Genomic DNA, 57671 nt, shown 5'->3' with positions numbered 1-57671 from the left:
GCATCGTTTGCGGCCACCTTGCGGGTCAGGTTGTTGTCGACCGCCCAGCACAGGCATGCACCGACGATCAGCAACGCGCCGACCGGCACGCCTGCCTGGCCCGGCGTCCACGACAGCAGCGTGCCGCCGGCGACGATCGCGACCATTCCGAGGAACACCTGCGAATCCACGTTCTCGCGAAACACGACCCACGCGATGACAGCCGTCAGCACGCCCTCGAGATTGAGCAGCAACGCACTCGTCGCGGCTGGCGTGCTCGACAGCCCGAGCATCAGCAAAGCCGGCCCGGCCACTCCGCCCGCCGCAATCGCGCCGGCCAGCCACGGCAGGTCTGCACGCTGCAGCGGCGCGGCGCCTGCGGTCGTTGCATGCCGGTTGTGCAGGCGACGAAGCAGGATCCCGATACCGAGCCCGACACCGCTGCCGAGATAGAACAGGCCAGCGACCATGAACGGCGACATCGCGCCGATCAGCGCCTTGGCGAGCGGTGTCGCGGCGCCGAACAGCGCGGCAGCGGTGAGCGCGACGAGAATCGCGGAATGTCTCGAGTGCATGATCCGGTTCGAATTGACGTTGAAAGGCGCTGGTCGTCGCAGCGGGTTGCGTCGCGGTGGGCTTTTCGACCCTTTCGCAATGTAAGCTGCATTGCAGCCGGCCAGCTTGCGCGCAACCTGGCGACCTCGACGCGATTATCGCGCGTCGTCATGTCACGATGACCGAGTGCGATCGTCCACGCGCCAGTCGATGGCTTCGACATGCCGCTATTTTAGGAAAACGAATTAATCGAACGAAGCGTTGCCGTGTTCGGTGTAGGCGTACCGTTCATGCGCAAACGACAAAGTCGAAACAACGCGCGCGCGGCATCGATCGGCGAACTTTCTTCGTCCGGTCGCGTGGTCTGTTCGAGGTGGGATAGGTGAGAGCCCGGCACGTCGAGCACCGGTGGGAGCAGTCCTGACCTGCCTCGGTCGAGGCAGGCCAGTCTGTCGGGTCATTCACCGCAGGCGATGTGCCTGCGGGACGGCGCCGTGCGGTATGCAGCGGCGCGGTGCGGATTACGCGTTTCCGGCCGTTTGCTGCTCGACCTGCGGCGCTGCGTCGGCTTGCGCTTCCACGTTTGCCGCTTGCGGCTCGGCGGCGGCCTCGGCCTGCTGCTCTGCCTTCGGCTGCTGCGGCGCGCCCTTGGCCGATTGCCCCGCGCCCTTGTTGCCGGGGCGACGAGCCTTCAGGCGGCGTGCCCGAGCCGCATCGTCATGCGTGACGCGCCCTGCTTCGTTACCCTGCAGATCGACCCGCACGGCGTCTTCGACGAGGCACGACCAGTAACGGTTGCCACGGCACCACGTCGACATCGCTTCACGCAGTTCGGCTTCGCTGAGCCCGACGGCCTGTGCTTCACGTGCGAGGTCGTCCCAGATACCGACCTTGAGCGGCACTTTGGGGGCCGGATTCTTCGGGAACGCACGCGGAAACTTACGCTGCAGTTTGCCGATCGCAACGATGACCGGATCGACCGGCGCCGCCGGCTTCGCCGAAGCCGGCTTCGCGCGGTGCGCCGCTTTGCCGCCGGCCGCAGCCGGCTTGGCGCCACGCTGCGGCTGGTCGCCGGACTTCGGCTTCGCGCCGGTGTCCGCCGGCGCTGCCGGCCGCTTCGCGTTGCGCTCCTGCTTGGCCTTCGCTGCGAGCTGCGCCCGCAATTCGGCAAGTTGTTCAAAACCCATAAATTCAATCCACCAGGAATATAAGGTGTGGTTCGTGCGGTCATGCCGCGCGGCGCACAAGCTTCGCCGCCATGCGTGCGACCCGTCTGCCGCCGATGCGGAACACTACGGGGCCGCATCGCGCACGCCACTCTGTTTTCAGGCACCCGGCCACGATGCCGGACAAGGCAGGAGTGGAAGTATACCGGTACGCGCGGCGGCCGGTTGACTCACTGGTCTGCGTTAGCCCGATTCGGGGTACCGGAAATGCGTCCATGCGGTCGTGTTGCGCATTATATGGATACGTTTCCGGAAGTCACGCCGTTCACTCTCGTTAGCGGAAATCGTGGCCATTTTCCGTGCTGCGATTGCCCCGGCGGCACCGGTCGACGCCCGACACGTGGTATTCCGCCTCGGGACGTCGAACGCGATCCCGCCGCACCGGTGCGTCGCGGGCCCGGGCTGCGATTCTGCATCCCGGGCAGCGGCGTCGGCTGCGTGCAAATCAACGATCACCGCGATGGAGCGGCGCAAGTGCCGTACCTATTCGACAGCATCGGTGCCCGCACACGACTCGTTGCGTCCGCATCCATCCCGTGGCGCACGAAGAGGCTGAAAAGTGCGTAGTATGGCCGGATCGATATCGTCGGCAGCGTACCCCAGCCGGTTTCGCCGAGCCCCACCGGCGAGCCGCCGATATCCCGCTTGCCTGCCAAAAGAACGAACCGGTTGTACGAAACGGAGCAGAGACATGGTTCCCCCACACGACATCCCGCACGACGGCATCACGCGCGAGGAGATTCACCATCGGCAAATCGACATGCGCGGCTATCGGCGCAGCGACGGCCGGTTCGAAGTGACGGCCTGCCTCGCGGACCGCAAAACCTTTGATTTCACGCCGCCGGGCGGCACGCGGACGGTCGCTGCGCTGTCGCCGATCCACGACCTCGGCGTGACGCTGGTCTTCGACGCCGACATGGTCGTCCGCGCCGTGTCCACGTTCCTCCGGTCGCATCCGTATGCGCAGTGCCCGGGCGGCGGCGACTCGCTGCAGGCGCTCGTCGGACTGAGCATCGGCGCGGGCTGGAACAGCGAGATTCGCAAGCGCCTGCCGTCCTGCGATACGTGCACGCACCTGAAGGAGTTGCTCGGCCCGATCGCCACCACGGCCTATCAGACGATGGTCGGCATGCGGAAGTCGTCGCTCGAGGCGCGCGACAGCGACGGAAAACCGCTCAAGATCGACAGTTGCCATGCCTATGGCGCATCGCGCGATCTCGTGAAACGTCTTTGGCCCGAATATCACCGGCCTTCCGAGGCGGCAAAGGGCGGCTAAGGGCCGGGCATTCGGCCAGCCCCGTAGCCCGCACGATCGGTGCTGCTCGAGAACGCGCGCGTCGCGTGCACAAACGTGCGTCGACCGGTCATCGCAGTCGCAGTTGCAGCGCTGGCGATCAAAAAACGCCCAGCGAGAGTCCCGCTGCAAGACCGGCGCCCAATTCGGCGCAGCGCGCGAGATCGTCGCCGTCGATCGTCTTCGCCGCGAGGATGCGTTCCGGCGTCTGCGCGTGCGTACAGACGATCAGGCCCGGCGCCACGTTCTTCAACCGCCATCCGGTCGCGATCCGGTCGATCTGGCGCAGCGCGTTCTGCCCGTCGCTTCCCGCGCAGATCATCACCGCATACGGGCGGCCGTTCACGCGATCGAGCGCCGCGTAGTAGCAGCGGTCGAAGAAATCCTTCATCAGCCCGGACATTGCCGCGAGATTCTCCGGCGTGGCGAACAGATAGGCGTCGGCGGCCAGTACGTCGTCCGCGCTCGTCGCGTCGGCGCGCTGCAGCCTCACGTCGACGCCGGTTTGCTCGCGCGCAGCGCCGGCGGCCGCTTCGGCCATCTGTTGCGTGCCTCCGGTCATCGTGTGATAGACGATCAACAGCGTCTTCATTCGTCGTGACTCACGTTCGGTTCAGGTGCGCTGACGGCATCGCCGATTTCCGCTGAATGGCCGGAGATCCGATGAAGCAGTCCCGCATTCGCTTTCGCGGATCTGCCGGTTTGCCGGCGCGTCGTTGCGAAGCACGTTCCGATCATGCACGTTGCGTCAGGTTCGATTCGCACAAGTTCGACCGTATACACGATCAGTCCGTTACGCCGCGCGACGCGTCGGTATGTTCCGGCTGCGCGTAGTACGCGAGAAACATGTCGGCCGCGGATTCAGCGACTTTCTGTTGCTCCGGCTCCGCCAGCGGCGGCTGGCCCATCGTTATCTGCGGCCAGAACGCGAATGCCTTCACGACACCGTGCAACTGATGCGCGGCAAACACCGGATCGGTGACCGACAGGCGGACGGCCGCCGCGGCCGTCCGCACCCAGACCGTCATGTCTTCCTCGCGTTCGCCGAGGCGCTCGACCATGTCACGCGCACGTTCCGGCGAATGGATGGCCGCACCGATCGCGACGCGTGCGAGCGACAGAAATGCCTCGTCGCTGAGCAGGCGCATTTTGCGATCCAGCAATGCGAGCAATTGCTCGCGCAGCGGCACATCGGCACGATAGGTTGGCGAACTGCCTGTCCGCGTTGCATCCCACAATTTTTGCAGGATGGCGGCGAACAACGTTTCCTTGCCCGGGAAGTGGTTATAGACCGTGCGTTTCGACACGTCCGCACGCGCGGCGATGCGGTCCATGCTGGTCGCGTCGTAACCCGACGCGAGAAATTCCTCGATGGCCGCGTCGACGATGGCCGCGCGCTTTCGATCGGTCAAGCGCTGAGGGGGAGTGCTGGTGTCCATTCAGAAATTTTACACCGGGCAGTTTACTTATCCCAAAAATAAACTACACTGTTTAGTGTACTTTATCCTCCGGACGAACCGACATGGCATCGCCTCTCGTTTTGATTCATCGCATTCTGGGTTTTGCGGCCGCCCGGCGCGGCCGCGCGCTGTCTGGCGGCTCGCCGCAGCACAATGGCGAGCGTTTCAGCAATGTCGCGCCCCGTCCGGTCGAGGGGTTGGGCAAAACGCTCGGGATCGCCTGGAACGTGCTGTTCAACAAGCCGCGCAATACCGTGCCCGCAGGGCAGTTCCCCGTCGATTCGTTGACGCGCGCGGAGCTCGACGCGGCCCCCGATCGCAGCCTGTACCGGCTTGGCCATTCGACGCTGCTGCTCAAGCTGCGCGGCGAATTCTGGCTGACCGATCCCGTGTTCGCCGAGCGCGCGTCGCCGTTTCGGCGCGTCGGCCCGAAGCGCTTCCATGCGCCGCCGATCGCGCTTGAAGATCTTCCGCCGCTGCGCGGCGTGATCCTGTCGCACGATCACTACGATCATCTCGACCGCGACACGGTGCTCGCGCTCGCGGCCACCACCGGCGTGTTCGTGACGACGCTGGGGGTCGGCGACCGCCTGATCGAATGGGGCATCGACGCGAAGAAAGTCCGCCAGCTCGACTGGTGGCAAAGCGTCGACGTGGCCGGCCTGACGCTGACCGCGACACCTGCCCAGCACTTTTCCGGGCGCAGCCTGTTCGACGGCAACAGCACGCTGTGGGCGTCCTGGGTCATCGTCGACGACGACTTGCGCGTGTTCTTCAGCGGCGACACCGGCTACTTCGACGGGTTCCGGACGATCGGCGAGCGCCTCGGGCCGTTCGATGTCACGCTGATCGAAACAGGCGCATACGACGCGCAATGGCCGTATGTGCACATGCAGCCGGAAGAGACCGTGCAGGCGCACATCGATTTGCGCGGACGCTGGCTGGTCCCGATTCACAACGGCACGTTCGATCTCGCGATGCATCGCTGGCAGGAACCGTTCGAGCGCGTCACGGCACTGGCGATCGTGCGAGGCGTCGATCTGTCGACGCCCAGGATGGGCGAGCGCCTCGCACTCGACGAACCGCATCGCGGCGAGCGGTGGTGGCGCACGGTCGACGAGCGCGTGACCTCCGTTGCCACGAAATCGCGCCGCTGGACGCTTTGCGCGTCGCAGGCCACGAAGAACCCGCCGATCGTTGTACATTTTTCCCGGAGCGCGGCGCTGCCGCGACTCCGGCAGGCGCGTTGCCGGCGTACCCGCACGTCGACGGGCTGTCTGTAGACCCGATTACCTGAGTAGAGAAGTCATGCATCCGGCACCCGTCCGATACGCACCCGGCCACCCCGTCGACGACGCCACCCTCGCCGCATTCAACCCCGTTGCCTCCCGATCGACGAGCCGCAGCCGGGAGAACGACCTGCGGCAGACGCTCGCAGAGCGTGTCGCGAGATGGACGAAAGACGTCGATCACCTCACCACGGCCATTCCGAACCTGAGCCTCCATCGAAGGGAGGTGACAACGCAGCCGATGGATTGCATGGTCGAGCCGAGCTTCGGTCTCGTCGTCCAGGGCACGAAGCGGCTCATTCAGAGCGGCGATGTGTATCTCTGCGACGCCAACCGCTTTCTGATCACGTCCCTCGACTTGCCCGGTTCGACGCAGGTCATCGAAGCCAGCCGCGAAAGGCCGTTTCTCGGAATCGGGCTCAAGCTTGATTTTCGCGTCATGGCTGAACTGATGGCGCAGGTCGCAGCGGATCACGACGAAGCCCCGGCAGGCCGCGGCCTCGTCGTCGGCGATATGAACGAACCTCTCTACGACGCGGTGAATCGCTTGCTAGCGTTGCTGGATGATCCGAACGCCATCGCAGTTCTCGCACCGTACGTCGAGCGGGAAATCTATTACCGGCTACTGACGAGCGACCAGGGTGCCCGTCTGCGTCAGATTGCGTCCGCCGGCAGTCAGGGCAACCGCGTGTCGCGGGCGATCCAATGGTTGCGGACCCATTACGACGAGTCGCTTCGGGTCGACGATCTGGCGGCGCAGGTACAAATGAGCAGTTCGACCTTCCACCACCACTTCCGCCAGCTCACCGGCATGAGTCCGCTGCAGTACCAGAAATGGATACGGCTCAATGAGGCGCGTCGACTGATGTTGTCCGAGCGGCTCGACGCCGCGTCGGCCTCGTTCAGGGTCGGATATGCGAGCCCGACTCAGTTCAATCGCGAATACAGCCGGCTGTTCGGCAATTCTCCGCGGAGAGATATCGATAGCCTGCGAAGCGGAGCAGATGTCGTTCTTTCGGTAGCGGCGACGTATTGATCATCGGAACGGCACCGGAGATGTGAGATGCCGCGTTTGGTGGTATCCGCAGAATGCTTGGGTCGCCCCCTTCACGCGTGAAGGGGGCGACCCGCTTGAGCCCGACGCGCGCAGCGAGATGCGCGCTTGTTGTTTTCCCCAAATTGATTGCTCGGCAGCCAGCCGCGAATTCAAATTGGGTATCGAGCGGTGCGTGGGCGCCTCGCGGCGGCGGACCTGTATCCGAAATCGCAAGTATTCATCGGCTAGAGGCAGTCGTCTCCTGCCGACCTCTTGAATTGATGAGGGACTTTGCCGTCTCCGCAACCAAGTCGTCTCAGTGCCCTCCGGAGGCTCGGCCATAAACTCTGCAGTGTGGGGAGTGTCGCGCCATGCTGCGAACCACCGATGTGCGCGGTGAGCGTGTGCGTTGTCACGTGACAACTCTCGCTGATAGATCGGCGCAGACACCCAAGAAGGCGCTCGACGCCTTGTCGAGATGCATCTGATTCGCCTCGTTCGATTTATCTCGGCATCAGATCGACTGATTTCGTTTTGAATACCACAAATTACGTATCATCGATTACACATCGAGTCTTGCTCACACCGCCCCTGGCTCGAAGATTGCGAAATGGCCATACGCCCCTATTTACAGGGTTGATCTCGGCGATTTTGCGTGAAACAACATGAAGAATATAGCGCAACCCACTGCCAGATAAGGATTTCCGCGAACATCGAATTTCTTGGAAATGTTTCACGATCCGTCCCGTTTGAGTTGTGATGTGGCCATCAACACTGAAGTTCGTCGCAAACCGAAGCCACATTTGCATAGCTGGCGCGCAAAGGCCCCGGAACTCGAGGGTACGCGCGGCAAAGCCCGCACCCTCCCCTTCCGTACGACACTCTCGCAATGTTGACCCGACCACTCCAATTAAATGGGGCCATATCATTGGCGTCCATGACACTCACTCGTGGGCGCGACCCAGCAAGCTGACCGGCGTCTTTCCTCTCGCACGTGACTGCAAATAGTGAGCGATGTAGCCTCCGCGTCTGCAGACCTATTGATGACTAAGGCTCTTCGACATAGGTGCCCCGCCCGACATACGGCGCAGCGCGACGCTTCGTCACGCAAGCTCCCCGATACAACGCTTCAGTTGTCACGTGACAACGCCCCAGTCAACTCATCCAGGAAACTGCAATTGCGACGACATCGCGATGCGAATCTCTCCTTTGGCGATCCAACCGCTCACGCTCTATGAAGTTCGATCAAAACTCGTCCGGAGGGGCGACTCGGCACCGACGCGACCTCCCGCTCCGAACCGATTGTCACGTGACAACTCATCGCACGAGAAGCGGTCATGCCAAAAAACTGCACCAGATTTCGAACGTCGAATGATCTCGCCATAGCTTTAAGTGCAGTCGAAGGAGAGATTTCCTGGCGCCGGATTACGTCGAGAAGGAACAAATGCCTGCTACTTGTCACGTGACAACCGAGTTCCCTTGCGACGCCTATGAAGTGACTACCGGAAACCGTGGCGATTTTTACCGCGAACACCGCGACCTCGAGGTTCTCGTCTCCATTTGCCAACACTGCCGTCGACATTAGGATTGATCGAAGTTTCGCTCGAGCTTCGTACTTACTTTTCAATCTCGGTCGTCAATTTTATTTTTACTCGACCGTCAATCGCGAATGACTCATTAGCCATTCGGCCCACTTGTCACGTGACAACCACACCGATCCTTAAGGCATACATCGCGTCGAAGGCTTTTCTGGACATTTCGACAATAACTGCATATATTACGCAAAACTCCGAGGAGGAATTTAATGGCTTTCAAGATCGCCGTCAGTAATCAAAAAGGTGGGACTGGAAAGACAACCATCTCCGTCAATATCGCGGCTGCGTTCGAAGCCGGCGGCAACAAGGTCGCCCTGATCGATGCCGACCCTCAAGGCACGTCCGTCCGGTGGGTGACGAGTGGCGAGAACACGCTGCCGATGACGGTTCTCTCTCTGGCTCCTGCCGGTCGCGGCATCGGCGGCGAGATCAAGAAGCAGGACGCGAACTTCGACGTGATCGTTGTCGACTGTCCTGGCAACCTCGAAGACCCGCGAATCGCCTCCGTGCTCGAGGTCGCCGACTTCTGCCTCGTGCCGCTGTCACCGTCGCCAGCCGACCTCTACAGCACGGTCGCGATGATCCGCATGATCGAGTCGATGCGGTCCGTTCGTAACCCGAATCTTTCTTCCGCATTAATGCTGAATAGTGTTAATGGAAAAACTAAAATGCGTGAAGAAATTTTAAAAATTCTACGTGCTGAAGAAATAGGGGAGCATCTGCTCGACAGCCAGATCGCGCAGCGCGAGGTCTACCGTCAGACGTTTGCGCTCGGCACCACGATCCATCACCACAATCGCTATCTGAAGGGCCTGAAAGAAGCCCGTGCGGAAATCGAAAAGCTGGTCACGGAAATGGCCCAATACATCGCGTCGACGCGCGCTACCGGAGCCGCCCATGGCTAAGGACACATCGAAAGACAAGAAGCCGACCGGCAACCTGCATCTCGCAGCCGGCCTGCTGCGCGGACTCGCGCAGGAGAATGCGGCGCTCGAAACGCGGCTGCCCGAACCGGCAGCTGCACCGAACGTCGTCAGCGAAGCGGCACCCGCCGGCGCTCCGGCCGCGGCCACGCCGGCCAGCACACCGGATCTTGGCGCGCCCCAGAAGGTATTGGTCAAGGATTGCATTCCGAACCCGTTCAACCCGCGCGTGTTCTACTCGGAGTCGAGCCTGCACGAGCTCGCCCTGACACTGAAACGGGAAGGGCAGATCGAGCCGATCAAGGTTACGCGGCTCCCGGAGTTTCCCGGCAAGCTCGTGGTGATCGACGGGCAACGCCGGCTCCGCGCGACGAGCATCAACGGCGATGAAACCATCAACGCCACGTTCCGCACGGATCATACGCCTGAGCAGCTCTACACGATCGCGTATCGCGCGAACCACGACCACGAACGCCAGACGATCTTCGACGATGCGGTCGCGTGGAAGCGTCTCCTCGACGAGAAAGTCTTTTCCGACCAGAACACGCTGGCGGAAAAGATCGGCAAGGACAAGGCATCGATCAGCAAGACGCTGTCGCTCAACGCACTCCCGAACACACTGCTGGAACGGATGGCGAGCGCGAACGACGTGGTCGGCCTGCAGGCGGCGTACTTCCTGAAGCTGATCTTCGAACGCCTGGGCGAGCCGACTGCCGACCGGCTGTTGACGGCCGTGATCGACCGGAAAAAGTCGGTTCGTGATCTGGAGAATTTCCTGCGTGCGCAAAGCGACGGCAGCAAGAAAGCGGGACGTACGCGTTACAGCGTTCGCCATGACTTCGCGCTCGAATCGCGAGCGATCGGCCAGTTGAAAACCTATCCGGACGGACGTCTGGATCTGCAGCTCAAGGGCGTCGACGCATCGCATCAGGAAGCGCTCGCCGACAAGCTCAAGACCGTCATCGACGCGTACGTTGCCGAACTGGCAACGGCCACGCAACAGTAACGCGCGAAAAGCAGAAGACCTCGCATCCGCGTAGCACCGCGAAGCCGGACGACGACGTCCGGCGCGCGACGCACATCCGGCTGCGAGGCCTTCGTTCAGTTGCCGGCGAGACTGCTTTTCAGCAGGAATTCCAGCAAGTCGTCCGAGGTCGGTTCGCCCCATGTATCCAGTGCGAGCCACCGGAAGAAGCTGGTCTGCGCGAGCTTGCTCGCCTTCTTCTTCGGGGACAGCGTCAGGTCCTTCGAGCCTGCCACCGTCTCGTTGTAACGCTCGATCAGCTTGGTCTGGTCGTCGATCTCCAGTTCGCGGAAGTACGCGCCGGCTTCCTCGACTTTCGCCGCCAGATATTTGTCGCGAATCTGTTCCTGCTTGCTCTGCGCGGATTCCTTCGCCGGGGCCGCCGCTTCCGTTCCCTGCCCGTCGGACAGCGTGTAGCCGTGCGTCAACGCCTTGCGGAAATACGCGGCCACGTTGTCGACCGGAGCCGCATTCTTCTTCGTAGTCCGATTGAGCGTATAGGCAATCGCCGCCTTGATGCGCTGCACGCCATATTGCGTGATCAGCCGGCGCGCTTCCGAGCGCGGGATGCCGAACTTGGCGACCTCCTCGACCAGCGCTTCGTTCTTGACGTCGCCATCCTCCACCGTATCGGTGCTCTGCTTGCGCGTCACCTTGAACTGAACCGCCTCCACGCTCCGGCCGGACTTATGTTCGATCAACTCGAGCGTGTGATCCGAAACTTCGTTCACCTCCTGAATGCACGGCACCAGGACCTTGCTCTTGAACAGCTTGTATTCCTTGTACGACTGCGACGCCTTGTCCTGGCCGAGAATGAGGTCACGAAATTTCGGCAGCGGGATCTTCGCGGTGATGCCGATCCCCTCGTAGCGCACCGTGTTTTCCCACAACGCGAGCGAGTGCGACCGCCGGAACTCGCGGGCGATCCGCATATCGATCAGTGCGTAGATCTCGGGGTTGAGCAACTCGCTGCGAATCTGGTCGGAGAAGCTGTACTTCAGCACCGATTGCTCGAGCTCCGCGCCGGCGAGCAGGCCCGACGCTTTCCAGACGGTCGACCGATCCGCGGCCAGATAGTCCCAGTTGACGACAGTACTGATCAGCGAATTGACCGTGTCCTTCACGTACTTCGTATTGTTGCTGTTCAACCCGCTCTCGTGCGAAAGCGACGCAAGCGAAATCGAAAAGCTCGTCCGGCCTGGCTCGAACGCCTCCTGTCGAAGCGCGTTCTTGATCAGCGAGCTGAACATCTTGCGCTGCTGCAGGCCGATCTTTCCGGACTTGGGCGCGATATGAATCGCCTGGACCGCCTTGCGCAGCAAGTCGGGAGGCTCGGGTGTCTGAAACAGTGAAACCTGTTTGTCTGAGCCTTTGCTTGCGGGCTTGCGCGGCATCGTAATGTCCGGATAAGGTGACCTTGTTGAGAGCGGACTTTATACCTTTTCGCGCCGCGGAGCAACGTCCTTGTTCCGGCTTTACTTGCACTATCTCCGCTAACCTGCAGATATAAAAGGAAAATTCACAATCAGAAGTTATGTGCGGAACCCCATATCCAGCTACCTTTCGACAAAAATGCTTCCCACAAGCCGCTACCTTTCATGCCCGGACGTGGAAACCCGGCATGAGATTTGCCCTTGGCAAGGTAACCATCCATGGGAAGCAAATGAGGAGAATCGGGATCATTGGGGAAATTCGTGGTGCCCTGCAGCACAGACCGACTTTCTTCCCATAACTTGCTACCTTCACCAATTCCCACAGGAGGGTACCTTTTGACAGGCTCCGGCCGCGTTGGCTGCGTTGATTTCAGCGCTGAAGGCAACCATCGCCCCCATAAACGGCAACCCATTGCTTTCCCCATAAAAGGTTACCTGTCGATCCCATCGATCCTGTCCATGGGAGCCAGCCGCGGGAAATCCTGGAGAAAGGCAATCGAGCAGTCCCAAATGTGACCCATAACTGGCTACCTTTGAGGTGCCCCATAACCGGCTACCTGAGAAAAATCACTGTGCGAGGCGGCGGTCCACGGATCCCGAAAGGCGACCCATAAAAGGCTACCTACCAGCATCCCCATAGACGGCTACCCAATGCGTTTCCGGGCCGATTTCCCATAACCGGGTACGCTTGCCCCATATCCACAACCCCGATTCCCCACAACGGGGTACCCGAATCCCCAAATCCACAGACCTTTACTCCCAATCCCTTACACCTGTGCCCCCATAAATGGGTACCGAACACCCCTCAAACCCTTGTCAGGTAAGGCTGAGAGCCGTCTAAAAGTAGTTAAAGAAGTAAACGTGGTTTACAAAAGATGTAAACACACGTGCGTCTCTGCAGAAAGACGAACCCCATAAACCGCTACCAATGGGAGCCGTCTATGGTGTTGCCGGCATCTCAAACCATCGATTCACACCTGGAAACAGTGACTTGGCGCCCTGTTCTACACAGGCTCCAGGCCCGACAAGGCTTCCGAAAGAGGTGAGTACCCACTCACATGAGCCTGAAAAGTAGAAACCTATGGGAGAAAAACGGGAAGAAAGCCCCGCTTCCAGGCACAGGTTCCCATTTATGGGATCAAAAAAGCGGCTTCGTGAACTCGACGGCGCCCGTTGTCGACGCGCAAAGCAGACCGACGATCCGGAAACATGAATCTCTCTGGCTTCGTTCACAGCAGTTTCAAATCATCCCGGACGGCAGCCGAAGGGTTTTTTTGCACTCACGCTTCGCTGTCCATGGACAAGTTTTTCCGTTCGCCCGCGCGCGTCTCTCGTCAAATTTAGCCTGTGGACTGTGTACAGAGGAAATAGACGCCGTTCGCTTGGCTGTCTCTGTGGTCGTCCAACTTTCTACCTTTGGAGCCACCAACCGAATTTCGATGCTGTGCGCCACGGTCGCAAGGAGAGGCCCTGGAACGGCTTCCCGCAGACGAATTGGTTGCCCGCACTGTCGACACGCATCGTCGGCTTCTGGGTCGATCTAGGGCACGTCGCGAACCAACGTGAAGATGCGCGCGACCACGAAGCTCACCGCAATCGAATTCGAGCGATGATCCCGAACATGCTCACCTTCCGATAGCTTCGCATCCTGTAAAAGCTCACCAACCAGGCAAGGCCACAGGAATCGGCATGCTGTGCAGGCACCGACACCCGTCTGGATGGCGGGCAACCCAAGCTGCGGAATGAAAAGCCTGTGACTCGCGCACGTTGTGCGATGCGTTCCTGAGCAGAATCGGACGGGCCACAAGCGTGGCCGCGACATCGCAACCCAACGTGCCACGGTCACCAGACGAGCGCCGCGACATCAGTGCGGCACCGTCGGCGCAGCCGTGAAGTGAATGCCTCCGATGTCTTCACCGCACGCAATGTGTTCACACCATTCGTCATACGGACCACAGGCCCGCGCGGTGACGCGTTGTACCGGTTCAGGTAACGCTTGGCATCACAGTGCGGCGATGGGTTGCCGGATCGAATGCTGCGCGCCGTGGCGATGCAATCGTGCATGCCTTGATCGCTGCAAAACCGAATCGTGGTCGTTTATGGGAGGAACCGCCGCTTGAGCCGCGTCGACCGGCAACGCGGCACACAGTTCGACTGCTGATGCTGTGATCGCGACTGGCTTGATAACAGTCACATCAGACGTGAGCATGCCGGCGACACCACCTATGAAACAGTCCTGGGTATTTCACCTCGCACTGTGCCGCGCGTACATCGCCCATCCTCGTCGCTGAATCGCGGGGACATCGACCGCTTCCTGTCGCCGCCGCAGCGCGATCGGCACACGCATCGATACGTGCGACACAGTTCGTCCTGTCCGTGACAGTCGACCGGCGTCCACGTTTTCTCCCATACGTGTATCCCCAATTCCGTTCTCACGTTGGCGCCACATTTTTCGCGGCGCGGTTATGATGCACAGGTCCCGAACGCGGCATGACAACCGATCGGGGCAGGGGCGGTATCTCGATGGTCTTTCAATCCGTGATAAACCAGATAAGAGAGTTCAGCGATGCAAATCCAGATCAGAAAACTCACGCTGGCTGCTACCGCAGCCGCGTTCCTGTTCGGCTCGGCAGTTCCTGCGTTTGCGCAGACCGACGCCAGCGCCCCCGCGGCACAGGACGCGAAGGCAGCGAAGAGCCAGGCACGCAAGGCGGCCCGGGCCCAACGCAAGGCAGAGCACAAGGCAGCGCGCGCGAAGAACAACGCCGAGCTGAAGAAACTCGAAGACGCCGGTTACAAGCCCGCGGCCAATGATCCGAACTATCCGCAGAACCTGCAGAACGCGGAGAAGAAAGCCGCCGGCGCTAGTCAGTAAGCGCCGGCCGGCGGCAAGCCACGGTTCGATCCGCGGCTTGCCACGTGCGTCGCGGCTCCGCGGCGCACAACGAAAACAGCATTCCCGGCACCGACGAAGGCAAACGCGATCCAGGCGCTTGCGTTATTTGTTTCGCATTCCTGTATGTCTTGGCGCATGCGCTCCGCACACCGACACAGTCAGTTCCGCACGCCTGGCGCGGCCGTATTTCCCGCCACCTTCAACCATTCCTTGAATGCCCGCACCGCGTCGTCGTTCGCGCGTGCCGAGGCCACGTACGTGAAGTAGCGCCACGGCGGCAGTGCCGGTTCGCTGAACGGCTGTACCAGCCGACCTTCTGCGATGTCGTCCGCGACGAGCGCGATCGGTCCCATCGCGACGCCGAGGCCGTCGAGCGCGCCTTGCAGCGTCAGGTAGAAGTGCTCGAGCGTCAGCGAGTGGCGCGGCACGAGATTCGGCTGTCCGGCTGCCGCGAGCCATTCAGGCCACATGCCGGGATAGGTGGCGGCGTGCAGCAGCGTGAAGCCGGCCAGATCGGCAGGCGCATGCAACGGCCGGCCCTCCAGCAGCTTCGGCGCACACACCGGCAGCCGTACTTCGGACAGGAATTCCTCGGCAATGTAACCGTCGATGGCCTGCGGGCCGCCGCGAACGATCAGGTCGACCTTGTCGCGCAGTTTGTCGATCGGCTCGTTCGACGTCGACAGCCGCACCTCGATGGCCGGATGGGCGACCTGGAACGACGACAGCTTCGGCACCAGCCAGCGCAACGAAAACGTCGCGGGTGCGCTTACGCGCAACACGCGCTGCTGCACATGGCCGAAATGCTGCGCGGTGGCGAGCGCGATTCGGTCGAACGACGCGCCGACCTCGGCGAGATACGCGCGGCCCGAGTCGGTCAACTCGACCCGCCGGTTATGGCGTTCGAACAGCGGCCGCCCGAGCCAGGCTTCCAGCTGTTGCACGTGCCGGCTGATCGCGCCGTGGGTAACGCACAGTTCGTCCGCGGCCAGCGTGAAGCTGCCGAGGCGCGCGGCGGCTTCGAACGCACGCAGCGAATTCAGCGGAGGGAGTCGTCGGGCCATTGCATCGTTCGTGTGAGTTTTACTCACACGATGGTTCAGGTTTAATCGTTTGATCGGGTACTCAAGCTCCCCCAATATGGTACACAAACGTCCGGCTCGGCCGAACGATTGTCTGAATTTCTCACATGGAGTGCGGAGCATGCCGAACGTGGTGGTCGTGGGCGCCCAATGGGGCGACGAAGGTAAGGGGCGCGTCGTGGACTGGCTGGCGGCACAGGCCGATCTCGTTGCACGCTACAACGGCGGCCACAACGCGGGTCATACGCTGGTCGTGGGCGGCAAGACGTACAAGCTCGCGCTGCTGCCGAGCGGTGTCGTGCGCGGCAAGCGCGGCGTGATCGGCAACGGCGTGGCGCTCGATCCGGAAGCGCTGCTCGCGGAAATCGGGCGGATGGCCGAGCTCGGGCTGCCGGTGACGCCGGATAACCTGTCGATTGCCGAGAACGCAACGCTGGTGCTGCCGATCCACCGCGCGATCGACCAGGCTCAGGAGCGTCTGCGCCGCGAGCCGATCGGCACCACGCTGCGCGGGATCGGGCCGGCCTACGAGGACAAGGTCGGGCGTCGCGGGCTGCGGGTCGGCGATCTCGCGGAACCGGGCCAGCTCGCCGCCAAACTGGATGTGCTCGTCGACCATCACAACGCGTGGTTCCGCGGCCTGGGGCTCGACGAATATTCCCGTGAAGCGATGCTGGCGACGCTGGTCGACCTTGCGCCGCGGATCCTGCCGTTCGTGCGCCCCGTCTGGGCCGATCTCAACGACGCGACCGACCGCGGCGAGCGCATCCTGTTCGAAGGGTCTCAAGCCGTGATGCTGGATATCGACTGGGGCACGTACCCGTTCGTGACGTCGTCCGGCACCGTTGCCTCGGCGGCGGCGGCCGGTACAGGGCTCGGTGCGTCGAAGCTCGGCCACGTGCTGGGCGTCACGAAGGCGTATGCGACGCGGGTCGGCGGCGGCCCGTTCCTCACCGAGCTGTCCGACGCGACCGGCGAAACGCTGCGTGCGCGCGGGCAGGAGTTCGGCGTGAATACCGGCCGGCCGCGCCGCTGCGGATGGCTCGACGCCGCGCAGTTGCGTCAGGCCGTCAGGATCTCGGGCATCGATTCGCTGGCGCTCACCAAGCTCGACGTGCTCGACGGTTTCGAGTCGATCGAGCTGTGCGTCGGCTACGAACTCGATGGTGTGCGGGTCGATCATCTGCCGGCGAGCCTCGATGCGCAGTCGCGAGCGAAACCCGTGTACGAGCGGTTCGACGGCTGGCGCGGCACCGTGAAGGGGGTACGTGAACGTGCGGCGCTGCCGCGCGCCGCGCAGGATTTCATTGCGCGCGTCGAAGCGGTCGCCGGCGCACCGGTATCGATGATCACGACCGGCGCGGAGCGCGACGACACGATCGTGTTGCGTAATCCGTTCGATGCGGCCGCCGGGGCTTAGTACGTCATCCATGCCGTGAATCGCGCGGCGGCATTGGGGTCGCCGGGTAGTTTTTGCCGATCCGATGCCGGTCGTGTGCCGGTGCGACGGGGTGCGTATGCGCGCGGCCCATACCCCGTGCGCACGGCGGCCCGGCGACACGATTCGGCGTCCGGATCACGCCGCATACGGCAAACTGGACACGTCTGCACTGCTGCTGTACTGTTCCGCACAATTCGCGCCAGACCGGCCTGCGCCGGCGCTGCCGGCACCATGGCCGCGCGGTGGCGCGACGTGATCTCAATCCCGGGGACAGGTCGATGGACACGTTACAGATGATGCGCATTTTCGTCCGGGTGGCGGAAGAGGGCAGCTTCACGAGCGCAGCCCAGCGCCTGGATATCACGACGGCTTACGCATCGCGGTCGGTCGCGCAGCTCGAAACGCACCTGCGCACGCGCCTGCTCAACCGCAGCACGCGCCGCATCGCGCTGACCGACGCCGGGCAGCGCTATCTCGACCGCTGCCAGCGCATCCTCGGTTATATCGACGAAGCGGAAGCCGAGGCGGCCGACGCACAGGCAAAGCCGTCGGGACGGCTGCACGTTCACGCGACGACGAGTTTTGGCCAGTCCTACGTGGTGCCCGCAGTCGTGCGCTACCGTGAGCGCTATCCGTCGGTTGCGGTCGAACTGACGCTGTCGCAGCATGTGCCAGACATCATCGACGAAGGCTACGACGTATCGCTGCAGTTGAGCACGACCGAGTTGCCCGATTCCGGGCTCGTGTCGCAGCGGCTCGGCGAAGTGGGCAGCGTGCTGTGCGCGTCACCCGCATACCTGAAGGCGCGCGGTACGCCGCACACGGTGAGCGACCTCGACGGGCATGCGTGCCTGCAGATCGTCACGCCGCTCTTTCCGCGCGACCGTTGGCATCTCGATGGCCCCAACGGACGCGAAACGTTCGAACTGCCATTGCCGGATTTCCAGGTGAACATCGCCGATGCGCTCGGCGCCGCGCTGCGTGCCGGACTCGGCATCGGTTCGCTGCCGATGTCGGCCGCACTGCCCGGGCTCGCGAGCGGCGCGCTGGTGCGCGTGCTGCCCGACTACCGGTTGCAGAAGCTGACGGTCTATACGCTGTACGCGTCGCGTCAGTATCTCGACGCGAAGATCCGCACGTTCGTCGATTTCCTGCGCGAATGCGTGCCAGAGTTGCTGGCTGCCGACGAGGCTGCGCTGGCCGCTTCCTGCAAGTCCTGAAGTCGAACCTTCCGCATGTAAGTACGACGTTGCTCGTCGATCGCACCAATAATACGCAGTCCTGTATTTGACGCGGATATCGGCCGCATCCCCACGACCGACCCGGGCAATGACGCCCGGGTGACCGGCGTGCCCTTATGAAAGCGCTTGCTTTCGATATCGAACATCGTTGGTTCGGTGCGTGGTGCCAACCCCCTAGAATCGGTTCGACCGGCTTCATCGCATGCGTGCGCGAAGCTGCATCCTCTTCATCGAACCCGATACGACATGGCAGACCAACACTCGACAACCCGCCGCCGGCTCCTGCATGCCGGCCTGGCGATCGCGGCGGGCGCCGCCGCGCATCCGGGCTTCGCGCTGGCGAGCACCGCCGGCGCGCGTACGTTGCGCATCGGCTATCAGAAAGGGCCGCTCAGCCTGTTGAAGGCACGCGGTACGCTGCAGAGCAAGCTTGCGACACTCGGCGTGACCGTCACGTGGACCGAGTTTCCGTCGGGGCCGCCGCAGCTCGAGGCACTGAACGCGGGATCGATCGACTTCGGCGATGTCGGTGAGGCACCGCCGATCTTCGCGCTCGCGGCCGGCGCGCCGCTCGTCTATTACGCGCAAACGCCGGCCGGCCCCGCGGCCGAGGCATTGATAGTTGCGAAGGATTCGCCGGTGAAGACCTTCGCGAACCTGCGCGGCAAGCGCATCGCGCTGGTGAAGGGATCGAACACGCACTTCCTGCTCGTTCGGCTGCTGCAGTCCGCGAAGCTCAATTACACCGACATTTCGCCAGTCTGGTTGTCGCCGTCCGACGCGCGGGCCGCGTTCGAGAACCGCTCGGTCGATGCATGGATCATCTGGGATCCGTTTCTCGCGGTGGTCCAGCAGGCGTTCGGCGCGCGCATCGTCGCGGACGGCACCGGGCTCGTCGAGAATCGCAGCTATTACTTTGCGTCGCGCACCTATGCGCAGCGTAATGCCGACGTGCTGGACGCGGCCGTGTCGGAATTGACGACGGTCCAGCGATGGCTCGATGCGAACCGCGCGCAGGGTGCGGCCGAGTTCTCGAAGCTGTGGGGGATTCCGGAGCCGGCGGTGGCGCTCGCATTTCGCCGCGCACGCTTCGGTGTCGAGCCCGTCACGCGTGACACGCTCGCGTATCAGCAGCGCATCGCCGATGTGTTCTACCAGACTGGCGTCCTGCCGAAGCGCGTCGACGTCAGTCTGGCCGCGCCACCTGCACTTGCGTGACCGCACAGCCGGCCCGGAACGTCGGGCTCAGCGGCGGAACGGCAGCGCCACATCGTCCGGAATCGGGCACACGTACGGCCGGCCGCCACGCCGCTCGAGCAGTTCCGCCTTCGCCTGCGCAAGCGTGTCCGGCGCGCCGAACAGGTCGATCGCGGTCGCGGCCATCGTCTTCGCTGCCAGCAGCATCCCCTTGTGTGCGAGCGGTGTCTTGCCTTGCGCGACCCACTGCCACGAGTGCGGCGGCGTACCGAATGCGTAGCAGCTCGTATGGCATTGCGCGGTCGGCGTGACCCAGCTCACGTCGCCGACGTCGGTCGAGCCGCAGATCGGGCGCCCCTTGCCGGGCTCGTACGGATCGATTCCGTCGAACAACGCCTTCGGATCGCGCCACGCCTGGTTCAGCGAACGCGAAGACGTTTCGATATCCTGAGCAGTGAGCGTCTGGCGCTGGTACGCATCGGCGAGCGCTGCGTCATCCGCGTCGAAGCCGGCGGTGCCGATCGACTGCAGATGCCGGTACATGACCTGGTTCAGCACGGCATTTTCCAGCAGGTTCGAGCAGGCTTTGTCGAACACGATCTCGAGCCGGCAATCGGTCATCATCGCCGCACCGCGCGCGACGTTCTTCACGCGCTCGAACAGCTCGGCCGCCTGATCGTTGCGAGCCGCGCGCACGAGGTACAGCACTTCCGCATTGGCCTGCACGACGTTCGGCGACAGGCCGCCCGTGTTTGTCACTGCGTAGTGCACGCGCGCTTCGGGCAGCATGTGTTCGCGCAGGTAGTTGACGCCGACGTTCATCAGCTCCACGGCATCCAGTGCACTGCGGCCGAGGTGCGGCGACGCGGCGGCGTGTGATGCCTTGCCCGTGAAGCGGAAGTACGCCTGGATGTTCGCGAGCGAACCGGCCGGAAAGATGCCCGTGTACACGTGCGGATGCCACGACAGTGCGGCGTCGAGATCGTCGAACACGCCGGCACGTGCCATGAACGTCTTGCCGGATCCGCCTTCCTCGGCCGGGCAGCCGTAGAAGCGCACGGTGCCGGGCTGGCCCGTGCGTTCGAGATGCGACTTCACCGCTGTCGCGGCGAGATGCGCTGCGGTGCCGAGCAGATGGTGGCCGCAGCCGTGGCCGTTGCCGTTCGAGATCTCGCCCGACGGCTGGCAGGTGAATGCGCCGGCTTCCTGGCTGAGTCCGGACAGTGCATCGTATTCGCCGAGGATGCCGATCACGGGGCCGCCGTGACCGGCTTCGGCGATGAACGCGGTCGGAATGTCGGCCACGCCGCGCGTCACGCGAAAGCCGGCTTCTTCCAGCATCCGGATGTGCAGGTCGGTCGACGCGAATTCCTCGTAGCGCAACTCGGCGAGGTTCCAGATCCGGTCGGACAGCTCGGTGAATTGCGCACGCTGGCTGTCGATGAAATCGAGGGCGAGTGAAGTCATGAATTGCTCCTGTGAAGAGACTGGCGCGGTCAGAATTTCTGCCGAAGGCCAAGGGCGAAGACGGTGCTGCTCATGCCGGGGGCGGATATGGGCGCGGAGCCGAACGACAGCGCTGACTGTCCGGTGTTCCTGAAGCCGCCGAGCCGTATGTACACACCGGTGAGTTTCGAAAACTGGTAGTCGTAGCCGAGCAGCGCACCGAGCGCATGGCTCGCCTGGCCGGCGATCGTGCGATACGCGAGGTCGGCGCGGATCGCGTGCGGGCCGCGCTGCCAGATCGCGCCGAGCGAATAGACCTGCGCGACGAGCGTGCCGGGCGCGGTGGGGCGCATCAGCGTGTACGCGAACGACGCGAGCGTCGGGCCGAACGCATACGACGCGCTGGCCATCACCGAGTCGGTACGCGCACCGTCCGGAGCGCCGCCCGGCGTTGACGACGTGGCGGCCCACATCGCGTTGTACGCACCGCTCAGCATCACCGGGCCACGCGCGAAATTCGCGACGGCACCCGCGTTGCTGGCGATCGGGCTCGCGCCTGCCGCGTTGCGGAACGCGTAGAGCACGGTGACGTCGAGCCCGCCGTAGGTCGGCGTCTTGTAGCTGATCGCGTTCTCGATGCGCCCGGGCAGCGAAGCGGCACCGCGCCCGAGATCGCTGCCGATCAGCGCGGTGCTGGCGAACGGCGACAACTGGCCGACGAGATAGAACGGATCGGCCGCTTCCGGCACGATCGCCGGATACTGCTTGCCGAGCTTGATCGTCCCCCAGTCCGCGGAGCCGATCGCCACGTTGGCTTCGCGGTTGTAGAACGATGCCGCGCTTTGCGGGCGGCCGGACATCAGGTCGAAGCCGCTTTCGAGGCGGAAGCTCGCGCGCAGGCCGCCGCCGAGATCCTCGCTGCCGATGAAGCCGAAGCGCGACGTCGATGCACCGCCGCTCATCAGGCCGACGCTCGTCTGGCTGCCGATGCGCGCGTATTGCAGGAAGCTGTCGAGCGCGCCGTAGATCTGTACGTTGGCGCGGGCCGGCGCGGCCCACATGCAGGTTGCCGCGCAGCACGCGGCCATCAGGGTTGAATTGCGCACGTTTGTCTCGTGATGTCGCGATCGTCGGCGCGCGAATCGCGGGCGTGCAGGGGCCCGCCCGCGCACGCGTCGACGTCGCGGATTCTGTTGTCTGATTGAGGGGGCGCGGCCGGGGTCCGGCGTCGCCGTGAATGAAGCGGTGCGCCGCTCAGCGGCCGTCGTGATGCGAATCGGCCGGGCGCTCGCGGAAGCGCCACAGCGCGATCATGCTGACGGCGCCGCACGCGAGCACGTACCACGCGGGCGACATCGGGTCGCCGGTGCGATGCAGCAGCCACGTGACGTTGAACTGCGCGAAGCCGCCGAAGATCGTCACGCCGAAGCTGTAGATCGTCGCGAGCGCGGTGGCGCGCACGCGCGGCGGGAACGCCTCCATGATCAGCAGCAGGAATGCGGAACTGCCCGCAGTGGCGAAGGCCATCACGACAGTGACGATCGCGACCATCAGCCCCGCCGACGGCGCGGCGATCAGCAGCCGGAAGGCGGGATACACGCACGCGAGCGACAGCAGCCACGTGACGGCGATCAGCGGCTTGCGGCGCGGCAGGCGATCGATGATCCACAGGCCCGACACGAGCGCGGCGACGATCATCGCCAGCCCCGACGCGCAGCCCGCCAGCAGCGACGTCGCCATCGGCAGGTGAAGCGTGCGTACCGCATAGGCCGGCATGTAGAACACGAAGATGTAGAGCGTCGACGTGCCGCCGATGATCATCAGCGTGCCGAGCACGACGCGGCCGAGGTAGCGCGTGAACACTTCGCGCACCGCACTGCCGTCGGCGTCACGCGTCGACACATGCGTTTCGTCCAGATGCCGGCGGATGTAGAAGCCGACCGGGCCGAGCAGCAGGCCGAGCAGGAACGGCACGCGCCAGCCCCAGCTTTCGAGCGCGTCCGCCGACAGCACGGCCGACAGCAGCGCACCGCTGAGCGCGCCGAGCAGCGCCGCGACGCCCTGGCTGATCATTTGCCAGCTCACCATGAAGCCGCGGCCGGACAGCGGGCCCGATTCCATCAGGAACGTGGTCGACGCACCGATTTCACCGCCGGCCGACAGGCCCTGCAGCAGCCGGCCGATCACGACCAGCGCCGGCGCGATGACGCCGATGCGTGCATAGGACGGCGTCAGCGCGATCAGCGCGGTGCCCGCGATCATCAGCTGGATCGTCAGCGTCAGCGCCGCGCGCCGGCCCGCGCGATCGGCGTAGTTGCCGATCAGCACGCCACCGAGCGGGCGCATCACGAAGCCGACGCCGAACGTCGCCATCGCGAGCAGGAGCGGGCCGGCGCCCGAATCGACCGGAAAGAAGGTCTTGCCGATCAGCGCGGCGAAGTAGCTGAACACGGTGAAGTCGAACATCTCGAGCGCGTTGCCGGCCGAGGTGGCGATGATCGTCCGGGTCTGCGCCGAGCGGCGGCGCGGGGCTGGCGGCGCGTCGATGAGCGGCGTGGCGGCGTCTTGCATCGGGGTTGTCTCCATGGGTATCGGTATCGTGAGCGCCGCATGGATCGTCAGGCATCCTGCGAGAGCTGGCCGCATGTTAAAACCGGGCAAAACATCGCGATACGCGCAAATTTTTATCCTGATAACATTTGTTTATTCCCTGATGCCTTTCGTCTGCCCCGTTCCATTCGTCGCATGAAACTCCACCAGCTCCGCGCGCTCGTGGCCGTTGCCCGCTCGGGCAGCATCCATGAAGCCGCGCGCACCCTGCACCTCACGCAACCGGCCGTCACGCGTTCGCTGCGCGATCTCGAGGACGAACTCGGGCTGATGCTGGTCGCACGCAGTTCGTCGGGCGTGACGCTGACCGATGCGGGGCGCGCGATGTTGCAGCGGGCCGAACTGGTCGTCAACGAGGTTGCGCGCACCGAGGAGGAAATGGCGCAGTTGCGCGAGAACCGGCAGGGCCGGCTCGCGATCGGGATGACACCGCTGGCGGGCATCACGGTGCTGCCGGCTGCGTACAACCGCTTTCGCCGCGCGATGCCCGACGTCCAGCTCGAATTCGTCGAGGGCAGCCCGTCGCAGCTGGTCGAGCAGTTGAAGAACGGCGCGCTCGATTTCGCGCTCGGTGCGGGGGCGGATGCGCAGGACTTCACGTCCGTGCGCTGCGAGCACCTCGACACGTTTCCGATGTGGTTCGCGGTGAGCCGCAAGGGCAAGCTGGCCGGCGCGACTTCGCTGGCCGATCTGCAGGATGCGGAATGGCTGCATACGGGGCCATCCGCCGAATTCCGCGCGTTTCTCGCGGAGCTGTTCGCGCAGGCCGGCCTGCCGGTGCCGCGCCGCGTGACGCGCTGCGCGTCGCAGACGCTGTTCTACGCACTGGCCGTCAACAGCGACGTGGTGACGGCGTGGACGCAGCTCGCACTGCGCAGCGAAGATGCGTCCGATACGCTGAAGACGCTCGATCTCGTCGGGCAGCCGCCCGCGCGCAACCTCTATCTGTTGTTCCGCGACAGCGCGGTGCTCACGTCGTCGGCCGAGTACTTCGTCCGCTGCATCGATGAAGCCGTGCAGGCCGAGCGTGCGAATGCCGGCGGGAAGAAACGCGGCACGCGCTCGCGTGCGCCGCGTGCGTGAGATGCCGGCCTACGGCGCGACGCGCGACAACGGCACCGCTTCGTCGCGCAGCTTCAGCACATCGCGGCCCGGCGCATCGCCGAACAGGCGCGCGTATTCGCGGCTGAACTGCGACGCGCTCACATAGCCGACACTGCGGCACGCCTGCCGCGCATCCATCGCCGACAGGCACATCAGGCGGCGTGCCTCCTGCAGCCGCAACACCTTCTGGCATTGCAACGGGCTCATCGACGTGACCGCACGGAAGTGGTAATGGAAGGTCGACGGGCTCATGTCCACCTGCCGCGCAAGCGATTCGACCGTCATCGGGTCGAGGTAGTGGTCGCGTATCCAGGCGACGGCGCGCGAGATGCGCTGCGTCGTCGAATCGGCCTGGCCGACCTGCGCGACGCGCGCACCCGACGGGCCCCGCAGCAGCCGGATGAGGATTTCGTCGACGATCAGCGGCGCGAGCAGGTCGATGTCGTCGGGGTGCGCGATCAATTGCATCAGGCGCACGACGGCGTCGACGATTTCAGGCGGCGTATCGTGCGTGTCGAGCGCGCTGTAGTCGGCGGCTTTCGGCAGCCCGTGCGGAAACACGCGCGGCGTGAGTGCCGCGATGCGGTCCGGGTCGAGATCGAGTTGCACGTAAAGGAACGGCTCGGCCGGGTTCGCGCGTATCACGCGGCCGGTGACGGGCAGGTCCGCTGTCGCGACCATCATCCGCGATTCGTCGGTCACGTAGGTGTCGTCGCCGACCCGCGTCGATTTCGCACCTTGCCCGACGATGCTCAGGCACGCGTGGTGCACGCCATGGTTCCAGGGCGGTGGCGACGCGGACGCACGCCCGATGCGCATGCCACGTACCGGGAGCTCGAACGTGCCGTCGTGCGGTGCATAAGCGGCGATCAGCGCGGCGAGCCGGGCCGTGGGCGACCGCGCCGGCAACCGAGGGTCGTGATCGGGCGTGATGCGCTGAAGCGGCGGCGTTCGGGCGTCGATTTCCATGGTGCGTGAGTGGATGGCGGAGTGGTCAGTGCAAGGTGCGCGGCTGCGATTCCCTGTTGGTGTCCCGGCAGGGGTGCCGGCACGGCGGTCACATCGTACGGCGAGTCGCGTGCACGTGATTGCCTAAACCTGTGGGAAATTAGCCCGATCATCCGGATCTGCATGGCGGGTGGCCGCATCGCTGGTCACTGCGCGGTGTGCAGCGCACAAATTCGGAAATTAAGGCAAAACAATCGCAGGATCGGGCAAGCCATTTTCCGGCCGTTTTCATACCATTGCACCTGCTGAAACAAACGTGATCCAGTGCATTCCGGCGATGCGGGTATGACCGTCGCATGGCCGGTGGATGCCGCCGGCATTGCCGCAGCGAACCACTGGAAAAGACTCAGGACTGCTATTCGAATAGTCATGCATCGGGCCAGTCGAGGCCGGCTTGCGTCCGTTGCATTCCGGCTCGCGTCTGGCGCGAGCGTGCCGACCGACCCGGCGTGGCTGGCGTCGGTGCAGCCGCATTGGCCGGGCCGTTGCATGTCGGTCGCGATGCGGCGACGGAGGTGCGCGTCAAGGCAGTCGACCGCGCAGGGGAATCCGGACAAATGGACCAACTTCAATCGATTCGGGCATTCGTGACGGTGGCAAGGGAAGGCGGCTTTCGCCGGGCGGCGACCCGGCTGCGCGTGTCGACGGCGATGGCGAGCCGGCTGGTCGATGCGCTCGAGACGCGCCTTGGCGCACGCCTGCTTCAACGCAGCACCTGCCACCAGTCGCTGACGGAAATCGGCGAGCTGTACCTCGCGCGCGTCGAGCGGATTCTCGGTGCGATCGACGAGATCGACGGTCGTTTCGTCGCGATGGGCAGCAAGCCGGAAGGCGCGTTGCGCATTGCCGCGCCGGTCGCGTTCGGGCTCAGCCAGTTGAGCGCATTGCTCGATCGTTTCGTCAACCGGTTTCCGGACGTGCGGCCGACCGTCACGCTGACCGATGCCCATGTCGACCTGACATCCGAAGACATCGATGTCGCGTTTCTGACCGACGGCATGCCGGTGACAGGTGCGCATGCGCTGCACACGCTGGCCGCCTACGAATCCGTGCGCGTCGCGGCGCCGACTTATGTCGACGCGCATGGCGGCGCGGTTGCGTCGGGCGACTGGCCGGACATCACGGCCGTGCGGCTCGATCTGCCGGCGACCGGCGATGACGATGCGGCCGCGTTTCGACTCGACACGGCGCCCGGCGGCAGTTTGGGTGTCGGCCATCTCGAGATGGCACGGCGACTGGCTGTGGCCGGCATGGGCGCCGCGGTGCTGCCCGCGTATCTCGTCGACGCCGATCTGGTGGCCGGCACGCTGGTGCGCGTCGCGCCGATTCGCCCGCTCGCGCCCGTCACGCTGAAGCTCGCGCATGCGCGCACCGCGCATCTGCCGGCCGCTGCACGGGCATTCATCGAATTCGCCGGCGCCGCGTTCCAGCCGGCGAGCTAGCGGCCCGGTTGATAGCCGCGGCTATGCCCGCCCGCCAGGGCAGCGGGCTCATGGTTTTTTCCACGGAAGCAGTTCGACGAACGAACGCTCCGCAGGGCGCAACGCACGCCCGAAATACGTGACCTCATTCGCGGCAAACAGGAAGCGACAGCATTCCGGCCGCGCGTGCAGGTCACGAGGAGATCTGGTGATTCCCATTGAAGGTCGTCTATTTGCGAGAGGTCGCTCCATGCGCGTCGAACGGGTTCCATACCGCTTAATCACTGCTGCAACAGCTGCCGTTTTCCTGGCCGCGTGCGGAAAAAAAGAATCGGCACCGCCGCCGCAAACGCCGGAAGTCGGCATCGTCACCGTCCAGCCGCAGGCCGTGCCGGCGGTAACCGAACTGCCGGGCCGCACCAGCGCATTCCTCGTCGCGCAGGTCCGCGCGCGGGTCGACGGCATCGTGCTGCGTCGTGAATTCACCGAAGGCACCGACGTCAAGGCCGGCCAGCGTCTGTACAAGATCGACCCGGCGCCGTACGTCGCCGCGCTGAACAGCGCGAAGGCGACGCTCGCGCGGGCACAGGCGAACCTCGTCACGCAGAACGCGCTGGTCGCACGCTACAAGGTGCTGGTGGCCGCGAACGCGGTCAGCAAGCAGGACTACGACAACGCGGTGGCCACGCAGGGACAGGCCGCGGCGGACGTCGCGGCCGGCAAGGCGGCGGTCGATACCGCGCAGATCAACCTTGGCTATACCGATGTCGTCTCGCCGGTTTCAGGCCGAGTCGGTATCTCGCAGGTGACGCCGGGCGCGTATGTGCAGGCGAGCCAGGCGACGCTGATGTCGACGGTGCAGCAGCTCGATCCGGTGTACGTCGACCTCACGCAGTCGAGCCTCGACGGGCTGAAGCTGCGCCAGGACGTGCAGAGCGGCAAGCTGAAAACGAGCGGCCCGGGCGCGGCGAAGGTGTCGCTGATCCTGGAAGACGGCAAGACCTATTCGGAAGCCGGCAAGCTGCAGTTCTCGGACGTGACGGTCGACCAGACCACCGGCTCGGTGACGATTCGCGCGATCTTCCCGAATCCGGGCCGCGTGCTGCTGCCGGGCATGTTCGTGCGCGCGCGGATCGAGGAAGGCGTGAACGAGAACGCGTTCCTGGTGCCGCAGATCGGCGTCACGCATGACCAGAAGGGCCAGGCGATCGCACTGGTCGTGAACGCGGCCAACAAGGTCGAGACACGTCCGTTGACGACGGCCGGCACGTACGGCCCGAACTGGATCGTCGAAGGCGGTCTGCAAGCGGGCGATCACGTGATCGTGCAGGGCGTCGACAAGGTGCGCCCGGGTGCGACCGTGAAGACCGTCGCGGCCCAGCTCGCACCGGCGCCGGACGCTGCGTCCGGCACACCGGCAAGCGCCGCGAATGTGTCCGGCGCCGCGCCGGCGAGCACCGTCGCCCATGCTGCCGCGGGTTCGACCGCTGCGTCGTCCGCGCAATAACAAGGAGTCCGTTTCATGGCCAAGTTCTTTATCGATCGCCCGATCTTTGCGTGGGTGATCGCGATCGTGCTGATGCTGGCCGGCGTCGCATCGATCTTCAAGATGCCGATCGCGCAGTATCCGACGATCGCACCGCCGACGATCCAGATCCAGGCGAACTATCCGGGCGCTTCCGCGAAGACGGTGGAAGACACGGTGACGCAGGTGATCGAGCAGCAGATGAGCGGTCTCGACAACTTCCTGTACATGTCGTCGACGAGCGATGACTCGGGCAACGCGACGATCACGCTGACCTTCTCGCCGGGCACGAATCCGGACGTCGCGCAGGTGCAGGTGCAGAACAAGCTGTCGCTCGCGACGCCGAACCTGCCGCAGGTCGTGCAGCAGCTCGGCATGCAGGTCACGAAGTCGAGCAGCAACTGGCTGATGTGGTTCGCGTTCAACTCCGACGACGGCAGCATGTCGAAGGAGGACCTGACGAACTACGTGGCGTCGCACGTGCTCGATCCGCTCAGCCGCGTGAACGGCGTCGGCCAGACGCTGCTGCTCGGTTCGCAGTTCTCGATGCGCATCTGGCTCGACCCGGTCAAGCTGACCAACTACAGCCTCACGCCGACCGACGTGTCGGCTGCGATCACGCAGCAGAACGTGCAGATCGCGGGCGGCCAGATCGGCGGCACGCCGGCGAAGCCGGGCACGATGCTGCAGGCGACGATCACCGAATCGACGCTGCTGCGCACGCCCGAGCAGTTCGGCAACATCCTGCTGAAGGTCAACCAGGACGGTTCGCAGGTGCGCCTGAAGGACGTCGGCCGCGCGGCGCTCGGCTCCGAGAACTACACGTTCGACACGAAGTACATGGGGCAGCCGACGGCCGGCCTCGGCATCCAGCTCGCGACTGGCGCGAACGCGCTGGCGACTGCCACCGCGCTGCGGGCCAAGGTCCAGGAGCTGTCGAAGTACTTCCCGCACGGTCTCGTCGTCCACTATCCGTACGACACGACGCCGTTCGTGCGCCTGTCGATCGAGGAAGTGGTCAAGACGCTGCTCGAAGGTATCGTGCTCGTGTTCCTCGTGATGTACCTGTTCCTGCAGAACCTGCGGGCGACGATCATCCCGACGATCGCGGTGCCGGTCGTGCTGCTCGGCACGTTCGCGATCATGGGAGTCGCCGGCTTCTCGATCAACACGCTGTCGATGTTCGGCCTCGTGCTAGCGATCGGCCTGCTGGTGGACGATGCGATCGTGGTGGTCGAGAACGTCGAGCGCGTGATGGCGGAGGAGGGCTTGTCACCGAAGGAGGCGACCCGCAAGGCAATGGGCCAGATCACCGGCGCACTCGTCGGCGTGGCGCTCGTGCTGTCGGCGGTGTTCGTGCCGGTGGCATTCTCCGGCGGGTCGGTCGGCGCGATCTATCGTCAGTTCTCGCTGACGATCGTGTCGGCGATGGTGCTGTCGGTACTCGTCGCGTTGATTCTGACGCCGGCACTGTGTGCGACGATCCTCAAGCCGATCCCGCAAGGGCATCACGAAGAGAAGAAGGGTTTCTTCGGCTGGTTCAACCGGACGTTCGACCGCAGCCGCGATCGCTACACGAGCGGCGTGAACCACGTGATCCGGCGCTCGGGCCGCTGGCTCGTGATCTACCTGGCCGTGTTCATCGCGGTCGGCGTGATGTTCGTGCGCCTGCCGAAGTCGTTCCTGCCGGATGAAGACCAGGGCTACATGTTCATGATCGTGCAGACGCCGTCCGGCTCCACGCAGGAAACGACCGGCAAGACGCTCGACAACATCAACACGTACCTGACCACCACCGAGAAGGATGTGGTCGACTCGGTGTTCACGGTCAACGGCTTCAGCTTTGCGGGTCGCGGCCAGAACGCCGGTCTCGTGTTCGTGAAGCTGAAACCGTACGAGCATCGCCAGCGTTCGGACCAGAAGGTGCAGGCGCTGATCGGCCGGACGTTCGCGCACTACGCGCAGTACAAGGACGCGATGGTGATTCCGTTCAACCCGCCGTCGATTCCCGAACTCGGCACCGCTGCCGGCTTCGACTTCGAGCTGACGGACAACGCCGGTCTCGGCCACGAAGCGCTGATGGCCGCGCGCGGGCAGCTGCTCGGGATGGCCGCGAAGGATCCCGCGCTGGCACTCGTGCGCCCGAACGGCCTGAACGATACGCCGCAGTACAAGGTCGACATCGACCGCGAGAAGGCGAATGCGCTCGGCGTGACGGCTGCCGCGATCGACCAGACGTTCTCGATCGCGTGGGCGTCGCAGTACGTGAACAACTTCCTCGATACCGACGGCCGGATCAAGAAGGTGTACGTGCAGTCGGACGCGCCGTTCCGGATGACGCCGGAAGACATGAACATCTGGTACGTGCGCAACAGCACGGGCGGCATGGTGCCGTTCAGCGCGTTCGCGACCGGCCACTGGAGCTACGGTTCGCCGAAGCTCGAACGCTACAACGGCGTGTCGTCGATCGAGATCCAGGGGCAGGCCGCGCAAGGCAAGTCGACCGGGCAGGCGATGGCGGCGATGGAAGCGCTCGCGAGCAAGCTGCCGGAAGGTATCGGCTACTCCTGGACGGGCCTGTCGTTCCAGGAAATCCAGTCCGGTTCGCAGGCGCCGATCCTGTACGCGATCTCGATCCTCGTCGTGTTCCTGTGTCTCGCGGCGCTGTATGAAAGCTGGTCGATTCCGTTCTCGGTGATCATGGTGGTGCCGCTCGGCGTGGTCGGCGCGCTGCTCGCGACGATGCTGCGCGGTCTCGAGAACGACGTGTTCTTCCAGGTCGGCCTGCTGACGACCGTGGGCTTGTCCGCGAAGAACGCGATCCTGATCGTCGAGTTCGCGCGCGAGTTGCAGGCCGGCGGAAACATGGGGCCGGTGCGCGCGGCGATCGAGGCGGCGCGCCTGCGGCTGCGTCCGATCCTGATGACGTCGCTCGCGTTCATGCTCGGCGTGCTGCCGCTTGCGATCAGCAACGGCGCGGGCTCGGCGAGCCAGCACGCAATCGGTACGGGCGTGATCGGCGGGATGATTACGGCGACGTTCCTCGCGATCTTCATGATCCCGATGTTCTTCGTGCGGGTTCGCGCGATCTTCAGCGGCGAGACGGAAAACGTCGACGACGCATGGCGTCTCGTGCAGGGCGACCTGCAGCGCGGTCACGACGACGCACACGATTCGAAGGGGCAGTAACGATGCAAAAACACGCTTTGACTACAATCGCGGTCGCGCTCTTCGCCACGGGCTGCACGATGGCGCCGCATTACAAGCGGCCCGATGCACCCGTCGCGCAGGCGTACCCGGCTGGCGGCGTCTACGCGACGCAGCCGGGTGCGGCCGGCGCGCGCAGCGCGAACGGGCAAGCTGCGACCGCCATCGGCTGGCGCGAGTTCTTCGTCGATCCGCGCCTGCAGCGGCTGATCGAGATCGCGCTGAAGAACAACCGCGACCTGCGCGTGTCGGTGCTGAACATCGAGGCGGCGCGCGCGCAGTACCAGATCACGCGCGCGGGCCTGTTCCCGACGCTCGATGCGACGGGTACCGGTAACCGTCAGCGCCTGCCGAATGCGCTGTCGGTGGCGCCGGGCCGCAACATCACGACGACCTACAACGTCGGCCTGTCGGCGTCGTGGGAACTCGACCTGTTCGGCCGCGTGCAGAGCCTGAAGGACCAGGCGCTCGCGCAGTACCTGTCGACCGCGTATGCGCGGCAGGCGTCGGAGATCTCGCTGGTGTCGCAGGTGGCGGATCAATACCTGACGCTGCTGTCGACCGACGATCTGCTGAAGGTCACGGAGAACACGCTGAAGACGGCGCAGGACTCGTACAACCTGACGAAGCTGCAGTTCGACAACGGCACGGGCTCCGAGCTCGAGCTGCGTCAGGCGCAGACAGTGGTCGAGCAGGCGCTGTCGAACCAGCAGGCGCAAGCACGGGCACGTGCGCAGGCGTTGAACGCACTGGTGCTGCTGATCGGCGAGCCGCTGCCGGACGATCTGCCGGCGGGCATGCCGCTCGACGCGCAGAACCTGCTGACGGACGTGCCGGCCGGCCTGCCGTCCGACCTGCTGACGCGTCGCCCCGACGTGATGCAGGCCGAGCAGTCGCTGCTCGCGGCGAACGCGAACATCGGTGCGGCACGCGCGGCGTTCTTCCCGAAGATCTCGCTGACGGGTGCGTTCGGTACGGCGAGCCCGACGCTTGGTGGCCTGTTCAAGGCCGGCACGGCGGCGTGGTCGTTCGCGCCGAGCATCGCGTTGCCGATCTTCGAAGGCGGCGCGAACATCGCGAACCTCGATCTTGCGCACGTGCAGAAGCGCATCGAGATCGCGAACTACGAGAAGGCGATCCAGTCGGCGTTCCGCGACGTGGCGGACGGGTTGGCCGCACGCGGCACGTACGACCAGCAGATCGCGGCGCTCGAGCGCAACGAGCACGCGCAGCAGCGACGTTTCGATCTGTCGGACCTGCGTTACAAGAACGGTGTCGACAGCTACCTGTCGGTGCTGACCGCGCAGACGGACCTGTACAGCGCGCAGCAGTCGCTGATCAATGCGCGTCTGGCACGCTGGACCAACCTGGTCAACCTGTACCGTTCGCTGGGCGGCGGGTGGATCGAGCGGGCCGGCGAGACGCCGCGCGCGCCGGATGCACCGGTCGACTACGACAAGGCGGCCGCTCCGGCGCCTGCGTCGGCAACGGCGACGAACGGGTAAGCAAGACCAAGGGCAGGGGCGAGCCATTGCCCCTGTTCGCGGAGGCTGCCCGACGCGAAAACAAAAACGCCACGGATGAAAATCCGTGGCGTTTCTTTTTGCGCAGTTTACGTAGCCGCTCGCGCCTGAAACGGCGTTACGTTTAACCCTGCTTTTCCCAAAGCGTGCGGCCGAAGAACGTCAGCGTGCGATCCCACGCCATTTGCGACCACACCGGATCGAACTGCGTGCCGGCGATACGGCCGGGGCCGACAGCCGTTTCGTTCGCGAATGCGTGATGCGCGAGATAGCGATGGAATTCGACATTGACCTTCGCATCGGTCAGCTTCTTCTCGAGTGCATCGACCTGGTCGATCGCAAAGAACGCATCCTGCGTGCCCCAGTGGCCCATCAGCGGCACCTTGAGCTTCGCCGGATCGAGGTAGTCGAGCGGCGGGAGGCCGTACCACGTGACGCCCGCGTCCGCATCGGCGAACTGCAGCGACAGCAGCGTGAGTGCGCCGCCCATGCAGTAACCGGTCACCGCGACACGCGAGGCGAGCGTCTTCAGATGCGTCACGGCGCCCGGAATGTCCTGCGAAGCCGCGTCGCCGAAATCGAGCCCGGTCATCAAGTGGTGCGCTTCCTCTTCCTCGACCGTCGACTTGCCGCGATACAGGTCGGGCACGAGCGCGAAGTAGCCGCAGCGCGCGAGGCGATCCGCGACGCCGCGGATCTGGTCGTTCAGCCCCCACCATTCCTGGATGACGACGACCGCGGGCGCGCCTTCGGTCTTGGCCGGCGTGGCGAGATAGCCCTGCAGTTCCTGGCCGTCCGGGCGTCGAAACGTGATCATGGAACCGGATGTTTGAGACATGAAACCGCTCCTTTTCGAAAAATGCGATGAGTGCGGCATCGGGGCCGGCCTGCGGGCGCGGCGACGATCGGGCAAGCCGGGCGTCGTGGTTCCGCTCGCGTTCGTTTTGGCCGGCACCGACCACGCGGCCATTCTATGCGCAAACACCGGCTGCCGTCGTGAACGGAGCCGCGCGGCACGCGACTCGCGAGACCGCATCGATCGGGGCGCTCAATCCGTTCCGGGCGCGGACGACCGGAAAACAAACACCCCAAAGGTCGGATCAAAAATCCAACTTTTGGGGTGCAGTTCAGAGCGGGGTGTTTCGTTTGCTGCGCGCGTATCGGAATACGCGGTCGCGTGTCCGGCTTACTGGCCGAAATATACGGAGTCGCGGCCATCCTGCTTGACTGCGATCGCGCGGCCGGCGCGTACGCCGGCGGAGGCTTGCGCGCCGTAGCCGGTTTCATCGGCGTTCGTCACGCGGGCCTGGGCGGTCTGCAGCGCGCGCGGGTAATACTGATCGGAGACTTCGGGCTTGTAGCCGGCCTGTTCGAGTTGGACGAGTTCCGCGCGCACCTGGGCACGCGTCAGTTGGCCCGACGGATTCGATTGTGCCAATGCGCCGTACGAGGCGGACAGGGCGGTTGCGGCGACGACAGCGTAGATGAACGACTTCATGATGACCTCCGGTTTCATTGATTTCGCGCTTCGCTTGTTGCGTTCAGCGGTTGATTGCATCGTAGCGATCGCGTTACCGGTCGGAAATACGCGTTCCAGCGAATAATTATTGCAACTGGGTAAACGATCTGGGGCGGCGGGCATTTCATCTGATGATTGCGAGGCTGTCCGGTGCTGGATAGGGACTGCGGACGGAGCCATGAGTGCGGCGATGCCGTCGATCGGTCGGTGCAAAAAAACGTCAGTTAAATCGCATTCCGAAGTATTTGAGTGAGGATGTTTATATCGTTCGTGCCTTATTTCTGGCATACGGCCGCGTCACTCGACCAGGACTGCCTGCCGTTTCCGGTATTCGGCGGGTGTGATTCCGACGCGCCGGGTGAACGACCGCCTGAGCGTATCGACATTCGCGAAGCCGCATTTCGCGGCGACCTGTTTCGGCGTGTCGTGACCGTTCTCGAGCAAGTGGCGGGCGGCCGAAATGCGGGTCGCCTCGACCCATGCAGCCGGCGTCATGCCGACTTCCGCGCGGAACAGGCGTGCGAAGTGGCGCGGGCTCATGCCCGCATGCTTGGCCATTTCCGCCACCGAATGCTCGAGTTCCGGATTCGCGGCGATCCAGCGCTGGACCTCCTGCAGTACCGAACGTCCGGCAGGGCGCGCCTCGCCCTTGCGGCTGAACTGGAGTTGCCCGCCCGGGCGCTTGAAGAACATGACCAGTTGTGCGGCGACGCGCCGCGCGATCTCGCGGCCGAGATCTTCCTCGACCAGCGCGAGCGCAAGATCGAGCCCGGCCGTGACGCCGGCGCCGGTGCGCAGCTTGCCGTCGCGCACGTACAGTGCGTCCGCGTCGACGGCGAGCGATGGATAGGCTTCGGCAAGCGCATCGGCCGCAGCCCAGTGCGTGGTCAGGTGACGACCTTTCAGCAGGCCGGTGGCCGCGAGGATGAACGCGCCGGTGCAGATCGAGCCGTAGCGCTTGCTCTGCACGGCCGCCGCTCGCAGCCACGCGAGGACGTCGGTGCGCAGTACGATCCGGCCGGCGCTCGGCGCGCCGGCGACCAGCAGCGTGTCGATGCGCTCAGGAATGTCGGGAACGATCCAGTCGGGCAGTAACTGCGCACCTGACGAACTGCGGATCGGACCGGACTCGCTTGCAATGATCCGCAATGTATAGAACGGCTTCCCGCATTCGGCGTTCGCTTGCGCGAAGACGTCGAGCGGTGCGGAGACATCGAGCAGTTGAACGCCCGGAACGGCGAAAATTCCTACGACCTTCGGCATGATCGATGGTGTGGTGTGTCGAACGTGACGGGTAGCAGTATAGAGGCGCCAGTGGCGCACGATGCGCGCAGACGGGGCCTGTTTCCGGTGTTCTTCCCGCTGCGCGGGCGCCGTGTCCGTCCGTCGCGCAAAATGGCAGGATCTGACGTAACACGTCTATTGGAGACAACTATCGGACGCCGGAGAATCGAGGGTGTTTTCAATGGAGGTCGATCATGACTGAGAACGTTGCAGGCATCACCATTCCCGATAGCCAATTGACGCGCGAGATCACCGAGCTCGTTCGCGATACCGCGTCTCCGTTGCTGTTCCATCATTCCAGCAGGGTGTTCTATTTCGCGGCGCTTGCGGGCCAGCGGCGCGGGCTGAAATACGATCCCGAGCTGCTCTACTGCGGCTGCATGTTCCACGACATGGGGCTCACGCACAAACACAGCAGCGCCTGCGAGCGTTTCGAGGTGGACGGCGCCAATGCCGCACGCGATTTCCTGAAGGGCAAGGGCATTTCGCAGCAGGATATCGACGTCGTGTGGACCTCGATCGCGTTGCATACCACGCCGGGCATCCCGCAGCACATGCATCCGGTGATCGCGCTCGTTACCGCGGGCGTCGAGATGGATGTGCTGGGCCTGACCTATCCGGAATACAGCGATGTGGAGCGCGAGGCCGTCGTTCGTGCGCATCCGCGTACGCCGCACTTCAAGGAAGACATCATTCAGGCGTTCTACGACGGGATCAAGCACAAGCCTGACACGACGTTCGGCAACGTGAAGGCCGACGTGCTCGCAGACAAGGATCCGCATTTCCACGCAGGCAATTTCTGCAGCGTGATCCGGTCGTCCGCGTGGGTTGGCTGATTGCTCGCGGTGTGGCGCACGATCCCGGATATTGAGCGGAGGTCGTGCGCGAAAAGTGAATCGCGGTTCCTGAATGACTAGGTAGTGCGACTGTATATGGCAACTGCGCGATCGAACCTGGGCACCCGTGAGCGCGGTATCGTCCGGCGATAAGACCATCATTCGGACAGCCGGCCCGGGCGGCCCCGCACCGTTGTCGGACGCCTGGCGCGATCGCGCAGTGATCCTCATGGCGCGGGCATCGCGACGACACAGGTTCGGCTGGCGGCGTCGTCGAGGCAAGCGGCGCGGATTCGTGTTGTGGCATCGGCAGCGTCGCGGGCGGAAAGGTACCCGTGTATGGGAGCGTGATCGTAACGCTGCCGGATTTTCAACCGATACGAGCGTTCCAATGGCTTCCACACTTCACGACTTACCCGACAGCCCCTGTGTCGGCGTGTGCTCGACATTGTTCGACGATGTCTGCAAGGGATGCGGCCGAACGGCCGACGAGGTCTCGCACTGGGTGTTCATGAACGATGACGAGAAACGCGCGATATGGGAACGTATCCGTCACGAGTGCACGGCGATGCGATTCCATCGCGACGGACGGTGAATCGCCAGAAGCGGCGTTCCGGGTGACGGGGGCACGCTTGAAGAACATCTCCTTGTCCTGATCGAACCACTCGACCTTGTCCGGAAGGATGAGCCTGCGAAATCGGAGAAAATGAAATCAGTTAAAAAGTTGTTACGTGACAACCGTACGACGTTTGGCTGGACTTTATATACTGAATAATTGCATCCCATCCCCCGGGCGAATCTTCGATTCGCGGCCACAGAAGCTTGCCTCCAGGTAGATGGGGCACGTCCGCGCCTTCGCAGGCACCCCGGCGAGCACCACAGGCGCGCCCCTCATCCGCGTCCGCAGGTTTTCGGCAAAACGCCTATAATGATTGGGCAAATTGCCGGGAGAGGTCATGAGCACCATTGCTTTCCATCCTTCGGGCGTCGCGCATCCGCGTCAGGCCGAATTCACGATTCTCGAACAGCTGCTGGCGATCCGTGTCCGATCGGGGGCCGATCTTGCCGAGCTGGCGAGCGCCCGCATCGACGTCTCGGTGATCGACCGTCTGTCCGAGCGCGGGCTGAAATCCGACGAGCTGGCCTTCATCATTCCGCGTCGCACGCTGAGCCATCGTCGCCAGGCGCACGAACGCCTGTCGCAGGAGGAATCCGACAAGGCGATCCGTCTCGCGCGCATCGTCGCACAGGCGACCGCCACGTTCGGCGACCAGGAGAAGGCGATGGCGTGGCTGCGCAACGGGCTTCAGCGCTTCGGCGGCCGCACGTCGCTCGACATGGCGAGCACCGAGCATGGCGCGCGGCTCGTCGAGGAAGCCCTCACGCAGATCGACGAGGGGTACTTCGCTTGACGACACTGTGGCGGATCAGCAATTTCGCCGACCTGAAAGGGATCGGCGGGTTGCGCGCCGGCGGGCGCTGGCATTTTGCCGGGCAGCCCGTCGTGTATCTCGCCGAGCATCCGGCGCTCGCCCTGCTCGAGACGCTCGTTCATTTCGAAATCGCCACGGTCGCGCAATTGCCGAGCGGATACCAGTTGCTTCGCATCGAGGTGGCCGATTCGGTCGATATCGCCGAAATCGCGGAGGGCGACGCGCCGGAGGACTGGCGAACCAACGTCGACTGGACCCGCAGCGCCGGCACCGAGTGGCTGCATACGCAGCCGAGCGCGCTGCTGCGCGTGCCGAGCGTCGTCGTGCCGCACGCGCACAACTTCCTGCTGAATCCGCTGCATCCGGCCGCTTCCGAGGTCCGTATCGCCGAAGTCATGCATTCGCCGTACGACACACGGATTCTGCGGCTGATCCAGTCGCCGTCGGGCGAATAGGGCGCCGAGCGCGGGCCGGATCAGCGCTCGTGCGCGGCGCGGTCCGCGGCCGCATCGGGCGGCAGCGTCTGCCGGATGCGCGTGACTGTTCGCGTGCTGACGAGACCGAGCATCGCACTGACGTCGGCATGCGCGTGGCCTTCAAGCAACTGGCGGCGCGCATACGTATTGCGCAGCACGCGCGGGCTCATGTCCGCCGCGTGGAAACCGATCGCGGTCAGCGCGTCGCGCACCACGAGCAGCAAGAACATGTCGTTCATCGCGCCACCGCCGCGCGGCGCGGGAAACAGCAACGCGGATGCCGGCATGTCTGCCGAGCGCACCCGCCATGCGGCGAGCGGCGCCAGCGCAAATTCGGCGAGCGTGATTCGGCGCGCCGGCCGCGCCCGATCGCGCGGCACGGCGAGCGCAGGCGGCTGTGCGTCGAGATCGGGCGCGTCGCAGGTCGTCGCCCGTATCTCGGCCGACGTGATGCCGCTCGCCAGCAGCAGCGCGATGATCGCGCGATTCCGGCAGTCGGTGGGCGTGTCGTTTGCCCGCGGCTGCACGTGGCGCTGCAGCGCCGCGTCGACATCAGGCGGCAGATAGCACGGCTCGGGTTCGCCGTCCGGCCATGCGAAATCGCGCGTCGTCCGGCCGCCCGGATGGATCGTGCGCACGCCGGCGTCGACCAGATGCCGGCCCAGCCGGTCGATCAGCTTCGCGTAGCGCACGCGGGTCGACGTGCCGGGCGCGCAGGTGCGATCGAGTTCCGCCAGGAAGGCCGCGACGTGGTCGGGTCCGAACGTGGCCAGCGACACGCGTCGTTCGGTCAGGTAACGCAGGAACCGTTCGAACATCGCGACGTGCTGCACGACCGATCGCGGCGCGAACGGCCGGCGATCGGCGCCGGTCGCGGCGGTTTCCTGCCACGCGCGAAAGGCGCCGACGGGGTCGTGAATCCAGCGATTCGTGTCCATGCACGATTTATAGCCGGACGCGGTCACGCCGGCAATCGTCCCGATGTCCTGTTGGCCGCCCGGCCCGATGCAAGCGACGTGTCAGTGCGCGGTATGCGTGTCGTCGATGCCGTCGTTGTTCATCGTCAGGTAGACCAGCACGAGCAGCAGCGTGATGAAGAAGCGGAACGCGTCCGGCACGCCGTTCCATTGCTTCGACATCCACATGCCGAACCACTCGCCGCCGACCGACATGAAGGCGACCTGCCACGTGAGGAAGCCGAGCGTCAGGCCGGCGATCGCATACGCCTTGGCCGCGCGGAATGCCGTATCGCCGGCGCGTCGCGCGCGCAGCAGGCGGACACCGCCGATCCAGCACAGCACGGCCGTCAGCGTTTCCATCGAGATGATGCCGACATAGCCGGCGTGATGAACCCACGTCGTGCCGATCGCGCGATACATGATCCCGTTGCCGGGGAACGTCGTGTCCATCAGGAACACGTGATGCACGAACGCGAAATTCGTCGCGTAGTCGGTGATGTTGCCGAACGCGACGAGCGACGCGAAAAAGGCCATGGCAAGCACCATGGCTGCCTTGGAAAGACGAACCATCATAATGGACTCCGAAATGAATGGGCAGGCGAAAGCGCGACCGCGCGGCGATCAGCCGGCGTTCGGAGCGATACCTGCGTGAGCGTGTCCGGCGGGGCCGGTGGTTTGCGTGCGTGGCACGGCGGCGCGGAGATCGGGACTGGAAAACCTGAAGCCGGGGCGGCGTCGAGGAGACGCACACGCCGGCTGGATCGAGTGCCCGCGCCAGGAGGGAGCGGCGATTGTCGGTCGAACGACGGGAGTCGTCAAGCGGGGCTTGCGCGCGTGTCGCGCTGCCGGCCGTCGCCGTCAGGCGTCGCGCGAAGGCGCAGTTGCCGCTGCCGTTCCCGCCTGTCCGCTCAGTCGCGCCAGCGCAGCGAACGCCAGTTGCGTTGCAATGGCCGCGAGCGTGCCGGCCGCCATGCCGTTGCCGAGCACGATCTGCACCGGCGAGCCGAAATGGCGATACAGGTTCGGCACCAGGATCGGCGCAAGGCCGACGACGAGCGCGGCCGCGAGCGTGTACTGGTTGGCGCGCGCGTGCAGGTCGACGCTGGCGAGCAACCGGATGCCCATCACGCCGATCATTGCGAACACGACCAGCGCGGTGCCACCGACCACGGCGGCCGGAACCGCATAGGCGAGCCGCGCGAGCGGCGCGAACAGCGCGATGACGATCAGGATCGCGCCGGCGGCGGCCGTCACGTAGCGCGAGCGCACGCCGGTCGTCTGCACGACACCGATATTTTCGGCGCTGGTCACGATCAACGGCGTGCCGAACAGCGCGCCGGCCAGCGACGCCAGCGCATCGCCGCGTATCGTCTTCGGCACGTCGCGCGACAGCGAGATCGCCTTGCCGCACGTTTCACCGACGGCGACCGTCTGCGCGGTGGCCTCGGCCATCGAGATCGCCGTGAAGATCAACAGCGGCAGCGCGGCCAGCACGTCGAAGCGCGGCATCCCGAACGGCAGCCATACCGGATGAGTGAACAGCGGGCCGTGCCACACGTCGGCGAGCGCCGGCATCGCATCGAGCGCCCAGCCGAGCGTCGCACCGGCCGTCAGGCCGATCAGCACCGCGAGACGCCCGAGCGTGCCGCGAAACGTACCGGCCACGACGACGGTGGCGACGATCGTCGCCAGCGCGAGACCGAGCGCGCGCGGCTGGGCAAAGTCGGCCGAACCGGGCTGGCCGACGACGATCACCGCGTAGATCCGGATCAGGTTGACCGACACGAGCAGCAGCATCGCGCCGACGACGATGCGCGGAAAGAGCCGCAGACAGCGCGTGAAGACGGGCAACAGCACCCAGTAGAACGCGCTGGCGAGCAACGCCGAGCCGGCCGCCGTCGGCAGGCCCGATTGCGCGGCGATGCCGGCGAACAGCATCGTTGGTGCACCGCCGGGCACCATCACGAACGGCATGCGTGCGCCGATCGCGCCGACGCCGAGCGATTGGACCAACGTGCCGATCCCGCACGCGAAGAACGTCGCGCCGATCAGCTGGACCGTCAGGTCCGCCGGCAGCGCGAGCACTTTTGCGATCAGGAACACGGCCGTGATCGGGGACGCGGCCATCGACAGCACGTGCTGCAGCCCGAACAGCGCGAGTTGCCAGGCGGGCAGCCGTGCGTCGATGGGGGTTGAGATCGGATCGTGCGACACGGCAGGCCCCTTCGAAGCGAACGGCGACGAGCGCCGGAAACCGGCGGTGAACGAACGGTCAGGCCCGCAGCCAGGGCAGTTGCGCGGCGCTGTAGCGGAACGTCTGGAATACGCTGTTGAGCTGCCCGGGGCCGGTCTTGCGCGCGGCTTCGTCCGGGTATTCGGCGAACCACGGAATCACGTATTCCCAGACGACCTCGCCGGCGGGCGTCACTTCGAACAGCCGGCCCGTCGACGATTCGGTGACGTGCGTGTTGCCGTTCGGCAAGCGTTGCGCGTTGCCCATGAACGGCGTGTAGAACAGGTTCACGACGTCATCCGCATACGACCACACGACGCGCTGCGTTGCCGGATCGATCTCGACGACGCGCGAGAACACGACGTGCGCGCCGTGGCGGAAATTGCCGTTGTCGAACGCGAGGATGTTGCCGTTCGGAAGCGGCACCGGCGCATGCTGGTGCGACACGACGTCGGGCCCGATCCGCAGGTCGACGCGGCCGGTTTCGCGATTCACGCCGATGATGCCCGACGTCGTGCGCAGGCTCATCAGCACGCGGCCGTTCGCATCAACCGCGAGGCCGTTGACGAGCGGCCAGTGATAGCGCCCGAAACCGGCCGCAATCGGGAAATCCTCGGGCCGCAGATGGTCGCGCGCATGCCATTCCCAGACGATCTGCCCGGCCCGGTTCACTTCGCGGATCACGTCCGCATACATCACTTCGTCGTCGCCGTGCTGCGTGCCGCCGGGCACGCGCCGCGCGAACGCGGCGTCGACCGGCTCGCACGCGGCGTAGAGCAGGTTGCCGTTCGGCAGCCACTGCGCATCGTGGTGGTGCGCGGGATCCTCGTAGCGCCATACGGTTTCGCCTTGCGGCGTGACTTCGTAGAAGTCGCCGCCATGCCACATCGACCACGGCGCATAGCGCGATTCGGATTGCGGATGGTTGCCGTTGTAGCCGAGGTTGCCATTCGGGAGGATCACCGCATGGCGGCCGGGGCGCACGGGCATCTTCCACTGATGGACGACTTCGCCGTCGATGCCGACGAGATAGACGTTGCCGTCGGCCGTCTGCGGCGCGATGAGCGTATAGCCACCCGCGGACAGGGCGGGATCGTGGGCGATGAGGCCGACGCCACGGCGGCGCTGGGTAATCTGGTCGACGGTTGTCACTGCGGTCTCCATTCGAATCGGATGCGGGGATGCAGCGGAATCTAGACGATCCGGACGGTCAGTAAAATTGGATTATTCTTGACGGCCTGTTCGGAAAAATCTAACGGACCTTGCATGCGTTCGATATCGCAGACATTCCGCTGTTTCGACGAGGTCGCGAGGCGCGGCTCGATTCGCAAGGCGGCCGACGCGCTGCACCTGACCGCTGCGGCGGTGCACCAGCAGATCCGCAATCTCGAGGATCAGGTCGGCGTGCCGCTGTTCGACCGGCTGCCGCGCGGCATGCAGTTGACGCTCGCCGGCGAGATCGTGATCGCGGCCGTGCGGCGCGGCCAGCGCGACTTCGACAACGCGCTCACGCAGGTCGAGGACCTGCGTGCGCTGCGTCGCGGGCACGTGAACCTGGCGGTACCCGCGTCGACCGCGGAAAGGCTCGTGCCCGACGCGATCCTCGCTGCGATGCAGCGCTATCCGGGCGTCACATACAGCGTGCGTTCGGGAAACGGCGAGAGCATCGTGCGCTGGGTCGAGACAGGCGAGGCCGACATCGGCTATGCGTTGCGCCGGCGCACGGCGGCGGGCGTCGTCGAGGTGCGCGCGTTCGCACAGCCGCTGGGTGTCGTCACGGCGCCCGGCCATCCGCTCGCGGCGTCCGGCGGCAAGGTGCGGCTGCGCGACTGTTTCGCGCATCCGCTGATCCTGATGACGCCCGACACGGAGCTGCGCGCGATGTTCGACCAGATCGATGCGCGGCAGCCGCGCAACGTGCGGCCGCTGATCGAGACGGGCTCGGTGCCGATGGTGCGGCGCCTCGCGGCCGAAGGCGCGGGTGTCGGCTTCCTGATCGCCGAGAACGTCGCGGACGACGTGGCCGCCGGCCGGCTCGCGTGGACGCCGCTTGCCGATGCGGGGGCGCGTTCGTTCAGCTGCATCTATCAGCGGGCCGACATGAGCGCGACCGTCGCGATGACGATGTTTCTCGATTTCTTCTCCGAGGCGATCGAAGCGATGGAGAGCGGATTCGCGCGCGCCGGCGGCGCAGCCGGCAAGCGCCGACGGGCAGCAAAGTAACGCCATCGGCCGCGTGGGCGCATCGCATTGCGATGCAGTGCAGCACGCGAACCCGCGTGCGAAATCGGTGACGTTGCGTACATAACATCCGGCCGCGCTACGCCAATCCCTTATTGCGGAAAAAAATTCGTTCATGGGACTATCGAACGCGTTGCCGGCGCACCGAGGGGGTCGCAGGCAGTGTGATGTCCATCGCAACGACCTACGAGAACATCGGCAGACAATGAACAGAACAGCGATTTTTCCGTATGCGTCCGCGTTGCTCGCGGCCGCCCTGTTGACGGCATGCGGCGGCGACGTCGAGAACGACGCAGGCCGCACGCCGACACCTTCCACCGATGCGAGCTGTCTCGCGGTCGACAACAGCGGCGCGACGGTCGTGGTGGGCTCTAACCAGCCGGGCGACCCGTCGCTGCCGGAAGCGTCGTCGGGCTATCGCACCGGGATGAAGCCGGTCTATGCGAAGACCTATCTGGTGGCCACGTCGAACGCGTACGCGAGCGCGGCCGGCTGCGCGGTGCTGAAGAAGGGCGGCACGGCCGCCGACGCGGCGGTCGCCGTGCAGGCCGTGCTCGGCCTGACCGTGCCCGAGGCAACGGGCCTCGGGTCCGGCGGCGTGCTGCTCTACTACGATGCGCGCGGCAAGACGCTGCAGGCGTACGACGGCCGGGAAACCGCGCCGGCGGCCGCGACGGAGAACTACCTGCGCTACGTCGATGACGCGACCGACCACTCCGCGCCGCTGCCGAACGCACGGGCGAGCGGCCGCTCGATCGGCACGATCGGCGTGCCGAGGCTGATCGAGGCGCTGCAGCAGGATCACGGCCGCCTGCCGTGGCAGAACCTGTTCGGCGATGCGATCACGCTCGCGACCAACGGCTTCCCGATCGGTGGCCGGCTCGCCGACGCGATTGCGGCGAACGCCGCGAACCTGAAGCGCGACCCCGAGGCCGCCGCGTATTTCCTGAACGCCGACGGGTCGCCGAAGACGCTCGGCACCGTGCTGAAGAATCCGGCCTATGCGCGCACGCTGACGCTGATGGCGCAGTCGGGTGCGAACGCGCTGTACACGGGGCAGATCGCGCAGGACATCGTTGCGAAGATCGCGACGACGAAGGGCGCGGACGGGTCGACGCTCACGCCGGGCAAGACGACCGTCGCCGACCTGGCCGCGTACCAGGCGAAGCGCCGCGATCCGGTGTGCACGACGTATCGCAGCTACTGGGTATGCGGGATGCCGCCGCCGTCGTCGGGCGGCATCGCGGTCGCGTCGGCGCTCGGCATTCTCGAGAATTACGACCTGAAGTCGCTGAAGCCGACGGCGATCGATCTCGAAGGCGGCAAGCCGACCGTCGCGGGCGTGCACCTCATCACCGAGGCGGAGCGGCTTGCGTATGCCGACCGCGACAAGTACGTGGCCGATACGGATTTCGTGCCGCTGCCGGGCGGCACGTGGAACACGCTGCTGAACAAGCCGTATCTGAAATCGCGCGCGGCGTTGATCGACCCGACCAAGAGCATGGGCACCGCACAGCCCGGCAATCTGGGCGCGGTGCCGCTCGGCGTCGACACGACGCTGATCGAGCACGGCACGAACCAGTTCACGATCGTCGACGGCGACGGCAACGTGCTGAGCGCAACGACGACGGTCGAGTCGAGCATGGGCTCGTTCCACATGACCAACGGCTTCCTGCTGAACAACCAGCTGACCGATTTTTCCGCGAACCCGGTCGATAGCGCGGGCAATCCGGTGGCCAACCGCCTGCAGCCGGGCAAGCGGCCGCGCAGCTCGATGGCGCCGACGATCGTGTTCGGGCAGGCCGCGGACGGTTCGCGCGGCGATTTCGTGATGGCGACCGGTTCGCCGGGCGGGGGCACGATTCCGCAATATGTGGTCAAGACGCTCGTCGGCGCGCTCGACTGGGGGCTCGACGCGCAGCAGTCGGCGGGGCTCGTCGACTTCGGCGCGAGCAACAGCCCGACGACCACGATCGGCGGCGAGCACCCGAACGTCAACACGGCGAACAACGGGGCGAACGATCCGCTGATCACGGGGCTGCTCGCGCTCGGGCACAAGGTGTCGACGTCCGCGCAGGCGAGCGGCGTCAATACCGTGATGCGCGTAACGGTCGGCCAGTCGCCCGCGTTGCAGGGCGGCACCGATCCGCGGCGTGAAGGCGTCGTGCTCGGCGATACGTTCCGGCCGTAACCGGGCAGGACGCGCGGCCCCGAACTGCCTGTATGCATCAACGGGCAGTCGGGGCCGCGCATCGTGAAGGAGTCGCAATGACGAACGCGCATCTGCTTGACATGGATGCCATCCTGTCGGTGCCGGGCTTTTTCGATTTCCTCGGCGACCTGGATTGCGACCGTGCGCTGGACAGTCGCGATGCCGAGCCGTTCGATGCGCAGTGGATGGCGTCGTTCGACGAAGTCGACGGCGATCCCGGCACAGCGGTCGACCAGCAGGCCGTGAGCGCGCTGACGGAAAAGGCGTTCAAGCTCGCGTTCGGCGCAGCGGGGGACGCCGGTGCGGTGGCATGCGTATCCGACGATATCGAACTCATCGCGAGGAGCGGGTTGTCGGGCTGCACTGATGGCTGGCCGACACACGTTCTTTGGAATGCTTATCGAAGCGGCCGGTTTCCCTGCGAGGCGTTTTGCCGGCCTGTTTTCCCGATCGGCTGCGGCGTGGTCCACGCGGCACGCCTCCAGGTTCACTCGATCCACCGCCCAATTCCGCCGCAAGCCCCCGATTGTCAAACTATGTGAGGCAATCGTCAGCATTTGCAACGGAAGTAACAGTCCCCGCAAATCAGTCGTTTTGCTCGTCCGCGCCGCTACATTAGCTCCACCTGCCGCACGTCGCGGCAAGGCATGCGACAAGCCGCACGAAGGCGGCCCGCAGCAACAACGTCTTTGGGGAGAATGACCATGAACACGATTCGTACGATTCTGGTGGGTGCTGCACTGACGGCGATGGCGACTTCGGCTGCGTTCGCACAGACGGCCCAGACCGGTGCCCAGGGTTCCGCAGGTGTCGGCGCGCAGGTTCAGACGCCGCTGCTCGGCGGCGGCGTGGGCGTGCAGGCTGGCGCCGGCGCGAATGCGGCAGGCTCGGGTTCGGGCGCGGGCAACGTCGTTGGCGGCGCGCTGAACGGCGTCGGCAAGACGGTCGGCGGCGTGGGCTCGGCGGCCGGCGACGCGGTTGGCGGTGCGACGCATGCGGTCGGCTCGGCAGCGGGCACCGCGAAGGATGCCGCCGCATCGGCCGTCCACTCGACGAAATCGCACGTGAAGCACGTCGCCGGCACGGCAAAGAGCCATGTGCAAGGCGCGGTGTCGACGGCAGGCGACGTTGCCGGCGGCGCGAAGGCGAAGGCCGGCGAGGCGCTCGACGGCGCGACGAACTCGGTGCAGGGTGGCGCATCGGTCGGCGTGAAGGGTTCGGCGTCGGCGCAAGGCGGCGCGCTGTAAGCGTCACGCTGCCCGACAGAGCCCGGCCCGCTTCGATGCGGGCCGGGCTTCTTTATGGGCGCGCGCGGCGCGCCGTTCATCCCTTCCTTGATACCGGGATGCGTCGGCGCTCGCCACCCATCCGGCGCGCGACGGGCCTGCCCGCCTGCCGGCACGCACCGGCAACGGGCGGCGTGTGCACCCCCTGCCCATCGCCCGCCGGCCATGCTTAAATAGCGAGGCTCCCGGTTGCCGGGCCGCCGCGATCGCGGCGCCGTCCGATACGGGCCAGCATGTCCGATCGACATCGTGACGACAGACGACACCAAAACGCCGTTCCGGCCAGTCCGGCGCGGCCCGATAACATTCCGAGGCCTCACGTCATGACCATCCTGTTCCGTCTTCTCGCGCTCGCCTGCGCGCTCTGGCTGGCCGCCTGCGCAGGGTCGCCCCCGCCGTCCGGCAGTACCAGCGCATCCGCCGCCGCACCGGACGCCAGCGAACGCCGCGGGCTCGGCACTGCATGGGGCGAGTCGGTGCGATCCGAAACCCGCCAGGTCGATTTCGAACGCGCGGATCCGGCGAAGCCGACGGATCTTGCGTCGGTCTACTACAACGACGCGTTGCCCGGACATCCTCCCGCGTCCCAGGTTCGCCGGTTGCCGACCCGCGTCGCGCTCGCCAACGGCGACATCGCGCTGTCGTTCACGGACGAAAAGGGCGCGCCGTTGCGTCTGGCACGCAACGACGGCCGCTGGCACATGGCGGGCGTCGAAGGTTCGCGCTACATGATCGTGCTGCGCAACCAGGGGCGCCGTACGTTCGAGATCGTGTCGAGCGTTGACGGGCTCGACGTGCTGTCGGGGCGGCCCGGCAGCTATACGAACGGTGGTTACGTGCTGTATCCGGGCCGCACGCTGACGATCGAGGGTTTCCGCAAGAGCCGCGACGAAGTGGCCGCGTTCCGCTTCGCGGCGGTGCCCGACAGCTATGTCGCGAATTCGAAGTATGGCGATGCCGCGAACGTCGGCGTGATCGGCGTCGCGGTGTTCGCGCAGAAGGAGAACGACGAGGAAGCGCTGCGCCGCAACGCGAATCCGTTCCCCGGCAATGACAACGGCTATGCACCGCCGCCGGTGCCGCGCGGCGAGTGACGGCACCTCGTGGATCAGCCGCGTGCGTCGTGACGAACGACGCGCGCGGGGCGTTCCTGGATCGGGGCTGCCCGAACGGCATGCCGGCGCATGCGATGAACTTCACGACCCTCCTGCGCGATTGATGCGGACACGGATCATCCCGACGAAATCGATGGCGTTGAAGCTCGCGGCGCTGGCGCTGCTGGCCTCGAATGCCGCCGTTGCCTTCGCCGAAACGCCGGCGCCCGAATCGGTGCGGCTCGCCAACGGTCACGCGATCGAATGGGCGCGCCCGGGGTTGTTCGAGGTCGATGCCGCCCGCCACCGGAAATCGGCATTGATCGTGCCGGCCGCGCTTCGCCACGCATTGCGCGATGCATCGAGTGTTGCATTCCCGTCGGACCGTTCGAAGCGAATCGACGGCAAAGACTATCTGCTGGTCGTCGTCAACCGCTCGTCGAGCAGCCACCCGACAGGCTATTGCGGCGCGGGCGAAGAAGGGGCGCTGTACGTGCTGGAGCTGCACGGCGCCCATGCCGTGCAGCGTTTCTCGCTGCCGGTTCAAAGCTGCCTCGACTCCGTTTCGCTCGACACCGACGGTGGCGCGCAATCGCCCTACCTGGCGATCGCGTGGCGCGACGACCCGGTCGGCATCGACATCCGGTGGGAATTTCTTTCTCACGGCGGTGCAACGCATCGCGTCTATCGTTTCGTGAACGGCACGTTTGTCGAGACCGGGATTCCGCAGTAACGCGGCCGGGCTGCGGCACAATGGCCGTTCGAATTTGCATCGCGTGCACTCCCACCATCCGGATCGACGGAGAGCCTCATGTCGTTACCCGCTTTCAGGTACCATCCCGACCCGCTGGCAACGGGCAGCGTGATTCGCTCGGACGCGCGCTGCGTGTGTTGCGGCGATGCACGTGGTTACGTGTACGCGGGCCCCGTGTATGCGGTCGACGAGTACGAGCAACGCATCTGCCCGTGGTGCATCGCCGACGGTTCGGCACACGCGCGGCTCGATGCAGTCTTTACCGACACCTATGGCATCGGCGGCGGCGAATGGGATGAGGTGCCTGACGCGGTCGTCGACGAAATCGCCTGCCGCACGCCGGGCTTCCAGGGCTGGCAGCAGGAACGGTGGTGGACGCATTGCGGCGATGGCGCGCAGTTCATTGGCCGGGCAGGTGCAGGCGAACTGACCGCGCTCGACCCGCAGGCCGTTGCATCGATTCGGGCATCGACCGGACTCGCCGAGGGCGCCGAATGGGAGCGCTTTTTCGCCGCACTCGACAAGGACGGTTCACCGACCGCGTATATGTTTCGCTGCATCCATTGCGGTGAACTCGGCGGCTACCAGGATTGCGATTGATGGCCCGGCTGGCGGCACCGCACGTCGATCGCTGGCCCCATCGTCATGAAACAAAGGAATCTTCGTGAAGTTCATCCACGCGGCAGACATACACCTCGACAGCCCGTTGCACGGCCTGAGCGCCTATCCCGACGCGCCGGCCGCGCAGTTACGCAACGCGTCGCGCGAGGCGCTGCGGCAGCTCGTGGATCGTGCGATCGAAGAGGACGTCGCGTTCCTCGTGATCGCCGGCGACCTGTACGACGGCGACTGGAAGGACCACAACACAGGCATCTTCTTCGGCCAGCAGATGGGGCGCCTGCGCAAGGCCGGCATCCGCGCGTTCGTGCTCGGCGGCAACCACGACGCCGAAAGCGAGATGACGAAGAAGCTGACGCTGCCCGACAACGTCACCGTGTTCGGCCACCGCAAGGCGGAAACCCACAAGCTGCCCGAATTCGACGTCGCGCTGCATGGGCAGAGCTTCAAGGACAAGGCTGTCGTCGACAATCTCGCGATCGGCTATCCGGACCCGGTGCCCGGTTACTACAACATCGGCGTGCTGCACACGGCGCTCGAAGGCTATGCGGCGCACGCGAACTATGCGCCCTGCACGCTGGCCGAACTCCATGCGAAAGGCTACGACTACTGGGCACTCGGCCACGTGCACGAATTCCAGCAATGGTCGGGGCCGTCCACGGTGGTGTTTCCCGGCAACCTGCAGGGGCGCCATATCCGCGAGACGGGCCGCCGCGGCGCGGTGCTCGTGACGGTCGAGCAGGGCCGCACGCAGGTCGAGCGCCTGTATCTCGACGTGCTGCGCTGGGAAGCCGTGTCGGTCGACGCGTCCGATTGCCTTACCGTCGCCGACCTGTCGAGAAAAATCGGCCAGTCGCTGGAAGCGCTGCTGACCGTCGACGGCCATGTGCCGCGCGCGGTGCGCGTGACGGTCACGGGGCGCACGCCCGCGCATGGTCTCTTTTTCGGCCGCGCGCCGCAGTTGCGCGCGGAGGTGCTGAACCAGATCGGGATCATCGGCAACGAGCGGCTGTGGCTCGAGAAGGTTCGGCTCGCGACGTCCGCTGCCGATCATCAGCCGGGCGAAAGCGAGCAGCTCGAAGCGCTGGAGGACCTGAAGCAGATCTTGGCCGACGCCGCGCGCGATCCGGATTTCCTCGAACTGCTCGAGCGCGACCTGAAGCCGTTCGTCGGCAAGGTGCGCAGCGACGTGAAGGAAGAGGTGCCGTTGTTGACGATGGCGCGCGCGGGTGAGCTGACCGCACTCGTCGAGCAGGTCGGGCCCGCGTTGCTCGCGCGGCTGGCGAGGGGGGAATAAGCGATGAGGATCAACCAGCTCGATCTGATCAAGTACGGCAAGTTCACCGACGAGACGCTGCGATTCCCGTCGGCCGGCGAGGATTTCCACGTGATCGTGGGGCCGAATGAGGCCGGCAAGTCGACGATCCGCACGGCGGTGTCGGAGCTGTTGTTCGGGATGAAGCTGCAGACACCGCTCGATTTCCTGCACAGCACGCCTGAACTGCGGATCGGCGGCGTGCTGGAGAGCGGCACGGGCGAACTCGCGTTCCACCGCGCGCGCGGGCGCAGTCCGTTGCGTACACCCGCCGACGACAAGTTGCCCGACGATTATCTCGCCGCCGTTCTCGATGGCGCCACGCGCGAATTCTTCGAACAGATGTTCGGGCTCGATCACGGGCGTCTGGTCGACGGCGGCCGGAGCATTCTCGACGCGTCCGACAAGCTGGGCCAGGTGCTGTTCGAATCGGCTGCCGGTGTCGGCAGTCTCGGGCCGGTGCGTGAGGAGCTCGAGGCGCGCGCGGTCGAGCTCTGGGCGCCGCGCCGCAGCGGCAGCGCGTTTGCACTCGCCGAATCGTCGTTCAACGAAGCCGTGACCGAACTGAAGACGGTTCAGGTGCGCACACGCGACTGGGTCGAACGCAAGGACGCGCGCGAAGCGGTCGAACAGCAGATCGAGCAGGCACGCGCGGAACAGCGTCGGCTCGAAGCGCTGCGCTCGAAGCTCGAACGCGTGCGACGGCTGGCACCGTACCTGAAGGAGCTGACGGTCAAGGACGCCGCGCTGGCGGAACTGGGCCCGGTCGTCGAGTTGCCGCCCACCGCGTATGCGGACCTGCTGAAGGCGCAGGGCGATCTCGCCGCCGAACAGAAGGTGCTCGAGGAGCGGCGTGCCGACCTGCTTGCAAAACGGCAGGCGCGCGATGCGATCGACGCCGACGCCGACACGCTGGCGCTTGAAGCCGACATCGAAGCGCTCGACCGGCTGCGCGGCGCGTGCATGAATCACGCGCAGGATCTGCTGCTGCTCGGCGCGGATGTCGAGCGGCACCTGTCCGCCGCGTTTGCAGCCGCCGCCCAGCTCGGCTGGCCGACGGACGAAGCGTCGCTGCGTGCGTCGCTGCCGACCGCGTTGTCGCTGAAGACTGTCGCAAACCTGTTGCGCGAACACGGTGCGCTGCACCAGGCGCTTGCCGGCGCGCGCGAATCGCTCGACGAACGCACGCGCGAGCTTGCGCAGGTGCAGGAACAACAGGCGCGCCTGTCGACCGTCGACGTGCCGGAGGCGCTGCGTGCGGCGCTGGCCGATGCGCAGGGCTTTCGCAACAGTGGCCAGCGCGAGCAGGCGCTCGAACAGGAAATCGCCGCCGCCGAGCGCACGTTGTCCGGCGCACTCGATGCGCTCGGCCAGTGGCGCATGCCGGTCGATACGCTGCGTGCGCTCGACGTGCCGTCGGCGGCGCGGCTCGGCACGCTGCTGAAGGAAGACAGCGAACGCGCGAGTGCGGTCGCTGCTGCACGCGACGCGCGGGACGGCGCACTCGAAGAGCTCGAGCGGCTCGAACTGCAGGAAAAGCACTTCGCGGAGAACCACAAGGTCGTCACGACCGCCGACGTGCTGGCGGCGCGCGCGCGACGCGACGGCGCGTGGGGCGACATCCGCAGCGGCGCGGTCGATCTCGCAACGGGCGCACCTGCGGTCGACGACGCGATCCGCCTGGCGGACGAACTCGTCGACGCACAGCTCGGCGCGACGCAGGCGGCGGCGATGTTGCAGTCGCTGCGCCAACAGGTCGAATCCTCACGTGCCGGCGTGACGCGCAAGCAGGCCGCATTGGATGAGCGCGAGCGTGAGCTCGCCGCGCATCGCGACGCATGGGCCGCGCTCGCGACGACGGCCGCGGTGCCCGGCATGCCGCTGGCGGCGATGGGCGACTGGCTGGCGAAGCGCGACACGGTGTTCGCCGCGCAAGCCGATCTCGACCGGCTGCGCCGCGAATTCGACACGATTCGCGCCGCGCGGGCGGGTGCCGAAACCACGCTGCGCACGGCACTGCGTACCGTGTCGCGCGGCGGTGAGTCGGATGGTTTGGCGGCGCTCGTCGCGATCGCGGAGACCTTCGTACAGTCGGCCGAGAAAGCGCTCGCGCAGCAGGACAGCCTGGAGGATCGCGCACGGGAGGCGGAACGCGGATGCGCGACGGCACAGTCGCGTGCCGGCCACGCGCAGACGGCCTACGATGCGTGGCATGCGCAATGGCGCGACGCGCTGGCTGACGCAAAGCTGTCCACGAGCGCGGCGACGCTGGCCGCGGCGGAAGGTGCGCTCGGGCTCGCCAACGCGGTGACGGTCGAACTGGCCGATGCCGATGCGCCGCGTAACCGGATCGTTGCGATCCGTGCGGAGCTGTCCGCGCTCGAGTCGGGCGCACGAAGGCTCGCCGAAGCGCTCGCGCCGGAATGGTTGACGAGCGGCGACTGGCCGGACGTCGCGCGTCGGCTGACGATGCGCCTCGCGGCTGCCAGGGAAGTCGCGCGTGCGATCGATCGCGCCGACGAGGCCGTGCGGCAGGCCGACGGCAAGGTCGCGGATGCGGCCGCCGCGGTGGCCGGTGCCGATGCGCGTATCCAGCCGCTGCTGCAACTCGCCGGCGTAGCGTCGATCGACGCGGCGCTGCCGCTGGCCGAACGCTCGGATCGCCAGCGCCAGCTTCGGCAGGCGGTCGATGCCGCGCACGAGGCACTGGTGCGCGATGGTGACGGCCTGTCCCGGTCCGCCGTCGAAGCGGAAGTCGCGGAACAGGACATCGCCGACGTACCGGCTCATCTCGAAGCGGTGAAGCAGTCGCTCGGCGACGTCGGCAAGCGGCTGAACGAGCTTGCCCAGCAGCAGGTCGTGGCCGATCAGGCGTTCGGCGCGATCGACGGCCAGTCGAACGCGGCCGTTGCCGAATCGAAGCGACAGGAAGCGCTGGCGGCGATGGGCGAGGCAGCCGAGCAGTATCTGGAGGCGGCCACGGCGAGCCGGTTGCTGAAGTGGGCGACGGATCGCTATCGCGACCAGAAGCAGGGGCCGATGCTCAGGCGCGCGGGTGAGATTTTCGCGGGGCTCACGCTGGGTGAGTTCGCGCGGCTGACCGTCGATACCGAACGGACGCCGCCCGCCCTGTATGCACGACGGACGCAGGGGGCATCGGTCGAGGTCGCCGGGTTGAGCGAAGGGACGCGCGACCAGTTGTTCCTCGCACTGCGGATCGCGGCGCTGGAGTTGCAGCTCGGCAGCCGGACCGCACTGCCGTTCGTGGCCGACGACTTGTTCATCAACTTCGACGATGCGCGCGCGAAGGCCGGCCTCGATGCGTTGCGCGATCTGTCGACGCGAACCCAGGTGCTGTTCCTGACGCACCACGACCATCTGCTGCCGCTCGTGAGAGATGTATTCGGCGCGCGGGTCAACGTGGTCGAGCTCCAGCGCGCACCGGTGGGCGCGTGACGCAGGGCATGCGTGAGTGCCGGCGCACGGGCAGGGTCATCACGAACAGGTAGTATGTGCGGTTCCGAAATGCACGCGGCCGGTTCTGCCGGTCGCGGGCCAGGCCACACGAGGGGGGAATATGAAAAAGCTGGTAGCCGCCATCGCGTTCGCGGCGGACAAGCATCGCAATCAGCGGCGCAAGGACGAAGAAGCGTCGCCGTACATCAATCATCCGATCGCGCTCGCAGATGTGCTGGCCAACGAGGCCGGCGTCGAGGACGAACGCGTGATCGTCGCGGCCGTGCTGCACGACACGGTCGAGGATACCGAGACGACCGAGCAGGAACTGCTGCGACTGTTCGGCAAGGACGTGGCGGACATCGTGATGGAAGTCACCGACGACAAGTCATTGCCGAAGGAGGAGCGCAAGCGTCTGCAGGTCGAGCATGCGGCGACCATCAGCCGGCGCGCGAAGCTCGTGAAGCTGGCCGACAAGATCTGCAACCTGCGCGACATCGCGCGGCATCCCCCCGCGGACTGGCCGCTCGAGCGCAAGCAGGCGTATTTCGACTGGGCGAAGTCGGTCGTCGACCCGATGCGCGGGGTGCATCCCGGTCTCGAGGCGATCTTCGACACCGCCTACGACGCACGGCCGGCGGACTGAGGCGCCCGCATGCGATCCGCTCGATCCTTCGGATCCGCCACGTGGCAATCGCCGGTCGTGGCGGGTGTCGATGTGGGTGGCGAAAAGAAGCAGTGCGATCTCGTGATCCTGCGCGGACGGACAGTCGTCTACCGCGAGGAACGGATCGCGCCCGAGGCGGTGCCTGCGCTGTGCCTCGCCCATGACGTCGTGGCCGTGGGTGTCGACGCACCGAGCCTGTGGTGGACGGGGAGCGGGCGTCGCGCGGCCGAACAGGCGCTCGCGCGCGAACGGATCTCGTGCTTTCCGACGCCGTCGCGGGAACAGGCGGTTGCAAGCACGTCAGGCTTCTTCGACTGGATGTTCATGGGAGAGCGTGTCTACCGCGCGCTCGCGGATGCCTATCCGCTGCTGACCGGCGCCCGCTATGCGGGCGGGCGCGCGAGCTTCGAAACCTATCCTTATGCGATCACCTGCGCGCTGCTGGGGAAGGCCGTCGCATCGGCGAAGCAGAAACGCAACCAGCGCCGGCAATTGCTGGAACGACTGGGCGTCGACGTGTCGACGTTGAAGTCCGTCGATGCGCGAGACGCGACCCTTTGCGCGTTGACGGCGCAATGCGTCATCGACGGGAATGCGCACGCGTATGGCGATGCGGAGGGCGGATATATCCGCGTGCCGATCGTGAGCGAGACGATCGTTCTCGACGCACTGTAGTCGTGTCGCGCGGCCCGGGCGAGGGGTGTAGCGAAAAGGTGAGCTTTTGCGGGAGGGCGGCGGCCCGCGTGACGGCGAAGGCTTCAGGCCGGGACTGCAGGCCGGCAAACATCGGGATGGCTGGCGCACACGACATCATGCCGGTGCGCTACGCGATCCCGAGCGGCGTCGCTCAACCCTCGAGGATGGCTTTCGGTATGCTGGACAGATCGCAGGCGTCCGCCTGTTCGAAGTAGCCTTCGGCATCGTCGATCATCACGACTGCGACGTCGATCAGCTCGTCGAGCCGTTGCAGCAGCGACTCACGCCACTCGATGTCTTCGTCGCGCTCGGGCGTCTTGTCCAGTTGCTCGATGATCGAGTCGGCCGTCTGCAGGAAAGGAATCGCCTGCTGATAGTTTTCGATCGAGACCATCGCTGCGTTGCGCGCGCCGACGAGTCGCTCGCGATGCTCGTCCGCCAGTTCGGATTCACCGCTGATCCGCGGCAATACATCCGAGATGCGCTGCAGAAGCGGTGGGGCCTGTTCTTCCAGGATGATGGCGCGCTCGCGCAGCGCTGCATATTCGTCGCGAAGGTCGGCGTCGCCGGATTGAGAGGTGCTGTCCATCGTGGATATGAATGCGTGGTTCGGTCGCGGCATGATACTCGACGGCACCCGCTTCCTTGTCCGTTCCGCGACCTCATATATAGAGGGGGACGACAGGCATACGTCACATCAATAGAGGGGGCTCGCGTTGCGATGCGTGGCCCGTCGAGCCCCAAGCCCCCGTGCGCGTGAGCGCACGGGGGCTTTTCAAAATATTTTCACAAAGGGGCTTGCGTAGACGGGGGCGGGTGCTTAGAATCACGCCTCTTTCGCGCTAACGGAAACGCGGCGCGGGAGAAGGGAAGCAAGGTGGGCGGTGTGCTGAAGTCTGGAGCGCGCAGCTGGCCTGGAAGTTGAGCCCCGCAGTCGCAACGATGCAGTAAAAAAGTTGTTGACGAACTGCGAAACACGGTTCATAATCTCGCTTCTCTGCTGCTGAAAACGCAGCGCTGCTGGGAAGCACGAAGTTCCTCGCAGAATGCTCTTTAAAAATTAACAGCCGATAAGTG

General features: G+C 65.3%; 46 protein-coding genes and 1 pseudogene (1 of these 47 running past the window's edge). 29 read left to right on the top strand and 18 right to left on the bottom strand.

Features of this window, described 5'->3' with window-relative positions:
• Together QZM35_RS34600 and QZM35_RS34595 are read right to left on the bottom strand one after the other, a co-directional pair.
• A protein-coding gene (locus QZM35_RS34600; RefSeq protein WP_301777600.1) for a DMT family transporter crosses the window boundary here: on the bottom strand, positions 1–554 show its 5' portion. Its footprint begins 508 nt before the window's first position; only the first 554 of its 1062 coding nucleotides appear in the window; it begins with the start codon at positions 552–554; its stop codon lies off the left edge, out of view.
• Positions 555–1055: 501 nt separating this feature from the next.
• A complete protein-coding gene (locus QZM35_RS34595; RefSeq protein ID WP_301777618.1) occupies positions 1056–1721 on the bottom strand; it encodes a ProQ/FinO family protein in 666 nt (221 codons plus the stop codon).
• A 730-nt stretch (positions 1722–2451) separates the two neighbouring features.
• Between QZM35_RS34595 and QZM35_RS34590 the strand changes: the two genes are divergently transcribed.
• Entirely contained in the window at positions 2452–3036 is a 585-nt protein-coding gene (locus QZM35_RS34590) for a DUF2889 domain-containing protein (RefSeq protein ID WP_089430028.1), read from the top strand.
• 118 nt (positions 3037–3154) lie between these two features.
• Here QZM35_RS34590 and QZM35_RS34585 read toward each other — a convergent pair whose 3' ends face one another.
• Positions 3155–3646, bottom strand: coding sequence for a flavodoxin family protein (locus QZM35_RS34585; RefSeq protein ID WP_124578689.1), 492 nt, complete (start codon positions 3644–3646; stop codon positions 3155–3157).
• 193 nt (positions 3647–3839) lie between these two features.
• On the bottom strand, positions 3840–4493 hold the full coding sequence (locus QZM35_RS34580; RefSeq protein ID WP_301777599.1) for a TetR/AcrR family transcriptional regulator: 654 nt from the start codon (positions 4491–4493) through the stop codon (positions 3840–3842).
• A gap of 83 nt (positions 4494–4576) precedes the next feature.
• Between QZM35_RS34580 and QZM35_RS34575 the strand changes: the two are divergent.
• From QZM35_RS34575 to QZM35_RS34560, 4 genes and pseudogenes are all read left to right on the top strand, one after another.
• Positions 4577–5698 (top strand): annotated as a pseudogene (locus QZM35_RS34575) (MBL fold metallo-hydrolase); the annotation flags it as partial.
• A 124-nt stretch (positions 5699–5822) separates the two neighbouring features.
• Positions 5823–6839: an AraC family transcriptional regulator gene (locus QZM35_RS34570; RefSeq protein WP_301777598.1), complete on the top strand. Its 1017-nt coding sequence runs from the start codon at positions 5823–5825 to the stop codon at positions 6837–6839.
• Positions 6840–8643: 1804 nt separating this feature from the next.
• Complete coding sequence (locus QZM35_RS34565; RefSeq protein ID WP_011350423.1) at positions 8644–9339, top strand: ParA family protein; 696 nt, start codon at positions 8644–8646, stop codon at positions 9337–9339.
• The gene (locus QZM35_RS34560; protein WP_089430034.1) at positions 9332–10363 is read left to right on the top strand and encodes a ParB/RepB/Spo0J family partition protein; all 1032 of its coding nucleotides are present in this window, start codon (positions 9332–9334) and stop codon (positions 10361–10363) included. The genes QZM35_RS34565 and QZM35_RS34560 overlap by 8 nt, the downstream gene beginning before the upstream one ends.
• Positions 10364–10458: 95 nt before the next feature.
• Here the strand turns inward: QZM35_RS34560 and QZM35_RS34555 are convergent, their stop codons facing one another.
• Positions 10459–11775: a replication initiation protein gene (locus tag QZM35_RS34555; protein ID WP_039369202.1), complete on the bottom strand. Its 1317-nt coding sequence runs from the start codon at positions 11773–11775 to the stop codon at positions 10459–10461.
• Positions 11776–14380: 2605 nt separating this feature from the next.
• Here QZM35_RS34555 and QZM35_RS34550 point away from each other — a divergent pair.
• Entirely contained in the window at positions 14381–14689 is a 309-nt protein-coding gene (locus tag QZM35_RS34550; RefSeq protein WP_046547226.1) for a hypothetical protein, read from the top strand.
• A 179-nt stretch (positions 14690–14868) separates the two neighbouring features.
• Here QZM35_RS34550 and gcvA read toward each other — a convergent pair whose 3' ends face one another.
• Positions 14869–15774, bottom strand: a complete 906-nt coding sequence (gene gcvA / locus QZM35_RS34545) for a transcriptional regulator GcvA (RefSeq protein ID WP_089430035.1) — start codon at positions 15772–15774, stop codon at positions 14869–14871.
• A 139-nt stretch (positions 15775–15913) separates the two neighbouring features.
• Here gcvA and QZM35_RS34540 point away from each other — a divergent pair, with 139 nt between their 5' ends.
• From QZM35_RS34540 to QZM35_RS34530, 3 genes are all read left to right on the top strand, one after another.
• Entirely contained in the window at positions 15914–17212 is a 1299-nt protein-coding gene (locus tag QZM35_RS34540) for an adenylosuccinate synthase (RefSeq protein ID WP_089433977.1), read from the top strand.
• Positions 17213–17511: 299 nt separating this feature from the next.
• Positions 17512–18453 carry a LysR family transcriptional regulator gene (locus tag QZM35_RS34535; RefSeq protein WP_089430038.1) on the top strand — a complete coding sequence of 314 codons (942 nt, stop codon included), beginning with the start codon at positions 17512–17514 and terminating at the stop codon, positions 18451–18453.
• 267 nt (positions 18454–18720) lie between these two features.
• The gene (locus QZM35_RS34530; protein WP_301777597.1) at positions 18721–19692 is read left to right on the top strand and encodes an aliphatic sulfonate ABC transporter substrate-binding protein; all 972 of its coding nucleotides are present in this window, start codon (positions 18721–18723) and stop codon (positions 19690–19692) included.
• A gap of 27 nt (positions 19693–19719) precedes the next feature.
• Here the strand turns inward: QZM35_RS34530 and QZM35_RS34525 are convergent, their stop codons facing one another.
• The 3 genes from QZM35_RS34525 to QZM35_RS34515 all read right to left on the bottom strand — a co-directional run bounded on the left by QZM35_RS34525 (position 19720) and on the right by QZM35_RS34515 (position 23688).
• The gene (locus QZM35_RS34525; protein WP_174975666.1) at positions 19720–21138 is read right to left on the bottom strand and encodes a M20 family metallopeptidase; all 1419 of its coding nucleotides are present in this window, start codon (positions 21136–21138) and stop codon (positions 19720–19722) included.
• Positions 21139–21167: 29 nt separating this feature from the next.
• Positions 21168–22223 carry a porin gene (locus QZM35_RS34520; protein ID WP_143329945.1) on the bottom strand — a complete coding sequence of 352 codons (1056 nt, stop codon included), beginning with the start codon at positions 22221–22223 and terminating at the stop codon, positions 21168–21170.
• A gap of 148 nt (positions 22224–22371) precedes the next feature.
• Positions 22372–23688: an MFS transporter gene (locus tag QZM35_RS34515; RefSeq protein ID WP_254600312.1), complete on the bottom strand. Its 1317-nt coding sequence runs from the start codon at positions 23686–23688 to the stop codon at positions 22372–22374.
• A gap of 174 nt (positions 23689–23862) precedes the next feature.
• Between QZM35_RS34515 and QZM35_RS34510 the strand changes: the two genes are divergently transcribed.
• Positions 23863–24810 (top strand): LysR family transcriptional regulator, encoded by a 948-nt coding sequence (locus QZM35_RS34510; protein WP_179255151.1) that lies wholly within the window; start codon positions 23863–23865, stop codon positions 24808–24810.
• A 9-nt stretch (positions 24811–24819) separates the two neighbouring features.
• Here the strand turns inward: QZM35_RS34510 and QZM35_RS34505 are convergent, their stop codons facing one another.
• A complete protein-coding gene (locus tag QZM35_RS34505) occupies positions 24820–25800 on the bottom strand; it encodes an AraC family transcriptional regulator (RefSeq protein WP_089430044.1) in 981 nt (326 codons plus the stop codon).
• 596 nt (positions 25801–26396) lie between these two features.
• Between QZM35_RS34505 and QZM35_RS34500 the strand changes: the two genes are divergently transcribed.
• From QZM35_RS34500 to QZM35_RS34485, 4 genes are all read left to right on the top strand, one after another.
• Positions 26397–27281, top strand: a complete 885-nt coding sequence (locus QZM35_RS34500) for a LysR family transcriptional regulator (RefSeq protein ID WP_301777596.1) — start codon at positions 26397–26399, stop codon at positions 27279–27281.
• A 229-nt stretch (positions 27282–27510) separates the two neighbouring features.
• Positions 27511–28767: an efflux RND transporter periplasmic adaptor subunit gene (locus tag QZM35_RS34495; RefSeq protein ID WP_089433982.1), complete on the top strand. Its 1257-nt coding sequence runs from the start codon at positions 27511–27513 to the stop codon at positions 28765–28767.
• 15 nt (positions 28768–28782) lie between these two features.
• Positions 28783–31974 (top strand): efflux RND transporter permease subunit, encoded by a 3192-nt coding sequence (locus QZM35_RS34490; protein WP_089476488.1) that lies wholly within the window; start codon positions 28783–28785, stop codon positions 31972–31974.
• 2 nt (positions 31975–31976) lie between these two features.
• Positions 31977–33497 carry an efflux transporter outer membrane subunit gene (locus QZM35_RS34485; RefSeq protein ID WP_301777595.1) on the top strand — a complete coding sequence of 507 codons (1521 nt, stop codon included), beginning with the start codon at positions 31977–31979 and terminating at the stop codon, positions 33495–33497.
• 142 nt (positions 33498–33639) lie between these two features.
• On the opposite strand, the gene QZM35_RS34480 is transcribed toward QZM35_RS34485, so the two are convergent.
• From QZM35_RS34480 to QZM35_RS34470, 3 genes are all read right to left on the bottom strand, one after another.
• Positions 33640–34353 (bottom strand): dienelactone hydrolase family protein, encoded by a 714-nt coding sequence (locus QZM35_RS34480; RefSeq protein WP_089430049.1) that lies wholly within the window; start codon positions 34351–34353, stop codon positions 33640–33642.
• Positions 34354–34701: 348 nt separating this feature from the next.
• A complete protein-coding gene (locus QZM35_RS34475) occupies positions 34702–35013 on the bottom strand; it encodes a DUF4148 domain-containing protein (protein WP_226208183.1) in 312 nt (103 codons plus the stop codon).
• A gap of 318 nt (positions 35014–35331) precedes the next feature.
• Positions 35332–36297, bottom strand: a complete 966-nt coding sequence (locus QZM35_RS34470; protein WP_301777594.1) for a GlxA family transcriptional regulator — start codon at positions 36295–36297, stop codon at positions 35332–35334.
• Positions 36298–36512: 215 nt separating this feature from the next.
• Here QZM35_RS34470 and QZM35_RS34465 point away from each other — a divergent pair, with 215 nt between their 5' ends.
• From QZM35_RS34465 to QZM35_RS34450, 4 genes are all read left to right on the top strand, one after another.
• The gene (locus QZM35_RS34465) at positions 36513–37154 is read left to right on the top strand and encodes an HD domain-containing protein (RefSeq protein ID WP_089430052.1); all 642 of its coding nucleotides are present in this window, start codon (positions 36513–36515) and stop codon (positions 37152–37154) included.
• A gap of 391 nt (positions 37155–37545) precedes the next feature.
• Positions 37546–37749, top strand: coding sequence for a DUF1289 domain-containing protein (locus tag QZM35_RS34460; protein ID WP_089430053.1), 204 nt, complete (start codon positions 37546–37548; stop codon positions 37747–37749).
• 361 nt (positions 37750–38110) lie between these two features.
• Positions 38111–38566 carry an antitoxin Xre/MbcA/ParS toxin-binding domain-containing protein gene (locus tag QZM35_RS34455; RefSeq protein WP_089430054.1) on the top strand — a complete coding sequence of 152 codons (456 nt, stop codon included), beginning with the start codon at positions 38111–38113 and terminating at the stop codon, positions 38564–38566.
• Entirely contained in the window at positions 38563–39042 is a 480-nt protein-coding gene (locus tag QZM35_RS34450; protein ID WP_089430055.1) for an RES family NAD+ phosphorylase, read from the top strand. The genes QZM35_RS34455 and QZM35_RS34450 overlap by 4 nt, the downstream gene beginning before the upstream one ends.
• Before the next feature lie 20 nt (positions 39043–39062).
• On the opposite strand, the gene QZM35_RS34445 is transcribed toward QZM35_RS34450, so the two are convergent.
• The 4 genes from QZM35_RS34445 to QZM35_RS34430 all read right to left on the bottom strand — a co-directional run bounded on the left by QZM35_RS34445 (position 39063) and on the right by QZM35_RS34430 (position 43419).
• A complete protein-coding gene (locus QZM35_RS34445; protein ID WP_174975659.1) occupies positions 39063–40001 on the bottom strand; it encodes a site-specific integrase in 939 nt (312 codons plus the stop codon).
• 81 nt (positions 40002–40082) lie between these two features.
• Complete coding sequence (locus QZM35_RS34440; RefSeq protein ID WP_089430057.1) at positions 40083–40595, bottom strand: DUF2165 family protein; 513 nt, start codon at positions 40593–40595, stop codon at positions 40083–40085.
• A 285-nt stretch (positions 40596–40880) separates the two neighbouring features.
• A complete protein-coding gene (locus QZM35_RS34435) occupies positions 40881–42236 on the bottom strand; it encodes a uracil-xanthine permease family protein (protein WP_174975658.1) in 1356 nt (451 codons plus the stop codon).
• Positions 42237–42294: 58 nt separating this feature from the next.
• Positions 42295–43419, bottom strand: a complete 1125-nt coding sequence (locus tag QZM35_RS34430) for an aryl-sulfate sulfotransferase (RefSeq protein WP_301777593.1) — start codon at positions 43417–43419, stop codon at positions 42295–42297.
• Between the two features lie 102 nt (positions 43420–43521).
• Between QZM35_RS34430 and QZM35_RS34425 the strand changes: the two genes are divergently transcribed.
• The 11 genes from QZM35_RS34425 (at position 43522) to QZM35_RS34375 (ending at position 56573) form a co-directional block, all read left to right on the top strand.
• On the top strand, positions 43522–44478 hold the full coding sequence (locus QZM35_RS34425) for a LysR family transcriptional regulator (protein ID WP_301777592.1): 957 nt from the start codon (positions 43522–43524) through the stop codon (positions 44476–44478).
• 223 nt (positions 44479–44701) lie between these two features.
• A complete protein-coding gene (locus QZM35_RS34420) occupies positions 44702–46687 on the top strand; it encodes a gamma-glutamyltransferase family protein (protein WP_301777591.1) in 1986 nt (661 codons plus the stop codon).
• Positions 46688–46764: 77 nt separating this feature from the next.
• A complete protein-coding gene (locus QZM35_RS34415) occupies positions 46765–47250 on the top strand; it encodes a hypothetical protein (RefSeq protein ID WP_301777590.1) in 486 nt (161 codons plus the stop codon).
• Positions 47251–47412: 162 nt separating this feature from the next.
• Positions 47413–47955 carry a hypothetical protein gene (locus QZM35_RS34410; protein WP_089433990.1) on the top strand — a complete coding sequence of 181 codons (543 nt, stop codon included), beginning with the start codon at positions 47413–47415 and terminating at the stop codon, positions 47953–47955.
• A gap of 362 nt (positions 47956–48317) precedes the next feature.
• Positions 48318–49088 carry a hypothetical protein gene (locus QZM35_RS34405; RefSeq protein ID WP_089433991.1) on the top strand — a complete coding sequence of 257 codons (771 nt, stop codon included), beginning with the start codon at positions 48318–48320 and terminating at the stop codon, positions 49086–49088.
• 154 nt (positions 49089–49242) lie between these two features.
• Positions 49243–49821 (top strand): hypothetical protein, encoded by a 579-nt coding sequence (locus QZM35_RS34400; protein ID WP_089430064.1) that lies wholly within the window; start codon positions 49243–49245, stop codon positions 49819–49821.
• A gap of 78 nt (positions 49822–49899) precedes the next feature.
• Positions 49900–50442, top strand: coding sequence for a CbrC family protein (locus QZM35_RS34395; protein ID WP_301777589.1), 543 nt, complete (start codon positions 49900–49902; stop codon positions 50440–50442).
• 64 nt (positions 50443–50506) lie between these two features.
• Entirely contained in the window at positions 50507–51757 is a 1251-nt protein-coding gene (locus QZM35_RS34390; RefSeq protein WP_089433994.1) for a DNA repair exonuclease, read from the top strand.
• A 3-nt stretch (positions 51758–51760) separates the two neighbouring features.
• Positions 51761–55231: a YhaN family protein gene (locus QZM35_RS34385; RefSeq protein WP_301777588.1), complete on the top strand. Its 3471-nt coding sequence runs from the start codon at positions 51761–51763 to the stop codon at positions 55229–55231.
• Between the two features lie 121 nt (positions 55232–55352).
• Complete coding sequence (locus QZM35_RS34380) at positions 55353–55877, top strand: HD domain-containing protein (protein WP_043185438.1); 525 nt, start codon at positions 55353–55355, stop codon at positions 55875–55877.
• A 9-nt stretch (positions 55878–55886) separates the two neighbouring features.
• Positions 55887–56573 carry a DUF429 domain-containing protein gene (locus QZM35_RS34375; RefSeq protein ID WP_089430068.1) on the top strand — a complete coding sequence of 229 codons (687 nt, stop codon included), beginning with the start codon at positions 55887–55889 and terminating at the stop codon, positions 56571–56573.
• Positions 56574–56745: 172 nt separating this feature from the next.
• Here QZM35_RS34375 and QZM35_RS34370 read toward each other — a convergent pair whose 3' ends face one another.
• Entirely contained in the window at positions 56746–57216 is a 471-nt protein-coding gene (locus QZM35_RS34370) for an ATPase (RefSeq protein WP_089433997.1), read from the bottom strand.
• Between the last annotated feature and the right edge of the window lie 455 nt (positions 57217–57671).

This window comes from Burkholderia sp. AU45274 (genome assembly GCF_030482505.1).
Lineage (GTDB): Bacteria > Pseudomonadota > Gammaproteobacteria > Burkholderiales > Burkholderiaceae > Burkholderia.
This window is presented reverse-complemented; position numbering and strand designations above follow the sequence as displayed.

Excerpts from the sequence above, each read along its gene's own strand:
- QZM35_RS34595 (WP_301777618.1), bottom strand. The coding sequence starts at position 1,721 with ATGGGTTTTGAACAACTTGCCGAATTGCGGGCGCAGCTCGCAGCGAAG.
- QZM35_RS34590 (WP_089430028.1), top strand. The coding sequence starts at position 2,452 with ATGGTTCCCCCACACGACATCCCGCACGACGGCATCACGCGCGAGGAG.
- QZM35_RS34585 (WP_124578689.1), bottom strand. The coding sequence starts at position 3,646 with ATGAAGACGCTGTTGATCGTCTATCACACGATGACCGGAGGCACGCAA.
- QZM35_RS34580 (WP_301777599.1), bottom strand. The coding sequence starts at position 4,493 with ATGGACACCAGCACTCCCCCTCAGCGCTTGACCGATCGAAAGCGCGCG.
- QZM35_RS34570 (WP_301777598.1), top strand. The coding sequence starts at position 5,823 with ATGCATCCGGCACCCGTCCGATACGCACCCGGCCACCCCGTCGACGAC.
- QZM35_RS34565 (WP_011350423.1), top strand. The coding sequence starts at position 8,644 with ATGGCTTTCAAGATCGCCGTCAGTAATCAAAAAGGTGGGACTGGAAAG.
- QZM35_RS34560 (WP_089430034.1), top strand. The coding sequence starts at position 9,332 with ATGGCTAAGGACACATCGAAAGACAAGAAGCCGACCGGCAACCTGCAT.
- QZM35_RS34555 (WP_039369202.1), bottom strand. The coding sequence starts at position 11,775 with ATGCCGCGCAAGCCCGCAAGCAAAGGCTCAGACAAACAGGTTTCACTG.
- QZM35_RS34550 (WP_046547226.1), top strand. The coding sequence starts at position 14,381 with ATGCAAATCCAGATCAGAAAACTCACGCTGGCTGCTACCGCAGCCGCG.
- gcvA (WP_089430035.1), bottom strand. The coding sequence starts at position 15,774 with ATGGCCCGACGACTCCCTCCGCTGAATTCGCTGCGTGCGTTCGAAGCC.
- QZM35_RS34540 (WP_089433977.1), top strand. The coding sequence starts at position 15,914 with ATGCCGAACGTGGTGGTCGTGGGCGCCCAATGGGGCGACGAAGGTAAG.
- QZM35_RS34535 (WP_089430038.1), top strand. The coding sequence starts at position 17,512 with ATGGACACGTTACAGATGATGCGCATTTTCGTCCGGGTGGCGGAAGAG.
- QZM35_RS34530 (WP_301777597.1), top strand. The coding sequence starts at position 18,721 with ATGGCAGACCAACACTCGACAACCCGCCGCCGGCTCCTGCATGCCGGC.
- QZM35_RS34525 (WP_174975666.1), bottom strand. The coding sequence starts at position 21,138 with ATGACTTCACTCGCCCTCGATTTCATCGACAGCCAGCGTGCGCAATTC.
- QZM35_RS34515 (WP_254600312.1), bottom strand. The coding sequence starts at position 23,688 with ATGCAAGACGCCGCCACGCCGCTCATCGACGCGCCGCCAGCCCCGCGC.
- QZM35_RS34510 (WP_179255151.1), top strand. The coding sequence starts at position 23,863 with ATGAAACTCCACCAGCTCCGCGCGCTCGTGGCCGTTGCCCGCTCGGGC.
- QZM35_RS34505 (WP_089430044.1), bottom strand. The coding sequence starts at position 25,800 with ATGGAAATCGACGCCCGAACGCCGCCGCTTCAGCGCATCACGCCCGAT.
- QZM35_RS34500 (WP_301777596.1), top strand. The coding sequence starts at position 26,397 with ATGGACCAACTTCAATCGATTCGGGCATTCGTGACGGTGGCAAGGGAA.
- QZM35_RS34495 (WP_089433982.1), top strand. The coding sequence starts at position 27,511 with ATGCGCGTCGAACGGGTTCCATACCGCTTAATCACTGCTGCAACAGCT.
- QZM35_RS34490 (WP_089476488.1), top strand. The coding sequence starts at position 28,783 with ATGGCCAAGTTCTTTATCGATCGCCCGATCTTTGCGTGGGTGATCGCG.
- QZM35_RS34485 (WP_301777595.1), top strand. The coding sequence starts at position 31,977 with ATGCAAAAACACGCTTTGACTACAATCGCGGTCGCGCTCTTCGCCACG.
- QZM35_RS34480 (WP_089430049.1), bottom strand. The coding sequence starts at position 34,353 with ATGTCTCAAACATCCGGTTCCATGATCACGTTTCGACGCCCGGACGGC.
- QZM35_RS34475 (WP_226208183.1), bottom strand. The coding sequence starts at position 35,013 with ATGAAGTCGTTCATCTACGCTGTCGTCGCCGCAACCGCCCTGTCCGCC.
- QZM35_RS34470 (WP_301777594.1), bottom strand. The coding sequence starts at position 36,297 with ATGCCGAAGGTCGTAGGAATTTTCGCCGTTCCGGGCGTTCAACTGCTC.
- QZM35_RS34465 (WP_089430052.1), top strand. The coding sequence starts at position 36,513 with ATGACTGAGAACGTTGCAGGCATCACCATTCCCGATAGCCAATTGACG.
- QZM35_RS34460 (WP_089430053.1), top strand. The coding sequence starts at position 37,546 with ATGGCTTCCACACTTCACGACTTACCCGACAGCCCCTGTGTCGGCGTG.
- QZM35_RS34455 (WP_089430054.1), top strand. The coding sequence starts at position 38,111 with ATGAGCACCATTGCTTTCCATCCTTCGGGCGTCGCGCATCCGCGTCAG.
- QZM35_RS34445 (WP_174975659.1), bottom strand. The coding sequence starts at position 40,001 with ATGGACACGAATCGCTGGATTCACGACCCCGTCGGCGCCTTTCGCGCG.
- QZM35_RS34440 (WP_089430057.1), bottom strand. The coding sequence starts at position 40,595 with ATGATGGTTCGTCTTTCCAAGGCAGCCATGGTGCTTGCCATGGCCTTT.
- QZM35_RS34430 (WP_301777593.1), bottom strand. The coding sequence starts at position 43,419 with ATGGAGACCGCAGTGACAACCGTCGACCAGATTACCCAGCGCCGCCGT.
- QZM35_RS34425 (WP_301777592.1), top strand. The coding sequence starts at position 43,522 with ATGCGTTCGATATCGCAGACATTCCGCTGTTTCGACGAGGTCGCGAGG.
- QZM35_RS34420 (WP_301777591.1), top strand. The coding sequence starts at position 44,702 with ATGAACAGAACAGCGATTTTTCCGTATGCGTCCGCGTTGCTCGCGGCC.
- QZM35_RS34415 (WP_301777590.1), top strand. The coding sequence starts at position 46,765 with ATGACGAACGCGCATCTGCTTGACATGGATGCCATCCTGTCGGTGCCG.
- QZM35_RS34410 (WP_089433990.1), top strand. The coding sequence starts at position 47,413 with ATGAACACGATTCGTACGATTCTGGTGGGTGCTGCACTGACGGCGATG.
- QZM35_RS34405 (WP_089433991.1), top strand. The coding sequence starts at position 48,318 with ATGACCATCCTGTTCCGTCTTCTCGCGCTCGCCTGCGCGCTCTGGCTG.
- QZM35_RS34400 (WP_089430064.1), top strand. The coding sequence starts at position 49,243 with ATGGCGTTGAAGCTCGCGGCGCTGGCGCTGCTGGCCTCGAATGCCGCC.
- QZM35_RS34395 (WP_301777589.1), top strand. The coding sequence starts at position 49,900 with ATGTCGTTACCCGCTTTCAGGTACCATCCCGACCCGCTGGCAACGGGC.
- QZM35_RS34385 (WP_301777588.1), top strand. The coding sequence starts at position 51,761 with ATGAGGATCAACCAGCTCGATCTGATCAAGTACGGCAAGTTCACCGAC.
- QZM35_RS34380 (WP_043185438.1), top strand. The coding sequence starts at position 55,353 with ATGAAAAAGCTGGTAGCCGCCATCGCGTTCGCGGCGGACAAGCATCGC.
- QZM35_RS34375 (WP_089430068.1), top strand. The coding sequence starts at position 55,887 with ATGCGATCCGCTCGATCCTTCGGATCCGCCACGTGGCAATCGCCGGTC.
- QZM35_RS34370 (WP_089433997.1), bottom strand. The coding sequence starts at position 57,216 with ATGCCGCGACCGAACCACGCATTCATATCCACGATGGACAGCACCTCT.